This is a genomic window from Martelella alba, from assembly GCF_005217455.1.
Taxonomy (GTDB): domain Bacteria; phylum Pseudomonadota; class Gammaproteobacteria; order Enterobacterales; family Enterobacteriaceae; genus Acerihabitans.
Genome location: NZ_SZPQ01000011.1, coordinates 1 through 57,671, shown reverse-complemented (window position 1 = coordinate 57,671; position 57,671 = coordinate 1). Strand labels below are relative to the sequence as shown.

51 protein-coding genes and 3 pseudogenes (1 of these 54 running past the window's edge) are annotated in these 57,671 nt (G+C 52.8%); 29 read left to right on the top strand and 25 right to left on the bottom strand.

Annotated elements, in window-relative coordinates; translation table 11 throughout:
• From FCN80_RS09695 to FCN80_RS09680, 4 genes and pseudogenes are all read left to right on the top strand, one after another.
• On the top strand, positions 1-419 hold the final stretch of the coding sequence (locus FCN80_RS09695; RefSeq protein WP_136989959.1) for a 2OG-Fe(II)-dependent halogenase WelO5 family protein. Its footprint begins 469 nt before the window's first position; only the last 419 of its 888 coding nucleotides appear in the window; the start codon falls outside the window, past its left edge; its stop codon occupies positions 417-419.
• Positions 420-428: 9 nt separating this feature from the next.
• Positions 429-1,157 carry a 2OG-Fe dioxygenase family protein gene (locus FCN80_RS09690; protein WP_230492587.1) on the top strand — a complete coding sequence of 243 codons (729 nt, stop codon included), beginning with the start codon at positions 429-431 and terminating at the stop codon, positions 1,155-1,157.
• A 1-nt stretch (position 1,158) separates the two neighbouring features.
• Positions 1,159-1,893 carry an SDR family NAD(P)-dependent oxidoreductase gene (locus tag FCN80_RS09685; protein ID WP_136989957.1) on the top strand — a complete coding sequence of 245 codons (735 nt, stop codon included), beginning with the start codon at positions 1,159-1,161 and terminating at the stop codon, positions 1,891-1,893.
• A gap of 581 nt (positions 1,894-2,474) precedes the next feature.
• Positions 2,475-3,395, top strand: a pseudogene (locus FCN80_RS09680) (IS5 family transposase).
• A 1,097-nt stretch (positions 3,396-4,492) separates the two neighbouring features.
• Here the strand turns inward: FCN80_RS09680 and FCN80_RS09670 are convergent.
• Positions 4,493-5,443 (bottom strand): ArdC family protein, encoded by a 951-nt coding sequence (locus FCN80_RS09670; protein ID WP_136989956.1) that lies wholly within the window; start codon positions 5,441-5,443, stop codon positions 4,493-4,495.
• A gap of 512 nt (positions 5,444-5,955) precedes the next feature.
• On the opposite strand from FCN80_RS09670, the gene FCN80_RS09665 reads away from it, so the two are divergent.
• Complete coding sequence (locus tag FCN80_RS09665) at positions 5,956-6,285, top strand: NIPSNAP family protein (RefSeq protein WP_170975357.1); 330 nt, start codon at positions 5,956-5,958, stop codon at positions 6,283-6,285.
• A gap of 49 nt (positions 6,286-6,334) precedes the next feature.
• On the opposite strand, the gene FCN80_RS09660 is transcribed toward FCN80_RS09665, so the two are convergent.
• Both FCN80_RS09660 and FCN80_RS09655 read right to left on the bottom strand, forming a co-directional pair.
• Positions 6,335-7,099: a sulfite exporter TauE/SafE family protein gene (locus FCN80_RS09660; RefSeq protein WP_136989954.1), complete on the bottom strand. Its 765-nt coding sequence runs from the start codon at positions 7,097-7,099 to the stop codon at positions 6,335-6,337.
• Between the two features lie 125 nt (positions 7,100-7,224).
• Complete coding sequence (locus FCN80_RS09655; RefSeq protein WP_136989953.1) at positions 7,225-8,202, bottom strand: hypothetical protein; 978 nt, start codon at positions 8,200-8,202, stop codon at positions 7,225-7,227.
• 216 nt (positions 8,203-8,418) lie between these two features.
• Between FCN80_RS09655 and FCN80_RS09650 the strand changes: the two are divergent.
• Positions 8,419-9,288: pseudogene (locus tag FCN80_RS09650) on the top strand (LysR family transcriptional regulator).
• Between the two features lie 131 nt (positions 9,289-9,419).
• Here FCN80_RS09650 and FCN80_RS09645 read toward each other — a convergent pair.
• The 3 genes from FCN80_RS09645 to FCN80_RS09635 all read right to left on the bottom strand — a co-directional run bounded on the left by FCN80_RS09645 (position 9,420) and on the right by FCN80_RS09635 (position 13,924).
• Positions 9,420-10,148, bottom strand: a complete 729-nt coding sequence (locus FCN80_RS09645) for an aspartate/glutamate racemase family protein (protein ID WP_136989952.1) — start codon at positions 10,146-10,148, stop codon at positions 9,420-9,422.
• Positions 10,149-10,531: 383 nt separating this feature from the next.
• The gene (locus FCN80_RS09640; RefSeq protein ID WP_136989951.1) at positions 10,532-12,412 is read right to left on the bottom strand and encodes an ATP-dependent nuclease; all 1,881 of its coding nucleotides are present in this window, start codon (positions 12,410-12,412) and stop codon (positions 10,532-10,534) included.
• 519 nt (positions 12,413-12,931) lie between these two features.
• Positions 12,932-13,924, bottom strand: coding sequence for a hypothetical protein (locus FCN80_RS09635; protein WP_136989950.1), 993 nt, complete (start codon positions 13,922-13,924; stop codon positions 12,932-12,934).
• 409 nt (positions 13,925-14,333) lie between these two features.
• Between FCN80_RS09635 and FCN80_RS09630 the strand changes: the two are divergent.
• A pseudogene (locus tag FCN80_RS09630) lies at positions 14,334-14,716 on the top strand (transposase); the annotation flags it as partial.
• A gap of 202 nt (positions 14,717-14,918) precedes the next feature.
• Here the strand turns inward: FCN80_RS09630 and FCN80_RS09620 are convergent.
• From FCN80_RS09620 to FCN80_RS09610, 3 genes are all read right to left on the bottom strand, one after another.
• Entirely contained in the window at positions 14,919-18,020 is a 3,102-nt protein-coding gene (locus FCN80_RS09620) for an efflux RND transporter permease subunit (protein ID WP_136989949.1), read from the bottom strand.
• Positions 18,017-19,126 carry an efflux RND transporter periplasmic adaptor subunit gene (locus tag FCN80_RS09615; RefSeq protein ID WP_136989948.1) on the bottom strand — a complete coding sequence of 370 codons (1,110 nt, stop codon included), beginning with the start codon at positions 19,124-19,126 and terminating at the stop codon, positions 18,017-18,019. Before FCN80_RS09615 ends, FCN80_RS09620 begins: the two co-directional genes overlap by 4 nt.
• Positions 19,127-19,193: 67 nt before the next feature.
• Entirely contained in the window at positions 19,194-19,814 is a 621-nt protein-coding gene (locus tag FCN80_RS09610; protein WP_136989947.1) for a TetR/AcrR family transcriptional regulator, read from the bottom strand.
• Positions 19,815-20,169: 355 nt separating this feature from the next.
• Here FCN80_RS09610 and FCN80_RS27675 point away from each other — a divergent pair, with 355 nt between their 5' ends.
• Positions 20,170-20,463: a TolC family protein gene (locus FCN80_RS27675; protein ID WP_479684752.1), complete on the top strand. Its 294-nt coding sequence runs from the start codon at positions 20,170-20,172 to the stop codon at positions 20,461-20,463.
• An 81-nt stretch (positions 20,464-20,544) separates the two neighbouring features.
• Here the strand turns inward: FCN80_RS27675 and FCN80_RS09600 are convergent, their stop codons facing one another.
• Together FCN80_RS09600 and FCN80_RS09595 are read right to left on the bottom strand one after the other, a co-directional pair.
• Entirely contained in the window at positions 20,545-21,351 is an 807-nt protein-coding gene (locus FCN80_RS09600; protein ID WP_136989946.1) for an SDR family NAD(P)-dependent oxidoreductase, read from the bottom strand.
• A gap of 134 nt (positions 21,352-21,485) precedes the next feature.
• Positions 21,486-22,412, bottom strand: coding sequence for a LysR family transcriptional regulator (locus tag FCN80_RS09595; protein ID WP_136989945.1), 927 nt, complete (start codon positions 22,410-22,412; stop codon positions 21,486-21,488).
• Positions 22,413-22,514: 102 nt separating this feature from the next.
• On the opposite strand from FCN80_RS09595, the gene FCN80_RS09590 reads away from it, so the two are divergent.
• From FCN80_RS09590 to FCN80_RS09535, 12 genes are all read left to right on the top strand, one after another.
• Complete coding sequence (locus FCN80_RS09590) at positions 22,515-23,543, top strand: zinc-dependent alcohol dehydrogenase family protein (protein ID WP_136989944.1); 1,029 nt, start codon at positions 22,515-22,517, stop codon at positions 23,541-23,543.
• Between the two features lie 281 nt (positions 23,544-23,824).
• A complete protein-coding gene (locus FCN80_RS09585; RefSeq protein ID WP_136989943.1) occupies positions 23,825-24,853 on the top strand; it encodes a substrate-binding domain-containing protein in 1,029 nt (342 codons plus the stop codon).
• 10 nt (positions 24,854-24,863) lie between these two features.
• Positions 24,864-26,378, top strand: a complete 1,515-nt coding sequence (locus tag FCN80_RS09580) for a sugar ABC transporter ATP-binding protein (protein WP_136989942.1) — start codon at positions 24,864-24,866, stop codon at positions 26,376-26,378.
• Positions 26,369-27,364: an ABC transporter permease gene (locus tag FCN80_RS09575; RefSeq protein WP_136989941.1), complete on the top strand. Its 996-nt coding sequence runs from the start codon at positions 26,369-26,371 to the stop codon at positions 27,362-27,364. The genes FCN80_RS09580 and FCN80_RS09575 overlap by 10 nt, the downstream gene beginning before the upstream one ends.
• A gap of 25 nt (positions 27,365-27,389) precedes the next feature.
• Positions 27,390-28,382 (top strand): sugar-binding transcriptional regulator, encoded by a 993-nt coding sequence (locus FCN80_RS09570; RefSeq protein WP_230492585.1) that lies wholly within the window; start codon positions 27,390-27,392, stop codon positions 28,380-28,382.
• A complete protein-coding gene (locus FCN80_RS09565; RefSeq protein ID WP_136989940.1) occupies positions 28,375-30,129 on the top strand; it encodes a glycerol-3-phosphate dehydrogenase/oxidase in 1,755 nt (584 codons plus the stop codon). Before FCN80_RS09570 ends, FCN80_RS09565 begins: the two co-directional genes overlap by 8 nt.
• A complete protein-coding gene (locus tag FCN80_RS09560) occupies positions 30,113-30,952 on the top strand; it encodes a class I fructose-bisphosphate aldolase (RefSeq protein WP_136989939.1) in 840 nt (279 codons plus the stop codon). Before FCN80_RS09565 ends, FCN80_RS09560 begins: the two co-directional genes overlap by 17 nt.
• Before the next feature lie 59 nt (positions 30,953-31,011).
• Positions 31,012-32,499, top strand: coding sequence for an FGGY-family carbohydrate kinase (locus FCN80_RS09555; protein ID WP_136989938.1), 1,488 nt, complete (start codon positions 31,012-31,014; stop codon positions 32,497-32,499).
• Positions 32,500-32,710: 211 nt separating this feature from the next.
• On the top strand, positions 32,711-33,649 hold the full coding sequence (locus FCN80_RS09550) for a cysteine synthase family protein (RefSeq protein WP_136989937.1): 939 nt from the start codon (positions 32,711-32,713) through the stop codon (positions 33,647-33,649).
• A gap of 9 nt (positions 33,650-33,658) precedes the next feature.
• Entirely contained in the window at positions 33,659-34,225 is a 567-nt protein-coding gene (locus tag FCN80_RS09545; RefSeq protein WP_136989936.1) for a phosphoribosyltransferase family protein, read from the top strand.
• 313 nt (positions 34,226-34,538) lie between these two features.
• The gene (locus FCN80_RS09540; protein ID WP_230492583.1) at positions 34,539-35,279 is read left to right on the top strand and encodes an EamA family transporter; all 741 of its coding nucleotides are present in this window, start codon (positions 34,539-34,541) and stop codon (positions 35,277-35,279) included.
• 8 nt (positions 35,280-35,287) lie between these two features.
• On the top strand, positions 35,288-36,565 hold the full coding sequence (locus FCN80_RS09535) for an ATP-grasp domain-containing protein (RefSeq protein ID WP_136989935.1): 1,278 nt from the start codon (positions 35,288-35,290) through the stop codon (positions 36,563-36,565).
• A gap of 237 nt (positions 36,566-36,802) precedes the next feature.
• Here the strand turns inward: FCN80_RS09535 and FCN80_RS09530 are convergent, their stop codons facing one another.
• On the bottom strand, positions 36,803-37,696 hold the full coding sequence (locus FCN80_RS09530) for a LysR substrate-binding domain-containing protein (protein WP_136989934.1): 894 nt from the start codon (positions 37,694-37,696) through the stop codon (positions 36,803-36,805).
• Between the two features lie 211 nt (positions 37,697-37,907).
• Here FCN80_RS09530 and FCN80_RS09525 point away from each other — a divergent pair, with 211 nt between their 5' ends.
• Complete coding sequence (locus FCN80_RS09525) at positions 37,908-39,395, top strand: UbiD family decarboxylase (protein WP_136989933.1); 1,488 nt, start codon at positions 37,908-37,910, stop codon at positions 39,393-39,395.
• Between the two features lie 106 nt (positions 39,396-39,501).
• On the opposite strand, the gene FCN80_RS09520 is transcribed toward FCN80_RS09525, so the two are convergent.
• The 3 genes from FCN80_RS09520 to FCN80_RS27415 form a co-directional block, all read right to left on the bottom strand.
• Positions 39,502-40,515, bottom strand: a complete 1,014-nt coding sequence (locus tag FCN80_RS09520; protein WP_136989932.1) for an aldo/keto reductase — start codon at positions 40,513-40,515, stop codon at positions 39,502-39,504.
• Between the two features lie 48 nt (positions 40,516-40,563).
• Entirely contained in the window at positions 40,564-40,890 is a 327-nt protein-coding gene (locus FCN80_RS09515; protein WP_136989931.1) for a carboxymuconolactone decarboxylase family protein, read from the bottom strand.
• A 246-nt stretch (positions 40,891-41,136) separates the two neighbouring features.
• Complete coding sequence (locus tag FCN80_RS27415) at positions 41,137-41,382, bottom strand: beta-galactosidase (RefSeq protein WP_170975356.1); 246 nt, start codon at positions 41,380-41,382, stop codon at positions 41,137-41,139.
• 422 nt (positions 41,383-41,804) lie between these two features.
• On the opposite strand from FCN80_RS27415, the gene FCN80_RS09505 reads away from it, so the two are divergent.
• The 6 genes from FCN80_RS09505 (at position 41,805) to FCN80_RS09480 (ending at position 45,948) form a co-directional block, all read left to right on the top strand.
• On the top strand, positions 41,805-42,140 hold the full coding sequence (locus FCN80_RS09505; RefSeq protein WP_136989929.1) for an ArsR/SmtB family transcription factor: 336 nt from the start codon (positions 41,805-41,807) through the stop codon (positions 42,138-42,140).
• On the top strand, positions 42,130-42,558 hold the full coding sequence (locus FCN80_RS09500; protein WP_136989928.1) for a YeeE/YedE family protein: 429 nt from the start codon (positions 42,130-42,132) through the stop codon (positions 42,556-42,558). Before FCN80_RS09505 ends, FCN80_RS09500 begins: the two co-directional genes overlap by 11 nt.
• Before the next feature lie 21 nt (positions 42,559-42,579).
• A complete protein-coding gene (locus FCN80_RS09495; RefSeq protein WP_136989927.1) occupies positions 42,580-42,999 on the top strand; it encodes a YeeE/YedE family protein in 420 nt (139 codons plus the stop codon).
• A gap of 328 nt (positions 43,000-43,327) precedes the next feature.
• A complete protein-coding gene (locus tag FCN80_RS09490) occupies positions 43,328-43,684 on the top strand; it encodes a YdiL family protein (protein ID WP_136989926.1) in 357 nt (118 codons plus the stop codon).
• Positions 43,685-43,696: 12 nt separating this feature from the next.
• Positions 43,697-44,245, top strand: coding sequence for a shikimate kinase AroL (gene aroL, locus FCN80_RS09485; protein ID WP_136989925.1), 549 nt, complete (start codon positions 43,697-43,699; stop codon positions 44,243-44,245).
• A 440-nt stretch (positions 44,246-44,685) separates the two neighbouring features.
• On the top strand, positions 44,686-45,948 hold the full coding sequence (locus FCN80_RS09480) for an MFS transporter (RefSeq protein WP_136989924.1): 1,263 nt from the start codon (positions 44,686-44,688) through the stop codon (positions 45,946-45,948).
• A gap of 28 nt (positions 45,949-45,976) precedes the next feature.
• On the opposite strand, the gene FCN80_RS09475 is transcribed toward FCN80_RS09480, so the two are convergent.
• The 10 genes from FCN80_RS09475 to FCN80_RS09430 form a co-directional block, all read right to left on the bottom strand.
• Positions 45,977-46,876, bottom strand: a complete 900-nt coding sequence (locus FCN80_RS09475) for a LysR family transcriptional regulator (protein WP_136989923.1) — start codon at positions 46,874-46,876, stop codon at positions 45,977-45,979.
• Positions 46,877-47,213: 337 nt separating this feature from the next.
• Complete coding sequence (hybG, locus tag FCN80_RS09470; protein ID WP_373880325.1) at positions 47,214-47,510, bottom strand: hydrogenase maturation factor HybG; 297 nt, start codon at positions 47,508-47,510, stop codon at positions 47,214-47,216.
• Positions 47,511-47,580: 70 nt separating this feature from the next.
• Entirely contained in the window at positions 47,581-47,922 is a 342-nt protein-coding gene (gene hypA, locus FCN80_RS09465) for a hydrogenase maturation nickel metallochaperone HypA (RefSeq protein WP_136989922.1), read from the bottom strand.
• Positions 47,915-48,445, bottom strand: a complete 531-nt coding sequence (gene hybE / locus FCN80_RS09460) for a hydrogenase-2 assembly chaperone (RefSeq protein WP_136989921.1) — start codon at positions 48,443-48,445, stop codon at positions 47,915-47,917. Before hybE ends, hypA begins: the two co-directional genes overlap by 8 nt.
• Positions 48,438-48,983, bottom strand: a complete 546-nt coding sequence (locus tag FCN80_RS09455) for a HyaD/HybD family hydrogenase maturation endopeptidase (protein WP_136989920.1) — start codon at positions 48,981-48,983, stop codon at positions 48,438-48,440. Before FCN80_RS09455 ends, hybE begins: the two co-directional genes overlap by 8 nt.
• A complete protein-coding gene (gene hybC / locus FCN80_RS09450) occupies positions 48,983-50,686 on the bottom strand; it encodes a hydrogenase 2 large subunit (protein WP_136989919.1) in 1,704 nt (567 codons plus the stop codon). Before hybC ends, FCN80_RS09455 begins: the two co-directional genes overlap by 1 nt.
• Positions 50,664-51,863: a Ni/Fe-hydrogenase cytochrome b subunit gene (gene hybB, locus FCN80_RS09445; RefSeq protein ID WP_136989918.1), complete on the bottom strand. Its 1,200-nt coding sequence runs from the start codon at positions 51,861-51,863 to the stop codon at positions 50,664-50,666. The genes hybC and hybB overlap by 23 nt, the downstream gene beginning before the upstream one ends.
• Positions 51,850-52,854, bottom strand: a complete 1,005-nt coding sequence (hybA, locus tag FCN80_RS09440) for a hydrogenase 2 operon protein HybA (protein ID WP_136989917.1) — start codon at positions 52,852-52,854, stop codon at positions 51,850-51,852. The genes hybB and hybA overlap by 14 nt, the downstream gene beginning before the upstream one ends.
• Positions 52,855-52,857: 3 nt before the next feature.
• Positions 52,858-53,991 (bottom strand): hydrogenase 2 small subunit, encoded by a 1,134-nt coding sequence (gene hybO, locus FCN80_RS09435; RefSeq protein ID WP_136989916.1) that lies wholly within the window; start codon positions 53,989-53,991, stop codon positions 52,858-52,860.
• Positions 53,992-54,370: 379 nt separating this feature from the next.
• Positions 54,371-54,919, bottom strand: coding sequence for a desulfoferrodoxin family protein (locus FCN80_RS09430; protein ID WP_230492582.1), 549 nt, complete (start codon positions 54,917-54,919; stop codon positions 54,371-54,373).
• A gap of 408 nt (positions 54,920-55,327) precedes the next feature.
• Between FCN80_RS09430 and FCN80_RS09425 the strand changes: the two genes are divergently transcribed.
• Positions 55,328-56,494, top strand: a complete 1,167-nt coding sequence (locus FCN80_RS09425) for an acyl-CoA dehydrogenase family protein (protein ID WP_136989915.1) — start codon at positions 55,328-55,330, stop codon at positions 56,492-56,494.
• Positions 56,495-56,572: 78 nt separating this feature from the next.
• Positions 56,573-57,671 (top strand): MFS transporter (locus tag FCN80_RS09420; RefSeq protein WP_136989914.1); only part of this gene is annotated, 1,099 nt, incomplete at its 3' end.

Genomic DNA, 57,671 nt, shown 5'->3' with positions numbered 1-57,671 from the left:
ATTTTTCAACGTTCCGTCGTTGGCTTGATAATGGATCAATGTCTTTGATGCCACATGAAGATAAGGCCCAAACAGCTTTCGCCTGTGATGACAACTTCGAAATTGAAAATGCAAAGCACGTCATTGCATTTAATGCCTGTATACAGGCAAGTGGCGAAGGGGGGGAACTGTGCGTATGGAACTTGGAACCAGACGAATCCTGTCGCCGGAGTTTTGGTGTTGAAAAGACGGGGTATCCTTATCCCCCCCAACACCTCAGTGGCATTGAATCATTTTCTGTACGTTTAAATCCGGGAGATGTTTATTTCTTGAATGCCGGTTTTCTTCATGGTGTACAGACAGTGCGAAATGGACAACGATTGACGGCGGGTCGATTCATCAGTGCCATTTCTTCACGTAAAGTTATCTACTGGACCTAAGAGGCAATAATGGATTACGAAGAATGTCTTTGCAAAAACGGATACGCTTTTATTCCCGGCACGTGGTATGAAAAAATCCACATGCAAAATTCATCTACTAATGAAAATTCAGAAGATGGAATAAAGCATATTCTTCATCAGTACGGAGAATTAACTCCTGATCCATACTCGCCAGGGAGTCGGTTACGAGCATACGCACAATGCAGGATTAATGGTTCCGGTGATTTATTTTTTGGCCATTTTGAACCTTACTTACAGACAAAAGCGTATAATCCTGATACTGGAGGAATTATACGCTCATATCCATTAATATCAAACGAAGTTTTAGAAAATGAACTATTCCAGTTATTGGTGACTGATGATATAAGGTTCGTTAGGAAATATAGTGAGATCGGTGATCCCGTAGAAGCTATTATAGGAATTCATCTTTTCAGATATTTTGCAACATCGTCCGCTCCGGCATTCAGTTCTCCTGTCTGGTTACATAAGGATGATGAAGATGTCGTCTTCATCCACTTACTTAGTTTATCTGATAATGCAATGGGAGGAGATAATATTATTGCCACCGATGGCCGACATATTGAACGGGTCATGAGGTTGGAAGAACCATTAGATACTTTCGTCGTGAACCACGCAAAACTTCATGCGGTAACGCCAATATGGTGTAAAGAAATCAATGGACAAGAAAGTCATTGTACCCGCGACATCATATTAGTAACATTCCAGAAGAGAAAATAATATGTTGAAAAATATGGCAATAATAACAGGTTCATCCGGTGGAATTGGCAAGGCAATTGCTGAAAATCTATTAAGAAATGGTTTTATTGTTCATGGCATTGATGTTTGTTCGTCAAAAAAAGATTTAAACACCAAAAATTACACACATCATATTATTAACATCCGGGATTTTAGCCACTTATCCAGTTTAATTGAAAGAATTTTATCGGAAAAAACTGAAAGATGCACTCTAATAAATTGCGCTGGAATACGTGAAATATGCTCCATTGAGAGCTTAACACTCAGCCTATGGGAAGAAGTTTTTGATATTAATGTCACAGCTACTTTTGTTACGTCGCAAGCGTTCAGCAAAAAATTGATATCCCAAGAAAGGGTTGGCACTATTATTAATATGGCTTCGGTTTCAGGATTCCTTGGTGAACCAAATCGAACTGCTTATGTATCCTCCAAACATGCGGTGTTAGGGCTTACTAAACAGCTGGCTATTGAATATGGTAAATATGGTATCAGAGTTAATGCGATTGCCCCTGGTGTTATCCGGACCTCTTTAACTGAGGAATATTTTCATAATCACGAACAGATGGAAAAAATTTATACGGGTCAGTTTATAAAAAAATATGGCACACCAGATGATATTGCAGCTGCGGTTTATTTCCTTGCATCAGAACAGTCTGATTTTATGACTGGTTCAACATTAGTCATTGACGGTGGATGGTTAGCAGGCAAAAGAATATAGCACTAGAATGATATAAATTAGTTGAAGGACGTGCTAATTTTTTATTAAATCTCAAAGAATAAATTAACCGACATAGATATAAGCATGGCTTTTCAGTTTTATTATGCGAGTAATCAAACTTGATTGCAATTCTAAAAAAAAATCATGTAAAGCCAACTTCATTACCATTAAATAAACGTGGAGGTTTTATGCATGGAAATATGGCTTTCAGATTTTTCATGGCTACCTATCTAACAATTATATTAAACTAAGCCAGGATCAGATTTATATTCTTATCGAGATGCTTACGCGATATTTTTCACCACACAGAAAACTAACAGTAAGAGTTCGAGAGATAATTTTGCATACTAGTTGTAGGCGACTTTTATATAGATAATCGATTCAAAATAACAGTACAATTCCTTTTTTAATATTGTTAACTTACTCAAATTCAATATTCAACTTTTTTAAAATAAACAGAAATCGTTGTGAAACAGGTGTTGCTCATCCATTACACATTCATAATGGTTTTGTTGAATAAATCGAACTTTGGCTGAGTTGATGGATCAGATAACGCATCATTCAGCAACACTGGTCGTCCCGTGGCAAAGCAGAAGTTCAGAGTAAACAATTGGCACACTTACAACAAAGTCCTTATCAACAGGAGCTTCATGATTTTCTGGCTGGATGATGAGGCTATTCAGGCCTGGTATGAGTCAACAACGCCTTCATCTCGGGGACGCCCTCAGCGCTATTCTGGCCTTGCCATCACCACTGTCCTAGTCATTAAACGCGTATTCCGGCTCACCCTGAGGGCCACACAGGGCTTTATTGACTCCATTTTTTCCCTGATGAACGTTCCGTTGCACTACCCGGATTACAGTTGTGTCAGCAAATGAGCACGGTCGGTGAATGTCAGTTTTAAAACGCCCACACGCGGTGAATTGCGCATCTGATGATAGATTCCACCGGCCCGAAAGTATTAGGTGAAGGTGAGTAGAAAGTCAAAAAACACGGTAACGAACGCTGCCTTATCTGGCGAAAACTGCATCTGGCCGTTGATGCGAACACTCATGAAATTGTCTACTCCGACCTGTCGTTGAACAATGTCACGGACTTAGAGGTCTTTCCCGGACTTATACGGCAGACTCATCAAAAAATCAGATCAGCGACATCGGACGGAGCTTATGACACCCGACTATGCCACGATGAACTGCGTCGTAAGAGCATCAGAGCCCCCATCCCCCCGAAATGGCGCGGGTTATTGGTCTGGGAAGTATGTAGACCGCAAACGTGCTGTTGCGAATCAACATCTGAGCGGGAGTAATACGCGGTGGAAATGGACAATAGAATATAGAATATAACCGCCGGTCGATCGCAGAAACGACGATGTACAGGGTTAACAGTTATTGGGTGGTTCACTGATGCTGCGTGATTATGATGGTCAGTTTGCGGAGGCTATGGTGCGGGCGTTGAACAAAATGACGAAGGCAGATATGCCTGAGAGCGTGCGTGTTGCCTGAAAACTCCAGAAGCTATAGAGACGCTCGCACTGATTTTGATTAATTCAACAAAGCCGAGACGGGCACAAAGCATGACGTTTTCAGGTTTTTACGGTCCCTCTGTTTTTCGCGGATTAAGGAGCAAAGAAACAGGGACCGTAAAAATGAGGCAGCGGACAGAATTATTTTCGCGGGTTAAGGAGCGAAAATAATTCAGGCACCGCGCCTCACCTGCAAACAGCCGCGCCCACGCGGATTTTGCAGGCCGGGGGGAGCCGCAAAAATTTTGCCGCCCCGGCGAGCAAAAAGGCACGCCCACGTGCCGGTTTTGTGGGGGGCCTGCCCCGCACACCGTCAAGCCAGGTAATATTTCCCGCCCACGGGGAATATTGCCGTTCAGGCGCGACCAACCCCTTTAAAGCAGCGTTCCCGTTTTTTCGCTCCGAGCTCGCGAGGAAAAGAAAAAACAGGCGAAACGCTCGTCTTAAAGGGGTTGGTCGCGCGTAGCGCGTGACGGTGTGCCGCTTTTGACCCTGGGGGTTTTGACGCAGCGTTCAGCGGAGTCATTACCCCCATGTGACATGCAGTAAGGGCGTCCAGCCCGAACGTAATGACACACGCCGTTGCCCGTGATTCGGGCGCTTCTGATGACAGACGACCACGGGTCGGCTGGTATCTGATAGCCAGGAACACGGGGATGCCTGCAGGATGCGGGCAACCGGTTGGACGTCATCTGTGGGCGTCTCCAGTGGGCGTGGGGTCTGACGTCCATCCGTGACGCCCATAGTCAGCGCCTGTGTCAGCATGAAAACAGATACCAGCGGCATGTCCGTTTTCATGGCAAAAAACTGAGCCGGGAACACTTACCGTTCGCCCCACTCAGTCGCCCAATACCGGAGGCGGATAAACGGGGCGATGTCGTAGGGCATAATTCGACGGGAGACACCTGCTGGATGCGCGGGCTCTTTGCCGCCCGCACCCGCAGCCTGCGAATTTATTCGGGTATAAGATGCCCGGATAAATTCGCAGGGAAATAAATATCGCCTGGAATATCTCTCATCCTGTTGGCCCAGATATAAGGCGAAAGCTGCCTTCCCTTGCAGCACCTTATTTTACACTCATTGCTTATCCATCAGATAACGGTGCGCTTTTGACGCTGCGCTGGCTGCCCTGAAAATATAACGTTTATCGTTTTTCAGTGCCTGCAACCAGGACGCAATATAACTCTCGTGCTGAACCTCGCCCTCAATCCCCAAATCGGCCATCAGAAACGCGCTGCCGAGTTCCGCGCACAACTCCTCGAAAGCGTAACACTCACTGCCAAATCTGCCTTTCATTTCTCGGTTAAGGCGAGATTTTGCCCCGGTCCAGTGAACCAGCTCATGCAGGCCGGTGGCATAGAAGTTTGCCGCATCGTTAAACAGGTGACGCTCAGGCAGCCAGATTTCATCCGTGGCAGGCATGAAGTAAGCATTCTGCCCCTTCTCGATGATTTTCGCACCGCTGCAACTGAAAAGTGCTTCTGCCTGCGGTAACGGGTCAAACGTAGCGACAGGTGCTTCCGCCCCGGTTTCATCCGTCACAGGCAGACCGTCAATCTGGTCAACATTAAATACAGTGAAGGTTTTCAGCATCGGGATATATTCCGTCTTGCCATCGTCGTTTTCTTTCTCCAGCGTGGTGTAGAAAATGGCTGTTGTTCCGCGCTCACCCTTACGTACCTGACCGCCAGCGGTCTGACTTTGTTTGTATGTCATCCAGCGTGAATCACTGAATCCCTGTTTCGATGCACTGCACCACAGCAGCATGATATTCATCCCACTGTAGGCTACGCCGGTGGCGTAATTAACGGGCAGACCGGACATCCCCGGAACACGCTTCCAGGGGCAGGACCACGGTTTTACACCCGCTTCCAGTGCTGCAATGAGGCTGTCTGTCACGGTCTGGTAAATATCCGTCCGGCTTTTTAACCCTTTCGTTTTTGAAGAGCCTGAGCGCTCCAGCGACGATACGCTGGTCGCCGCTGCGGGGTTAGGGGCGGTAGTCTGGTTATATAGGGAAATAGTCATGTTTTTTCTCCGTCAGTGGTGTGATTTTCGTCTTCGTATCGCCTGACGGTACGTTTTCCCGGCGTCGTTCTGGCCCGCAGGGGCGCAGAATGCGTGCAATTCACCCTTGCGGGACGGGTTGCAACGGGAAACGATTAACCGGAAGCGAATACGGGAACGGAAAGCACACGGGAGAAATAATCTGCCTCTGCATAACCGGGCGTAGCGCTCCTTACTCCGCAGTGGTGAAATGGGGTTGACTAAAGGCTGGCGTTGGCAGATGGGATGGCAGGAAGCCTGAATTTATCAATCAGGCCGGTCATCTGATGTATTGACGGCGGGACACATACTAACCGATATTTATTTTGATGGTACAGGCATAATCGGGGTATGCTGCTGTCACTGCTACAGTTAACAGTACTGGTAGAAACCTGTATCCATCTGATTGCAGTCTGCTGCATCAGTCCCTGATGTCACGTGCTGCCGCCCCGATTCCCGGTACAGGCAGATGCAGAATAACGAGGACAGGTACAATGATTAATCAGCCTCGTCTTTATACAATAAACCCGGATTTACGTGATGAATTTCTGGCAAGATTTGAAAAACACGCGGCCAGAATCATGAGGGATAAGTATGGTTTTAATATACTGGCTATGTGGTTATCCGGTGAAAGTGCCAGACTCCGGTTTATATACCTGCTTTCATGGACAGACAAAACAGTCATGAACGACTCATGGGCAGAATTTATGGCAGATGAAGAATGGCGTACAATAAAAAAACAATTCTGGGAAACCACGCCTGAACCCGTATTATCTATAGAGGATATTGTGCTGGAAGCGGCCGGGTTTTCATCTCCATTATAAATTTTAATCAAAAAAGCTGTTCAGTCTGAAAATTTACTTTCAGACTGATTCAGAGAATGGAAACCCCCATTCGTCCGATAAGAAACAGTAATAGTATCAGGAAAAAAACCCTGATAAACCCACTGCCATACCGCAAGGCTAAAAATACGCCCGTAATTGCCCCTGCAACATTACAAATACCGACTATACCTCCGGTTATCCACAATACATTCCCTGACGGCACAAAAAAAAGCAGTGCAGCAGTAAAAGTCCCAAGGTTTATTAATTTGGCTGATGCAGAAGCATTCAGAAAATCAAAGCCAAAACATTTAACAAAGGCAAACAATAAAAGACTTCCGCTGCCTGCTCCGAATATACCATCATAGAATCCGATAAAAGCGCCTAACACTATCCCCAACAGTATCTCTTTCAGACCAATCCTGATATCCGCATGTAGTCGTCCCAGATCTTTTCTTATGAACGTATAGACCGCCATAATAATAAGAACGACAAAAACCAGATATTCCATAAACCCTCTTGGTATAAGAGAGACAGTGTATGCGCCAGCGAATGAAAAAATAAATGCAGCGCCCATTACTGGAATAATTAGCTTCCATATAATCTTTACCCGGCGGAGATACCCTGAGACAGAAAATGCGTTCCCGAGCAGAACTGCCAGTTTGTTGGTGCCAAAAATCGTTGCCAGACTGGAGCCAGGTAGCGCATGAATAAGCGCAGGAATTTGAACAAGCCCTCCACCACCAACAGCAGCATCGATCAGACCACCACAGAAAGCGAAGCCTCCCAGAGCAAAAAGAGAAATATCAACATTCATAACTTATTACAGTCCCCCGCAAAAGCAATAAAGACATATTTTAAACTTATTTCTCTTGTAACACCTGAGGCATCATTACCTGCCCCATAACAGGCAACGAAAAATAGGATAGCCAGTTCCGTATTTCAGTGAGTCAGAACGTTTTGTAATGCAGAAAAAGCCACGCCGACTCTCCTGTTATAATCAAGCATGACATGTTTAAGTCGTTCTGTATCGAATGACAGCCCCGCGATACGGCCAAAGGCCTGTAACGCGGCCAGCGCATGCAAGCCATGCCTGTTTTCCACCTCCCCGGCATGGCCCATGACATAACCTTTGGCGTTACGCAGAGTTTTAGTGTCCTCATTTAACGACGCATTGAAGGACAATAATTTCCCCTCTATAAACTGAGCAAGAAAATTGTATTCACGTCCGTTCCAGAGTTCAGAAGCGACAGAGACCATCATGGCATCCATGACAGACTGCAGATATTCAGGAGAACGCATTGCAGACTTATGTTTTGCAATGCCAGTATTGTAGAGGAAATCAGAGAATTCATTACACTCATTGATTTTATATTGATCATCAACCCAGGCTGCGGCCCTGAAAGCATTTGTCATGTATTTATACATTCCGTCATGCCCCTTCTGACCAAGTCTAAAGTCATCTTTTGTTACTTCATGCATATGGGCCAGAACGTTATGATAGATAGCCTGATCTTCATGTGAAATATAAAGTGCATCAGCGGACAGTCGCATGATTATTTTTCCGGATACCAGGCTTGTCGTTTTGTGCGTTTCATTCCAGCCGTTAAAGAAGCTGAGGACACCGGTATCAACTTTATCCTTTTGCAGAAAGGCAAGAAAAGTCCCTTCCGCATAAGCCTGTGCCTCTTGGGTTATCTCATGACAAAGAACTTCGTACATCATATTCTGAATGTCCTTGACATGATCAATATGCGCGGGCACGGGTGACCTGCGAACATCTCCGGCTATCCAGCGACCAGGAATTTTTAACATTGCGATATGTTCAGGCAAACCATCGATGAATATCTCACCCAGTTCCTGCATAGAATAAGATTTTTTCGATATGTCATCACAGCCTTGCAAAGATAAGGAAGTCATATATTCACCTCTGTTATTCACGGACTGAAAGTATTTAAAGACTCCTGATCCATTCATTGGTAAATGAATGAAAAATTGACTATTTCCGGTTTTCATTACGGCGTTTAAAAAATAATGTCTGATTCCACCTGCTCCAAGCATTGTAGGATGATTGATTAACACACTACAACTGACTTATAGTGAGTTAATTATTCACTTTTAGTGAGGTGTGAGGGGATGGATTTATCTCAGCTGAAAATGTTTAAAACCGTCGCCGAGCAGGGTAGCATTGCCAGAGCATCTGAGATACTGCACTGCGTTCCCTCAAATATCACAAACAGAATCAAGCTCCTGGAAACGGAACTGGGTGTTTCTCTTTTCATCCGCAAGGGGCGCGGCCTGGTCATCACACCTTCGGGAGAAATACTGCTTGAGTACGCCAGCAAAATACTGACTTACTGCCAGGAAGCCCGCCGTGCACTTGAGCCCTCATCAGAACCTGCCGGGATCCTGCGGGTCGGAGCGATTGAATCTGCCGCAACAAGACGGCTACCGATGGTTCTCTCAAAATTCCACCAGAACTATCCTGCAGTCCAGGTGCAGTTCAGTACAGGGACATGGCAACAGTTAGTCAGTGATGTCGCCGGGCATAAACTCGATTGCGCTGTTATCGCGACAAAGGATGACCATCCGGATATCACTTATGTGAATGCTCACTAGGAATCACTGGTATTCATTGCCTCTCCGTTTACGGGAGAGATCTCTGCCCCTCAGGACCTCAAAGGAAAACGGATTTATATGTGGCCGCACGGGTGTCCTTACCGACAGGCCCTTGAGCGATGGGGCAATCAGCATCAGGTCACGGTCGATATCACCAGCATTGCAAGCTACGGAACGATTCTTGGATGTGTCAGCTCCGGAGCCGGTGTCTCGCTGGTCCCTGCTGGCTTTTTTGAGCAGTTCAAAAGAACAGGTAATATCAGGGGGTATACTTTTAGCGAGTTATTTCCCGTACAAAATTACTTTATAAAAAACAGCAGAATAGACCGCCATCACTCACGTAATGCGTTTGAAACGTTATTGCGTGCTGAATTAAACGATGTGTGACTTTTTTATGGCCATAATCAGCACATCACACCGCGAGAACGTGGCCGTAGCGTGTTTCGCAGCTCTAAAACGCCTGATGGTGTAATATAATAAGTTTTAACGAGGGTCAATAATTACTGAATATGAACCAGTTAACGTGCCGCACCAGAATCATTTTTTTCCTCAATCAGTCGTCTGTAGTGCCTTATTGTCGCTCGGGAGAGGCTTGTCGCGGTATCCACGATGGCAAAGTTAAAAGAATTCCTCGATATCAGTGGGCTAAGATCTGTACATGCAATAAGAACAGCATCGGCCTGAGTGCTTTCGACCATCGACATTAAATGATGCCATCTGGCCTGAACCTCCGGGTCCCTGGAGCCTTTTGCTTTTACTAACCCAATTAACGATGTGGTTGTGGAACGAAGCTCCTGCGAATCAATTACCTCTCTGCCTGCATCTCGTATCCGTTGCTGATAAAAACTGGCTTCATGCGTTGGCCCGGTGGCATGTATTGCGACTTTACCTGCTTCTGCTGGCAGGGCTTCAAGCGCACTGTCAGCGATATGGAGAAGTGGGATACCAGCACTAACCTCATTCATTTCATCAAAGTAGCAGTGTGCAAGGTTACAGGGTACGGCTATCAGACTTACGTCTGCTTTGACGAGTTCAGCTATACCATGCTGCAGGGCGGCTATCATTTCGCTGCAATTAATTTTCTTACCAGGCCAGAAAGGGGTTGGCAGGGAGATGATATGCATCTCAGGAAAATCCATATCATATTTTGCCCCACACACAACCTGGCAGTCTGTTACCATCATATCAATAAACGGGGCTGTAGACCGGGGCCCCATGCCTGCAAGTATACCTAAAGAAACACCCATTATCTGATACCTCCATTTAAAATTTTATCGGTTGGCAGGTTGCTAATATATTAAAAGAAAAATGTAAAATCTATTTTTCTTTTCAATCGTTAGTTTGGCTATCATGTTCATCTCGTTCAAACTGAAATATAACATTAGAGAGTTATATTATTGTCTGCTAACTTCGCATCTAAAATTTTAAAATGATTATGACAAGCCACACGACTCATTACACAACCTGTTATTTGGAACGCTCATTTTCACACAAGACTGGAAGGAAAAATATAAACATCAACCTGCTATGAGTAAGTGGCAAATAATTAAAAACAGATAACCACTAAAACAATTACTATAGATACAATGCCTGCAAATAATAATCTTGCAGGCATTACAGGTAGGTATTATTAGACGCCTATTATACGTATATTATGTTGTTGATTGTTTTTTACGGCCCAAACAGTTAAATCCGCTAGAACCTGAGAAATAAACTCGCTGTTTGGATCATGACCTATCGGGTCATAATCATCTCCGTTGAACAAGCTTGATATAAGATTTTGTACTCTAACCTTGAGTTCGTCATCAGATGATATGCGATGAAAAGCAGAATATGGTTTATCTTTGCCAAGTGCCGCTCCTCCCAGAAAACGTTCAAAGTCAGGGATGCTCCAGCGGTGATAAACAATATGGCCATTTTGTCTGCATTTTATTATTTCGTTACGAATTGTCTCATTGATGGTCCACATTCCATTCCCGGAACCATCCTTGCGATATGGCCAATCAATATCATGCACAATCCCAAAGTTGCTTTTGAAATGGCGTAGCATTTTTATTAGAGGTACAAGAACGGCTTTACCCCGCGCCCGGATAATGCTTATCTTTCCGGCCATTTCATGCTGAGTTTTTACTATTGCAGAAATAAATGCAGCATGTTCAGTATCACCCTCCACAACAATTGGATAACTACCAAAGAATATTTCCGCAAAACCCATATCAGTTAATTGCAATGCCTGTAAATTATCTTTTTCTTCTGCAGAAAAGTTTGCTTCATCAGCAATATATAATTTTGGAGATAGTGATTTTCCATCAGATGAACGCTGCATACGCGCAATTGTCGTATGGTCTTCAAGTGGGTTAATAAAGTAAGGCGAGTGCGTAGTCAATAATACTTGCCAGTCAGGATGTTTTCCCAGAGCATAAAGATGTGATTGTGCAGCTCTTGCCGCCATTGGATGCAAAGCATTTTCTGGCTCATCCATCAGAAGGACGTAGCCCGGCAATGCTGGATCTTCGGCATCCTCGGGAATCACACCTCCATTTTTTATAGCGTCAATTTGATGGTTAAGTAATTTTACGGCCTCGCTTTCTGCATCCTTTTTACACTCTTTCTTTAATTGTTCATTTAAAGACTTAAGAAGTGCATCTCGTTTTTCAGTTTGTCGACTGATCTCATTATGAACTTGCAACATTGCCCAGAATAATGCTCTCCTTGCTCCTGTACCTTGTTGTCCTATTCGGGATTGACCAGCAGCTTCTTCAACCAATAATCCGGAGCCCTGTTTGAGCAAATTCTCAATTTTTAGCTCAGGTGGAATCATTTCTACATGAAGTTGTACTCCAAGCCCTGGAAAGATACTTTGAAATCCAGATTGTATTTGCTGAGAAATGCTGGAAAGTCTTTCCTGATGAGGCACTGCCAGTGCATTAACAGTAGCTGCCAGAGCAGCTTTATCTTTGGATATCTGAGAGTTATTATCACTTTCCAGCGTCTTAAGTTCCTTTACTAAAGGGCTTAAGGCAAGGGTAAGCAATACTTCTTCTGTCGTTATGGCATCATCTAATGATTTTATACGCATTGGTCTTGGAAGCCGAGATTTGAAAACATTATCGGCACCACCCGCCTTACCATCAGGTGCCCAATTGCCTAATTGAGGATCCCATGTTTTTCTTATAACTTTTCCTGTTTCATCCCAGACCCATGAACTTCTGACTATCCTCATTTCACCATCAACAATCTTCCATTTTTCATCTACATTTCCCATTCCTTCTGGAATATGAACATCAAGGATAACCTCAGACGGTTGTTCCGCAGTAGCCCAATTACATCGGTCATTACTGATATTGAAAGAATTTGGGTTAAATGCGAGTTCGTAAGCCCTGAGTATCGTTGTTTTACCGGAATTATTGGGGCCAACGAGGCAAAGGATATCATCTAGCTTAACCTGAACACCCTCAGGCCCGATACATCCTATGTTCTTGACATATATACTTAATAACTTTGATCTCATACCCTCATCCCTTGAAATGACATGATAGAAAATGCATATTAAAATTCAATTAACTATATATATGTAACCGAAGGTAAATTGCTACTTTTTTTAAAGTAAGATGTGATTGCGCGTCGGATAGCCTGAGCATTTCTGCTGAACGGGTGCTTGGCACAAAGCAGACTGCCAGGTTTTTTTACTCACCACTACGGGGGCAGGGTCAACACAGCCCTTGTAGATATGACAATAGTAAAGATCACTTAATGCACAAGACTGCTCAAATCAGTTTTATGTAATCAGATTCGATTGGTGGTCATTCTGGTGGTCTTGACAGATTGGGGATTCAGGTTTAGCTTAGATATTAGCCAGTTACTGGCAAAGGTGATCCCAGTCAGAGGAGCCAAAATTCTAGAAAAGCCCGCCTTGGGAGACTGAGGCGGGCTTTTTGCTTTCGACAGTTTCTGGCAGTCGGCTAAGAGCGAGGAGCGGAAATAGGCGGCTATAAGGGGTGTTCAGAAAGGCAGTAGCGATTGACTACAACTAATTATCATGGCGATTACGTTCATATCCTCTGCGTCCTCTTACCACCTGTTCATTGTTGAGCGCAATATAGCGCTCAAATCGGCCACGAAGATACGCAATTTTTCGTGGCAAATCTTCAGTAACAAAGTCTTCCGGGACATCAAAGTCATCCAAATGCCCAACCAGAAATTGATGTACTTTTTCCAGTACATCTAGCAGTGTAATATTGTTACTTTGCTGCTTTTCCATTAACGGCCCTTGCCAGGTGTGCCAGAATGCTTGTTGACGAAGACAATTCTGATTGCATGCTAACTGCCAGAGTTCCATATAAATTCCCCGAGCAATCCTGAACGGCTCAACATCAAACGCGTCGATAAGAAAGTAGTAACATGGAATTTTAAGCGCGTTGATTCGCGCAATCTCAATTTCAGGATCACGACGCAAATCAATAAGGTTGCTAAAGCGGGAGCGCATACAGGCAATGGGATTTAACACCCTGACCTTCTCGCTCATTTCCGGGATACCTGGGCCAGTTGCTTCCACATAAAACGGGGTGGTATGAAGGTAAAGTTTTTCCCCCTGAAAATCAGAGCGGTCAAAGCCTCCGGGCTGATCGATAATATCCACCACATTTGGCTCGTCAGGCGCATCCGGCACAGCAAACAAACGATCATCATCCCGCTTAATATCATGCGTATCCTGATCGATAAGCATGAACTTGGCGAGGGATGGGGGCTGACCGTCTTTATTCTCCCACATTTTTACATTGAGTGTTTTGGCTATGGCCGCAATGTCGTCTTTCCGGGCGCTGTAGTCGCAGTCAACAGAAGTAGTAAGACGCTCATCAGGCAACCTGTCACCGTAAAGAGCATGATAATAGGATATCCAATATTGCACGGCTTGGCCGCCAACCGTGATCACAGCATATTGGAACTGATCGGCATTGCAGATCAGCTGCTGATTTAGCAGATACACCTGCTCATAAGGGGGGATAACGTTTTGAACAGACATAAAAAAACCATCAGTGACTGATGGTTTATTGTGCCTCAAAGTTCGGGATCAGGCAAAAGCGATCTCATGAGCGAACTTGTTGCTAGCTGACTTACTGAAGCGACTTTTCACGGCAGGTTGGTACCCGGCACGGCCAAGGGAAACCTGCACTGCTACGGCATTGTAGCGTTTATGCTGCTTCTGTTTAGCTTGCGCGGGAGACATAAATTTAGTACCTGACGGTAGTAAGAAACAAGTAATGTGCAGTAACTATACGCCACGAATCTGCGTTACACAATAGTATGATATTGATGCAACTAAGGTGTACTTTCTAAGTACTGTATTAGCTCCCTGATGATCCATACACTTTGACCCGCCTAAAATTAGAGGTAGGCCTGGAGCTATGTTCAAGACTGGTCAAAGCGAAATTATGGGTACTGTTCTTACTGAGCCAGAGCGACGTCGCCGTCGCACTCCGCAGGAGAAGATCGCCATTGTTCAGGAGACCTTCCAGCCAGGAAGCTCCGTTTCTTTTGTCGCTCGTCGTCATAATTTACATGCCAATCAGGTCGTTAAATGGCGTAAGCAATACCAGGATGGCAGCCTGACGGCGGTCTCTGCCGGCGAAAAGGTTGTGCCGGCTTCTGAGTTAAACAGCGCCTTGAAACAGATCCGCGAACTCCAGCGTCTCCTGGGTAAGAAAACCATGGAAAATGAGATCCTTAAGGAGGCGGTTGAATACGGCAAAACAAAAAAATGGATTGCGCACGGACCCTTATTGCCCGGGGAAGACGAGTAAAACCCGTGTCTGAAGAGGCATTGTCCATTTCTCCTGCGCATCCATCAGCCCCAGATAAAGTCACTTTAATAGGCTGTTTCCGTTAGGGAATGCGCCGGTCGTCAGGCCATCACGCGCACCGCTATCGGGCTCTGCGCGTTTGCCCCATTCCAACGGCGTCTGGGGCACGCGACCCATTTTCGGGACAATTGACTCCACTGCCTCGTACTCAATTTCTTAACGTGACGGTGACCCCGCAGCCTGTGGTTCCGCTCGCTTCTTTCCATCGGGACGTATTCTGAACCAAATGGCGTACATTGCCGGCAGGAAGACCAGCGTAATAATGGTCCCGCCCAATGTCCCGCCTATCAGGGTATAGGCCAGGGTTCCCCAAAACACCGAATGCGTTAGCGGTATAAATGCAAGAATGGCCGCCATTGCCGTGAGCAATACTGGCCTGGAACGCTGTACCGTTGCCTCAATTACCGCATGGAAAGGTGCAAGCCCTTCTTGTTCATTATGATGAATCTGCCCAATGAGGATCAGCGTGTTACGCATCAAGATCCCTGACAAGGCAATCAAACCCACCAGCGCATTGATGCCAAAGGGTTGGTTAAAGAGCAGCAACGTGGGAACCACGCCTATGAGCCCCAGAGGCGCGGTCAAAAAGACCATCACCATCGCCGACATTGAACGCACCTGAATGATGATGATAAGCAAGGTCAGGGCGATCATGATCGGGAACAGCGGCGCCATAGCTTTGGTGGCTTTTCCTGACTCCTCAATCGCGCCAGCTTCCTCAATACGGTATCCATCAGGAAGCGTTGTGATGATGGGCTGCAGTTTCTTCATAATTGCAGTGGAGACATCCGGCGGCTGCAGGGATTCGGCGATATCACCCCGTACTGTTATGGTTGGCACTCGGTCACGACGGCGCAGTACAGGATCTTCCATTCGTACCGTGACCTTTCCGACTTGCGAAAGAGGAATACGCTGCCCCGTGGAACCGATCAGAGTAAAACCCTCTATTTTTGCCGGATCGAGCCTGATATCACCGGCAGCACGCCCCATGACCTGCACTGAACGAATATCCTCACGCACATAAGTTATGGGAACGCCCGAGAGCAGGAACTGAAGCTGCTGTGCAACTGCGTTTGATGTCAGCCCCATCGCCTGAAGACGGTCCTGATTTAAGGTGAAATGCAGTGTCGGCACCCGTGAGCCCCAGTCGGTATTGACCGTCCTCATCAGCGGACTGGCCAGCATCAGGTTTTTCACTTTATCCGCGATGTCGCGCAGCACTGCCGGATCCGGCCCCATCACACGAAACGCGACCGGATAGGGTGAATAGGGACCAAATACCAGTTGTGTTACGCGAACGCGCGCCTCTGGCGCCAGACCGTCAGCCACTGCTTGCCTCAGGCGAAATTTAAGTTCCTCCCGCGCTTCCTGATTGTCCGTAAGAACAACAATTTTCGCAAACGATGGATCGGGCAACTCCGGTGCCATGGCCAGATAAAATCGTGGTGATCCCTGACCAATATAAGAGGTCACAATTTTTGCTTCTTTCTGGTGCTTCAACCACTTTTCAATCTTCGACACGGCGGCGCTGGTTTGTTCGATGGATGTGCCATAGGGCATCTGAACCTCTACGAGAACTTCCGGCCGATCAGACGTCGGGAAAAACTGTTTTTTCACCGACGCCATGCCGAAAATGGCGAAGGTGAACAACGCAATGACAGCGCCGGCGACCAGCCATTTCCGCGCGATTACCCCCACCAGCAACTGGCGAAAACGGTTGTAGCGTCGGGTGTTGTAAATAGCGGCATGACCCCCTTCAACCGTTTTAATGTCTGGCAGCATTTTCACCCCAAGGTAAGGTGTGAATACCGCCGCCACCACCCAGGAAGCAATCAATGCGATACCCACTATCCAGAACATATTGCTGGTATATTCGCCCGCCGTGGATTGCGCAAATCCATTAGGCATGAAGCCAACGGCCGTCACCAGCGTGCCGGCCAGCATAGGTGCGGCGGTATGACTCCAGGCATATGCGGAGGCTTTGATTCGGTCATAGCCCTCTTCCATCTTCACCACCATCATTTCGATGGCGATGATGGCATCGTCCACTAGCAATCCCAGCGCCAGGATCAGGGAGCCCAGCGTGATCCTGTCAAAGTTTTTGCCGGTAGCCTCCATGACGACAAAGACGACTGCCAGTGTCAGTGGTACGGCGGCGGCCACTACCACCCCGACGCGCCAACCCATACTGATAAAACAGACCACCATGACGACAAGTAGCGCAGCGAAAAACTTCAGCATGAACTCATCTATGGCGGAGCTGATATTAACGGACTGGTCGGTAACTTTGGTAAATGTCATGCCGAGCGGCATGTCAGCATTGATCTTGGCCGCTTCATCATCCAGGGCTTTCCCCAAATCCAGGCCGTTCCAACCGTCACGCATCACGATACCCAGCAGAAGTGCAGGCTCGCCTTGATTGCGGACCAGGAAGGTCGCCGGATCCTCGTAACCGCGTTCTACCGTCGCCACATCAGAGAGTTTCAGGGTTCTTCCCTGTGCCACAACCGGCGTTTCCCGGATTTTCTCAAGCGTATCAAACGCCCCATCCAGACGGATAAACACCTGCGGTCCATGGGTGTCTATTGAGCCGGCGGGCGTCAAAACGTTCTGGCTGTTCAGCGCAGAAAAAATATCCTGGGGAGAGATACCCAGCGTCGCCAGACGATCATGGGAGAACGAGACAAATATCCGCTCAGACTGTTCGCCGATAATGTTGACCTTTTTCACCCCCGGCACGTGGAGAAGACGCTGGCGTAACGATTCGGCGTCGCGGACCAGGAGACGCTGCGGCTCTCCTTTTGCCTTGAGAGCAAAGAGGGCAAATGTCACGTCGGAAAACTCATCGTTGACCATCGGACCAATCACACCCGCAGGCAGGTTTTTGGCTTCATCGCCGAGTTTTTTGCGTGCCTGATAAAACGCTTCCTGCACCTGTGAGGGGGGCGTACCGTCCTGCAACGAGAGCATGGTAAAAGCCAGCCCGGGGCGTGTGTAGGTCTCTGTGCGATCATACCATTTGAGTTCCTGTAGCCGTTTTTCCAGCGGATCGGCTACCTGGTCCTGCATTTCCTGAGCAGTGGCTCCAGGCCAGGCAGAAATGATGGTCATCTGTTTTACCGTAAAGGGCGGGTCCTCCGCACGCCCCAGTTTAAAAAACGAGAGAATACCGGCAACAGTGATCAGGATGATAAGAAACAGCGTAATTGAACGCTCGCGGACGGCGAGCGCGGAGAGATTGAAGCGCCCGCGACTCATGAACGGCTCCCGGCGACACGGTCATCGCTCTGTTTAGCCAGCCGGACGGTCTCACCGTCATGCAGCAGGTGGGCACCCAATGCCACCACCTGTTCTCCGGGCTTAAGGCCACCGGTCACGATTGCCGCATCGTCCCTCAGGCTAACCACCTGCACGGGCCGCCAGGTCACTCTGGCGGGTTTGCCTGTGATACCCCAGACCCCTGGCCCTTTACCCGCGTCAAAAACGGCCGCCAAAGGCACCTGCAACAACGGTTGGGATAATTTACTTTCAGCAATATGGATGGTTACCGTGGATCCCAGAGGTGCGCCAGAGAGTTGACCTTCAAGTACATACCTTGCCTCGAAAGTGCGCGTCAATGGGTCGGCGGCATCAGAGAGCAACCGCAGTTTCGCAGGAACAGGCTGTTTATTGCTTCCGTATAGCGAGGCCCGCGCTTCACTTCCAATGGTCGGGCGCAGCGTCTCCGGTAACTGGACGACCGCTTCGCGTTGCCCGGCTCGGGCAAGTCTGATAACCGGCTGACCGGCACTGACGACCTGACCGGGTTCGGCCAGCGTATCCATCACCACCCCGTCGGCATCGGCCACCAGGACCGCATAGCTCATGGCGTTTTGCGCCACATCAGCCTGAGCCTGGGCGGCTTTGAGTTCAGCACTGGCCGTCTTTGCGGCGGCTTTTATTTGATCATAGGTCGAAGCAGAAACAGCGCCAGCGGCAACCAGGCCGTGATAGCGCGCCGCATCATCGGCCGTCTGCCTGGCGTGAGCCTGCGCGGCGGCAACGGCTTGTTGCTGCGCCTGCGCCTGCAGACGCAGATCAGCGGGATCCAGACGCATTAATGGCTGACCACGTTTGACAACCTGCCCGGTATCAACGAGACGTTCAAGGATTTTGCCTTGTACCCTGAAACCAAGATCGCTCTGGATTCGTGCAACGACAACGCCGGTAAAGTCGCGGGAAGGGTCGGTCGCATTAATCGCGATCGCTGATCTGACCAAAGGGGGCTGGTTGCGGGGGTCGTCTGAGCCGGAAGGTTCACCACAAGCCACAAGTGCAAACGGCAGTAAACAAACGGCAAAAATAACAGGTTTGAGCCTGAGCATGGGTTTCCTTATCAGTCTAACAGGACAATACCCACATTCTCAGACTAGTGACCAATATTGTCAATAGTCACAAATAAGGTGATAAGCTTCTTAGTATAAGCGACGACAGCAGCGCAGCAGCGGTGGATGCAGTCTCCAGATTGTATTGCAGTTGTACAGGGCTCAGATAGGGTCTCATGACCAGAAAAATCGCATAGGAAGCCTCATCAAGCGGCGTTTTCCTTTCAAACTCTCCCGTTTGACGCCCTTCAAGAATGATTTTCTCAATAAGTTGCCGTATACGCTGCTCATGAGCCTCGGCCGATGGCCATTTATCGCGCGCCGCAACCGCCGCAATGTCATAAAGCTTGCGGTCATGGAAGAATAAATCGCCCCCTGCCTCGGCTAGCGCTTTGAATAAACGTCTCATTTTTTCCGATGCTGTCGGAGCGTCTGCAACCGCGGAATTGACGATATCCATTATCATAGCCAACCGATTAGAGCAAATCACCTCACCGATTTCTTGTTTGGAATCGAAAAACTTATATATATACGCTTTTGAAAAACCGATTGATTTTGCCAAATCAGACACCGTCGTTTTCTCATAGCCGAAATGCCCGAAGTGTTCTTTGGCCGCCTCGACAACCTGGTCCCGGACGCTGTGATCCAGGGGACCTCTTGATGGGTTTGTGTTCATGTGTTTAGTCATTTTTGCAACCTATCTTAGTATACCTTGATTGACAACTTGTGACTATTTTGTAATTTAGTCACAAATTCGATTCGATACAAGGATTATCAATGCTTCCCCTACGTACGATTTTTCTGGCTGTAAGTACCCGTTTATAGGCTGGATGCGTCGTTGGACCGGATGACCGACATCCCGACGCGCCACTCGCAAAGCATTATCAGGCTCAATCAGACGAACAGCGACCAGACACATCTCTGCCCACGAGTTACGCACCCTAGTGGAATGGCTTCGGTGATCCCTTGTTAAGCCAGTTCGTTTCAGAGGCGCTCACACAGAATCTCGATATCGCCCAGGCTAGAGCAGGCCAGGGCGGGACTTGGGGCAGCAACGGCCCTCGGGAAATCTCAGCGGACAAGCCGTTCGTGCTTACCGGTCAGTTGAAACGCCGCTGGGCCGGATTCTCAATTCAACGCCAGATTATAATCGCTACGGGAGTTCCTATGAAACCGATCTCAACGCAAGCCGGGAAATTGACCTGTTCGGCGGTCTACGCCAAGGTCGGGAGGCTGCACTCGCCGATTATCAGGCATCTGAGGCAGGCGTCACTGCGACACGTCTTGCTATCGCGGCTCAAACTGCCGATATATACGCGGCTTACAGGCCCGTGTGATGATTGCAAACAAAGGACCGGTGAATGGCGGCGCTGCCCAGACCGACGCCAACTCGTCATTCACCTGCTCATAGCGAATAATTACATAAACCGGTCCGCGCCGCCGGACGCTTCCACGGTGTGACCGGTGACAAACTGATTGCGCGCAGACAGCAAGAAAGCAGCGATAGCGGCGATGTCCTCCGGACGGCCGAAACGCCCGATGGGTGTTTTCTCCTTGCCAAGAAGGATAATGATGTCCTCATCGGTTTTACCTGCCAGCTCAGGACGGCGGGCGCGTACGTTGGGCAACATATTCTTCGCCCAGTTTTCCGTCGCCACCGCCCCCACGCCAATGGCGTTGACCAAAATACCCATTGCCGCCACATCCAGGGCAAGGCTGCGGGTCAAGTTGTTGATGGCCGCGCTTAGCGCATGGGAAACGGTAAGCGGGGGATTTGGATATAATCCACCAATGGAGGAAATATTCACAATGCGTCCCCACTGACGCTGTTGCATTCCTGGAATCACTTCACGGCAAAAGTGACGCATGGCGGTAAATTTGGTGGCCGTCATCGCCTCCCAGTCTTCGTCGGAGGTGGTCAACAACGAGCCCGTATGCGCACGGCCCGCGTTGTTGACCAGCAGATCAATCCCTGGGAAATGCTGTTCCGCTTGCCGAACCACTTGCCGGGGAAAATCGGCATCGACAACATCCCCCGCCAGCGGTAGCGTAGTGACGCCATATCGCCGCGTTAATCCCTTGGCGGCCTCTTCCAGGCGGGAGCGGGTTCTGGCAACCATGACCAGATGCGCCCCATTGGCCGCCAGCTCTTCACATATGCTAAAACCGATGCCGGCACTGGCTCCCGTCACCAGCGCCACTTTGTCTTTAAGTTGCAAATCCATCTTAGTCTCCAATGTTACTAGGGCGATGCCATCAGAAATCGCGCATTCTTAACCCAAACACGTGTTCACCGATAGTGATTCTATCCCAATAACCAGGGGCGGTTTGTTGTTAGAGTGGCGTGTTGCGGCATCCATTACCCCAAAATCTGGTCGGCGTCCCGGCTGAGAACCGCATACAGTTTATCAACCACCACCCGTATACGGGGCGAGAGATGACGTGAAACAGGCCACAGCGCTGAAATTGGCGCATCATATTCGGGGGTGGCCAGCGGTATTATCCGAAGATGCCCTTTCCTGATATCGTCTCCGGCCAACCAGGTCGACAGAAACGCAATGCCCATACCACTGACGGCGGCATCCCGTAGCGCTTCGCCGTGGCTGACGATGTGGCGGATAATGGGCTCAAAAACGGTTATACCGCCATCCTCGTCCAGCACCTTCCAGGGCAGTACTCTGCCCTCCCGCGAAAAACCCAGGCAATCATGTGCCAGCAGCTCTTTGGCGCTACCGGGCAATCCGTGACGATGAAGGTATGCGGGAGAGGCGCAAATAACAGATCGCTGGCGGGTGAGCATTCGTCCGGAAAGGCTGGCGGCGTTCCCGGTGTCACCGAGCCGTATGGCGAGATCAATGTTCTCCTCAATAAGATCCACCCGGCGATCAGTAAAGGTCATTTCCAGTCTGAGTTCGGGGTGCTCCGCACTTAGCATTGCCAGGACGGGCATGACACAAAGCCTGCCATATGAGATGGGAAGACTGATACGCAGCGTGCCTGAAACCACCTGTCTGCGTGCGGCCAGCAGGGATTCAGCCTCATTGAGCTCATCCATGACGTTGAGACAGCTACGGTAATACAGTTTCCCTTCTTCTGTCAGACTTATGCTCCGGGTGGTGCGGTTCAGCAGTTTCACGCCGAGCCGCTGTTCCAGTCGGGCGACATGTTTTCCTGTTGCGGACTTTGATACCCCCATACGGACAGCGGCGGCAGTGAAACTGCCTGTTTCAACGGTATGCACAAAAGCGGCCATACTGAGCAACTGCGAATGCAGAATGAATCCCATCCGATTGTCTCCATAAAGGAGGAAATGTTATGACCTTATATCGCGATACAGACTGAATTGTTGTCAATAAAATGATTTTTTCCACTGACAGGAGAAATCATTATGGCTCAACGCATGCGGCGCTGGCAGTTAACGTCTTTTGGAGCTGCAAACTTACAGATAGCGAATATGCCTTTACCAGTACCGGGGCATAACGATGTATTGGTAAAAGTTGCCGCGGTCTCCCTTAACTACAGGGATAAGCTGGTGCTGGACGGGGAATTGCTGCCTGACCTCCCCCGGATGCCTTTCACGCCCGTTTCTGATATGGCGGGTGTGGTTGTCGCAATAGGGCCGGGAGTGTCGCGTTTCCGGCCAGGGGACCGTGTAATGGGCAATTTCTGGACGCAGTGGCTGGATGGCGATGCGCCTAAAGACATGGTCCGTCACGGCCGTTCACTGGGAGGACCGCTACCGGGAATGCTTTCGGAATACGTCACTCTGCACGAAAATGTCGCCGTCGCCTCTCCGGATTCCCTGAATGACGAAGAGGCATCCACCCTACCTGTCGCGGCCCTGACGGCCTGGTTCGCACTGGTGGAAACAGGGAGGCTCAGGACAGGTCAGCGGGTTCTTGTGCAAGGAACCGGCGGAGTGGCGCTGGCCGGGCTTCAACTGGCCCGGGCATTGGGCGCGGAGGTAACGGTTATCTCCCGAAGCGAGGAAAAACTACAGCGCGCGAAGGCGCTCGGCGCGTCGGGGTTGATTAATACCCGCCTTACACCGGAATGGTCGCGGCAGGCCGCTGAGCTGACCGGGGGACGCGGGTTCGATCATATCCTGGAGCTTATCGGCGGAGATAACCTGCGTCAGTCGGCAGATGCCCTCGCGCCGGGAGGGCGGATTGCGCAGATTGGATTTCTAAACGGCAATGAAATAGTGCTTTCCGCCGTACCCTTGATGCTCAAGCGCGCCATTATTCAGGGGATAACGGTGGGCCATAGGCGGGCTCTGGAGGACGTATGTCAGGCCATTGAACGCCATCAGCTTAAACCCGTAATCGATAAAATATACGATTTCTCCGAGGCGAGAGCGGCTTTCGATCATCTGGCAAGCGGCGTCTTTGGTAAAGTCGTCATCCGTGTCGGATAGCGTTTTCCGGCGGAAAACTGAAAAACCTCCCGTGATACCTGGCAGGGGGACTCGTTCCTCCTGTTTTTTTCTGTGCGCGCCGCCCTCCGGTTTAGTGAATGCCATCACATTTAATAAACATTATATTAACATTCAATTGATCTTTTTAACCGGGTTACCTATAAGTTATGAAAATTATTTCACTATCAGGAAATAATTTTCAGTTGCCGCCCCGGCTCGTATTACCGCGTTTTGCAGTCACGGCTGAGCCATATCATTCAGCGCCTAATCCGGGGAATAACATGGAAAAGATCGCAACCTTTTTTGCCGGCCTGCTGGTGGCCGTGGGCCTCTCCAGCAGCGCACATGCCGCCGATAACACACCGCAATTTCGCTGTAAGCCCGGCGAAACCTACTACATGAACGTCATGGTTACCGGCGTGGAGTACTGGTTTCCGGTGTATGAGATGTTCAAACAGGCAGCGCATCAACTGGGGTGTAAAACAGTTTATGGCGGCACCCCCGCCTATGACGTGAATCAGCAGTTGGCCAGTTTTGAGCAGGTATTGGCCAAGAAACCCGCCGGGATTTTCCTCCACCCCATGAATCCCGATCCTTTTATTGAGCCGATTAATCGCGCGGCGGAAATGGGCATTCCCGTGGTGACTTTCGCCGCTGACTCGCCTCACAGTAAACGCGTGGCCTATATCACTTCCGATAATTTCCGTGAAGGTAAAGCCGCCGCCGACATGTTGGGTAAAGCCATGGGGAAAGGCGCCGAATACGCCGTACTGGAAAACCCCGGCCAGGACAACCATGACAGACGGGTGGCCGCATTTATCAAGGAAATGAAAACCGCCTTCCCCGACAGCCAGTTAGTCGCCAGGGCGGCCACCAATCAGGACCCTTCCAAAGCCTATAATGCCGTGCTGTCGATACTCCAGGCCCACCCCAACCTGAAAGGCGTTTTTATGCCGGAGGCCAGTTCAGCCATCGGCGCCGCGCAAGCAGTGGCGGAAAACGGAGGTAAAGTCAAAGTGATGACCGTGGATGTCAATGCCAAAGTACTGGACATGATCAAAAGCGGCCAGGTCTTCGGCGCTATCGACCCCAACCAGGGCATTCAGGGCTATTTGGGGTTCATCACGCTGTTCCTCGCGGCCCATCCTCAGCTTATCGATCCGATGAACGACACAAAACGCACCGGCGTCAATCCCTTCTCATTTCCGCTGCTCGATAATGGCTACGCCGTGGTAACCAAGGAAAACGCCGACGATTTCCGTTGGGATGCCTATATCAAACGCCGCGGCACCAAAGGCATTAACGAGTAAGGAGCCGACGATGACAGCCTTGCTCGAATTACGCGGCATCAGCAAAAGCTTTGGCGCGGTAAAAGCGCTGCAAGAGGTGAACCTGACCTTGCGTCAGGGGGAAATACACGCTTTGGCCGGGGAAAACGGTGCCGGAAAATCCACGCTGATGAACATCATCGATGGGATTTTACGCCCGGATGGCGGTGAAATTCTGCTGGACGGGAAGCCGGTGGTTATCCGCTCGCCGCGTGAAGCGCAGCAACTGGGCATAGGTCTGGTGCATCAGGAGATTGCCCTGTGTCCGGATATCAGCGTGTATGAAAATATCTGGATGGCCCATGCCGGAAGCCAGCGCGGGCTGTTTTTGCCGCATAAATACTTGCGGGACAAAGCACAGCAGATGATGAATCGTCTGGCGCCCATCCCGGTCACGCGGAAAGTCGGCGACCTATCGCTGTCAGAGCAGCAACTGGTGGAAATCGCCAAAGCCCTGACGTTGGATTGCCGTCTGCTGATCCTTGATGAGCCCACCGCCGCACTCACCGAACCCGAGGCCCAAACGCTATTTGCCATTATGCGTCAGCTTCAGGCGCAGGGCATCACGATGGTCTATATCAGTCACCGCATGGCGGAGATTTTCACGCTGTGCCAGCACATCACCGTGATGCGTGATGGCCGTACCGTGCATAGCGCCCCGCTTGACAGCATGACGCCGGGTGACGTCATTACCCGGCTGGTGGGGCGGGAGTTATCGCAACTGTATCCGGATAAGCGGCCTGTCGATACGGGCTCCCCGTTGCTGGAAGTCCATCGGCTGGGCGATGGGTCGCGTTTCCACGATATCAGTTTCAATCTGCACCCCGGCGAAATTCTGGGCATCGGCGGACTTATGGGCGCGGGGCGCAGTGAAATCGCCTTGGGGATTTGCGGCCTGCGACCGGTTAGACAGGGCGGAATCCGTATCAAGGGCCAGTCGGTAACGCTTAAGAATTATGCCGCCTGTATTCAACGTGGCATGGTCTATCTGTCTGAAGACCGCAAAGATGCCGGACTGTTTCTCGCCATGCCCATTGATTGGAATATTTCTGCCCTGGACACGCGCGCCATTAGCCACCATGGGCTGACGCTTAGCCCGCAACGCGAACGCCGGCAAGCGGAAACCCTGGCCCGGCAGGTAAGGCTCAAACGCGGCAAACTAAGCGACCCGGTCTCCTCCCTATCCGGCGGCAATCAGCAGAAAGTCGCGTTGGCGCGGATACTGACCGTTAAACCGGAAATTATGTTTTTGGATGAACCCACGCGGGGCGTGGATGTAAGCGCCAAGGCGGAAATTTACCAAATATTGGCGGCGCAGGCGGCCGACGGTGTGGGTCTGGTGGTGATCTCCTCGGAACTGCCCGAGTTGATTGGGCTATGTCACCGTATCGTCGTGATCCACGAGGGACGGTTAAGCGGCGAAGTGACCGGCGAGGAGATGAGCGAAGAAAACCTGATGCGGCTTGCAGCCGGCATCCCATCCGAGACGGAGGCCCCATGGCGTTAAATACCACCTTGCCCGTCGTGCGCAAAACCCGTTTGGCGCTGTTTGGCGATATCCATAAACAGCGGGAAATCGGCCTGATAGCCATCATCGCCCTGATTTTTGTGGTGATGAGTTTTACCTCGCCCTATTTCCTTACCTGGGCCAACATGAAAGCCATGTTGCTGTCATTTTCCATTGACGGCATCGTGGTGATTGGCATGACCATCTTGCTGATTGTCGGCGGCATTGACCTGTCGGTAGGCGCGGTGGTGTGCCTATCGATGGTCGTGGCGGGGCAACTGTTTCTCAACGGTGTGAACCCCTGGCTCGCCAGTGCGGGCGGCATCGCCGCCGCCGCGCTGGTGGGTTTGCTCATGGGGCTGACCGTAACCGGCATCGGCCTTAGCCATTTTATCGCGTCACTGGCGGCAATGGTGATCGTGCGGGGCCTGTGCATGATTATCACCCAAGGGACGCCGCTATCTCTGTTCACCTTGCCGGCGAGTTTCAAATTCATCGGTCAGGGCGTGCTTTGGGGCGTTCCCGTCGTCATTATTCTGTTTTTCGCGCTGGTGGCGGTGTTTGACGTATTACTGCGTAAAGCCACGCTCTTTCGCAAGGTGTTTTATACCGGCAGTAATGAGCGGGCCGCCGCGTATTCCGGCATCAATATCAACCGCATCAAACTGTCGGTTACCGTGTTAACCTCCACCCTGGCGGGTCTGGCCGGGATCATTTATATGGCCCGGCTGGGGTCCGCCACGCCGACGTTCGGCGTCGGCATGGAACTCAACGTGATTGCCGCCGCCGTTATAGGCGGGGCCAGTCTAAAAGGCGGCACAGGATCAATACTTGGCGCGGTACTGGGCGTGGCGCTGCTTTCTATCGTAACCAGTTCGCTGATCTTGATTAATGTTTCTATTTACTGGCAAGACCTCATCAAAGGGCTGATCTTGCTGGCGGCGGTTTCGATAGATCATCTGTTGAATAAATACCGGGGCGGCTGATCCGGCCAGAAACAAGGAATGACAAATGATGGAATTTGATAGCGAACATCTCGCGTTTCACAATGCGCGTCAGATCTATCAGGTACTGGTGATGTATTACCTTGATGGCAAAAAGCAGTCGGATATAGCCCTGGAAACCGGTTTGTCCGTAGCCGGCGTCAATCGTTTGATCCGTCAGGGCCGCGCCAACGGCATGGTGGAAATCACCATCAAATCGCCGTGGCTCTCCGCCCATCAGTTGGAAAATGATCTGGCGCAGCTTGGCCGGTTGCAGCAAGCCGTGGTCGCGCCCAACGTGGCCAGCAACGAAGAACAGAGCCTGCAAATGGTGGGTTCGGCCGCGGCGGAGTATTTACTGTCGCGCCTTAAAGACGGCGATGTGATTACCATCACCGGCGGTAAAGGCGTGAGCGCGCTGGTCGAAGCATTGCAACCGGCGCGGAAATACGATGTGCAGATCGTGCCCGCGCTGGGTTGTGTCCAGGGTAAACATTATACCGATGTCAATCATGTGGCCTCAGAAATGGCGGCCCGGCTCGGCGGTCATGCGTGGCAAATCCATGCCCCGTTGTTTACCGACTCCGCCGACGAACGCGATATGCTCATGGGCATCAGCGCCGTCGATCGCGTGCTGGATAAAGCCCGCCGCGCCACCCTGGCGGTGGTCGGTCTGGGATCGATTCACACCGACAGCTCCAGTTACTACGATCTAAACCTGTCCGCGCGCCATGCCTCGGCCAGTATCGAAACCAGCGGCGCGCGCAGCGAGCTGCTCGCCTGGCTATTGGACGCGCAGGGACGACCCGCCCAATTCGACGCCAACCGGCGGTTGGTGGGATTGACGCTCGCGGAACTGCAATGTATCCCCTTTTCCATGGCGGTGGCCGCCGGCAGAAATAAAGTGGACCCCATTTTCTGCGCGCTGCGCGGTCATTGGCTTAAAGGCATCGTCACCGATGAATCCACCGCGGCGGGCGTGCTGGAACTGGCCATTCGTCAGGGAGATAAACATGCGTAACCCCATAACCCGCGACCAACGCCTGGCCGCGCTGCGCCAGCGCGGCACTGTGCCGGTATTGATCGTCGGCGGCGGCATCAATGGCATCAGCACCTTCCGCGAGCTGGCTTTGCAGGGCATCCCGACCGTTCTGGTGGAGAAGGACGATTGGTGTCAGGGCGCCAGCGGCGCGTTATCGCGAATGATTCACGGCGGGCTGCGCTATCTGGAAACCGGGGAATTCAGGCTGGTCAGAGAGTCGGTCACCGAACGCAACCGTCTTTTGCAGAATGCCCCCCATTATGTCTTCCCGCTTCGCACCACAGTGCCGATTGACAACCTGGGCAGCGGATTGATTAACGCCACGCGTCGTTTTCTGCATCTTAGCGATACGCCTTCGCGGCGCGGCGCATTATTGATTAAAATCGGCCTCAGCCTGTATGACCTCTATACCCGGCAAAACGGCAGCATGCCGAAACACCAGGTGTGCGGCAAGGCCGCGACACGGCAACGCTGGCCCGGTTTCGCCTCTTGGGTGAAATACAGCGCCAGCTATTATGATGCCTGGATCACCGCCCCGGAGCGGCTTGGCTATGAGCTGGTTGAAGATGCCGAACAAGTCTGTCCACAGGCGCTCGCCCTCAACTACCTCCAGGTTATCCGGGCTGAGGGGGAAGGGATTATCTTGCGCGATGCCCTAAGCGGCGAACACTTCACCTTGAGGCCGCGCGTGCTGGTAAATGCCTGCGGCGCCTGGATCGATAAGCTCAACCAGTGCGTGACGCCCACGGCCGCAAGCCAAAAGCTGATAGGCGGCACCAAAGGTTCCCACCTTATCATCGATCATCCCGAACTGCTGGACATGCTGGATGGCGAGATGGTGTATTTTGAAAATCAGGAAGGTCGCGTTTGCATCATGTTCCCGTGGTTCGGCAAGGTTCTGCTGGGGTCGACCGATATCCGCGCCGATGATCCCGATACGGTGGTATGCGAAGAAACCGAGAAAAACTACATCCTCGAATCACTGCATTTTGTCTTTCCGCACATCGTGGTGCCGGAAAACGCCATTCTTTATACCTTTTGCGGCGTGCGGCCGCTGCCTGCCAGCGACGCCAAAAGCAACGGGCAGATATCCCGCGATCATTCGCTGGTATGGCTACCGCCGGATGCCGCACACCGTTGGAGCACACTCTGTCTGGTAGGCGGCAAGTGGACCACCTTCCGCCACTTTGGCGAGCAGGCCGCCGATAAGGTGTTGGGATTGCTGGGCCGGTCGCGGACAGTTTCCAGCGCCGATCTGGCTATTGGCGGCGGCCGGGGCTTCCCCGCGCCCGCCGCCAGGGACGACTGGCTGCTAACGCTGGCGCGGGAAAACGATTTATCTGTGGCCCGGGTATCGCAACTGTCGCAACGCTACGGCGCGCGAGCCGTCATGTTGATCGAGGAGATTCGCCGCCAGGGCGAGCGGCCGTTACGCCACCACTGCGGGTATAGCGACACCGAACTGGGTTATCTGATTACCCATGAGCAGGTATGCCAACTGGAGGATTTACTGGTGCGCCGTACCTCATTGGCGATTTGCGGAGAACTGACGCCGGCGCTGGTTGAGGAAGTTTCACACCTGATGGCGCGCGTGTTGTGCTGGAGTGAGGCGCAGCGGCGAAAGCATGTGGAGCGAAGCTGCCGGCGCCTTGCCCGTTTACATGGCCTTACCGGCCTTTATCCCGTAGTTTTCAAAGAGGACATCCGCCTTGTCAGTAACCCATAAAGTTCGTATGAATCGCCTGTTTCAGCAGGGCAAATGTCTTGATGTGGCCATCGATCACGGTATCGCCAATGAAGCGGATTTTCTGTTGGGGCTGGAGGACATTGCCGGCGTGATGCGCAACCTCATTGCCGCGCAGCCCAACGCCATTCAAGTGAATTATGGCCAGGCCGATTTATTGCAACAGGAAACCGGACCTAAACCGGCTTTGGTGATGCGTGCCGATGTCGGTAACGCCTATAACGCGGTCCGCCATCGGGAAATGTGGGCGATATTGCACAACCCGGATGAGCCGATTCTTGCCGCCTTGCAAATGGATGCCGCCGCGGTGGTGGTTAACCTCTATCAGATCCCTGACGAGCCGGGCATTTTCCGTATGTGCATCGAAAACATCGGCCGCCTGCGCCAGGCCTGCGATCGCTATGCCATGCCATTGATGATAGAACCCTTGGTGATGGCGCCGGCCGGCCAGGGCGCGGCTTACGGCTCACTTGGCGATGTGGGCAAAATCGTGCCGTTGGTCCGGTTGGCGCGGGAGCTGGGCGCCGATATCATCAAGGCGGATCCCACCGATAATGTGGCGGATTTTCATCGCGTCGTGGAAATGGCCCGCTGTCCGACGCTGGTGCGTGGCGGCGGCAAAGGCGAGCTGGGCGCGGTATTGCAAAAGAGCGCCGACCTGATGGCGCAAGGCGCCAGCGGCATGGTATATGGCCGCAATGTCTATCAGCACGCCAACCCGTCACGGGTGGTGAAAGCGCTGATGGCGATTATCCATCAGGGCGCCAGCGGCCCGGAAGCGTTAGCGCTGTATCGACAGGGATAGGTCGTATTGTATCGGCGCTTAAGCGGTGCGCCGTCTTCGTCTGTTAAACGGAGTCGGATATGAGTCAGATTCTCGGTATCGATGCCGGAAACACCATGATTAAAGCGGTATTGTTTGATCTCAGCGGCCATGTGCTGTCAGTCGCTGAATGCGCGGGGCAAACCCGCCATCCCCAGGAGGGTTACGCGGAACGTCCGGTAGCGGATATCTGGCATGGCGTCAGCGAGGCGGTGACCCGCTGTCTGCGACAGGCCGGTCCCCTGGCCGACAATGTGATTGCGGTGGGGGCGGCCGGCCACGGCAACGGTCTGTATGCCCTAGACCGTCAGCATCAGCCCCTGTTTGGCATACAGTCCATTGATCAGCGCGCGGTGGAGACAGTACAGGCATTAACCACCTGCGGCAATGATAAGCCCATTTATCGGTTATCCCTGCAAAAGCCCTGGCCGGCCGCCACGCCGGTACTGATAAGCTGGATCAAACAACATCAACCGGATCGTTGGCGACAGGCGGCATACCTGTTATGCGCCAAAGATGTGATTGCCCATTTTCTATGCGGCGTCGTGAGCGCGGATTATTCCGATGCGGCCGGCGCGGGACTTATCGACTATCGATTGCGCGGTTACAGCCGCGAACTGATGGCGCTATATGGTATTGAGGATGCCCTGCCCCGTCTGCCGGCGCTACGGGAATCCTGCGACATTGTCGGTTGCGTGACGGCGCAGGCGGCGCGCCTCACCGGCTTGCCCGCCGGCATTCCGGTAGTCGCCGGGATTTTCGATGTGGTGGCGAGCGCCATCGGTTCCGGCGTGGTGAACATCGGCGAAGCCTCGATTGTCGCCGGTACCTGGAGCATTAATCAGGTGGTGGTGGGGCATCCCGATTATCGGCGCCCGGTATTTATGAATTCAATCATCGAAAAAGACCGTTTTATGGCCATCGAGGCCAGCGCCACGTCAGCGGCCAATCTCGACTGGTTTTTACGTGAGTTCGACGACGGCCGAGCCGGTCAGGGCGCGGCGCGCAGCAGTGATAGTGTCGCGCAGGTACAACCCAACGCCCAGTTGCCTCTTTACCATCCCTACCTGTATTCCGGCCGTAAAGCCGAACCCGCCAAAGCGGGGTTTTATGGCCTCGGGGGCTGGCATACCCGTGCCGATATGCTGTTCGCCCTGTTTGAAGGGGTGACCTTTGCGCATCGCGCCCATATCGACCGTTTGCGTGCCGCCGGTATCGCCTTTAGGCAAGCGACCTTATCCGGCGGCGCGGCCCGCAGCTGCATCTGGCCGCAGATGTTCGCCGACGTGCTGGGTATCCCCATCCGGGTCAGCGAATGCAAAGAAACGGGGGCTCTGGGCGCCGCCCTGTGTGCGGGCGTGGGGGTGGGAATATGGCGGAATCTTGCCGACGCCGCGCGCCTGGCCGTGCAAATCAATCCGGGCGAGCGGGTGCCGCGGCCCGAGCGCGGGGCATTTCATGAAGACCGCTATCGTTTATTTAAAAGGCTGGAGCGGGCCATGAGCGAGGTATGGCGTCAGGGGAGCTAAAGCCGGTTTCTACGCCGGGGATTCTTCTTGGTCGCAGAATAGGGTCCCGAGAGACAATTTAGATTATTCAGCATAGTTAATATGATTCCCAATTACCCAGCGGAAATAACTTACTTGACACTGCCTGGAAAAGTAGTGGATAGTACCCGAGGCGAAAAGAGAAATACCCCAGGGAAACGATAGGATGGTATTTTTATTACAGGACGTTGATATGGATTTAAATGATATTGGTAATACCAGATTAGTTCAATTGGTAGATTTGGAATTAAATAAAAATAAATTATTCGCCAAGTGTGAATGCGATAATCCGACCAGCAGCCATAAGGACCGGACTTTCCACCATATTATCACCGTCCTGGAACAGCAAGGGAAAATACGTCCTGGCATGACCCTGGTCGATTGCTCGACCGGCAACGGCGGCGCAGCCCTATCCTGGATTGGCGGAGCGAAAGGCTATCAGGTGGTCATATTTATGCCGGAGGGCATGACGGAAGAAAGGCTAAAACAAATAACCGGTTTTGGCGGCACGATCATCGAAACCCCAAAAGCACAATTTCTGGCAGGCTCCGTGGCGGCAGCGCTGCATTATGTGGCGAATACGGAAAACGCCTATTATCTGAACCAGGCCGAAACCCCTTTGAATCACGCGGCGTGGCGCGTCTGCGGCCAGGAGATCATCACGCAACTCGCCGCGTTACGGCTCAAACCGGATTATTTCGTCTGCGCCATCGGCACGGGAGGCACATTCTCCGGCATTGCCAAAACACTGAAAGCCATCTACCCCGCCATGCAAACGTTAGCCATCGAGGTTGACAAATCCGCGCCGATTTACGCGAAAAATCAGGGTATGGCCTTTTACCATCAACCACATAATTTGATGGGATTAGGGTCAGGACAGATATCAGCCAACACGGACCTGGCGCTTATTGATGAAATCAAAATCATCGACGGCAATCTTGCCTGGCAAAGAATGCAGCGTTTTAACCAGTCCGCTCAATTAAACATAGGTCCGACCTGCGGGGCAAATGTTTTCATGAGCGAGTGTTTAATGAAAAATATACACAATAAAGTTATTCTTACTCTGTTTTTCGATTGCGCCTGGAAATACCACAGCCGCAGGGACGGCAACTATCCCGGATATACTCATTAGGGAGGCAGGATGTTACTAAAGGAAATTTATTCTCATGCCACAGTGGTTAATTCTGGGGAAACACTTACGACCGTTAATGAGTTTACTGACCAAATCCCAGCGCTAAGACCGCAAGTCCTGTTGGAAACGGCCTATGAAATATTGAAGCTTATCAAAAGCGATTTCGATAAAATCATCACCGAAGAGGATAAAGGCGCGCCGCTGGCCACCGTCCTGTCCCTACTGACCGGCAAACCCCTGGCCATGGCCAGATGGTACCCCTACAGTTTGAAATCATTGAACAGAAATGTGGTGGATATCCGTTCGGAATATTTCACGGGAGAATTGTATCTGAATGGCATCGCCCCCGGCGATAAAGTGATCATCTTCGATGATACCCTAAGCACGGGCGGCACTTTGATCTCCTTGGTAAAATCAGTGGAAAATGCCGGCGGGGAAATCAAGCAACTCATTTGCGCGGTGGAGAAAGTGCAACAACTGGGTCGACAATACGTCCGGGAAAAAACCGGACATGAGGTAGAATCGGTGATTAAAATTACACTGGATGAAGATAAAGTAACGGTCCTGAACGCATAATTCAAAGGAAACCGCGGCCGGAAACGGCCCAAAAACACCTTGTTGCCTTTTAATGAAAAATGTAACGCATCCCCCTATAAGCAGTGGAGCAACACAAATTCACAGCATATGATAGGCCCGACCAATGATGAACAGTAATGCAATAACCGGACTTGTGCTCAGCGCAATATTTTGCTGTATCAGCGCTGCCTTTGACGTATTTGTAGCCAATCTCCTGCAAGATCTTAACCCGGCCATTTTTATTCTTTATTGCTTTGTCTTATCCACTTTGTTGTTTTCAGCGTATTCTTTGACGAAACATAAATTTGGCTACATGAAAAAAATCAGGGTGGACATCAGCCTGGTCATCTTTGTCAATATGGCGGTTTTGCTAAATTGGGGTGGCTTGATTATGGCCTTGAAATATCTGGAACCGGCCATTGTCGGCATCGCCTCGGTGGCCTGTGGGCCCGCAATAACGATTATCCTTTCACGGTTATTTCTCCGTGTCCCGACAAAGCCGACCCGCCTGGAAAAAACTATCGCCTGGGTCATTCTCGTGGGCGTTGCGCTAATGCTTGGCAATGCCTACCTGGGCAAAAGCGGTATGACGGCCACCTCGCAGGCAGAACGGGTGATAGGCATTATCTGTGTGCTATGCAGCGCCATAGGGACCGTGATTTACACGTTATTGTCGAAGCAGTTGGATAACAAAGGCTGGGGGTCGTATGATATTCTCGGTATGCGGAATATTTTGATGCTTTTGCTGGCGACCCTATATTGCCACTACAACGGCGTCTCCCTTGTACTTGATTGGCAATGGCTGCTAGTGGTGCTTATCCTCTCGGTGATTGGCCATATTGTGCCCATTGTGCTAATGCAACGTTCAATTAGTATCCTCGATCCACTGCATATCTCGCTCATGTTATTGTTACTGCCCGTTTTCACACTGGCGCTCCAATTTCTGGACCCGCGAATTGCTGTCGCCCGTGAGAGCATATCGGCGGTGGTCATCATTTTGGTCCTGTTGTGTCTTTTAGCCATCAGTAAATCCCCTGCCCAACATTCACGATGAGGAAAAAAATGAAAAACATTACAGTTGTTGATGGATTTTCATCAGGGAAGTATATCGCGCAAGAATTACATGCCATGAACTGTAGGTTGGTACATGTCGCATCTAGCCCGCACCTGGATAATTATTATTATAAAGGGTTCGACCCATCACTCTATGAAAAAGTTCTAGTCCATGATGATCTGCAAAAAACGTTGGATTTTATCAGCGCGTTCAAAACTGACGCGATATTTGCCGGCGCGGAAAGTGGCGTTCTGTTGGCCGACATCCTCAATCACGAGTTGCGTTTGCCCTATGCCAATGACTGGGCGCAAACCACCGCGCGACGCAACAAATTCGCCATGATAGAAGCGCTGCGCGCCGGGAATGTAAGCGCGGCAAAACAAATCAAAGTGAATCAATGGCCGCAAGCGTTGCCCTGGTTGAAGAGCATCCGGTTTCCCATTGTCTTGAAACCCCTGGAGAGCGCCGGTTCTGATGGCGTTTTTATCTGCCGCGATGAGGAACAAGCCCGCGCTGCTTTTGAGCGTTTGGTGAATAAAAAGAACAAGTTGAATGTCATTAATCACGAAGTCCTCTTTCAACAATTACTTGAAGGAACCGAATATGTTGTAAACTTTGTTTCCCTTGATGGCGAAATTCTGGTGACCGAGGTGGTCAAATATCATAAACGTAAACTGCAAACCGGCAGTATCATTTATGATATTGATGAACTCATTGATAGCCGTCAAAAAGAATTTGCGCCATTGGTTGACTACACCAAAAGGGTTTGCGCCTGTCTCGGCATCAAAAACGGGCCGAGCCATGCAGAGGTTATGTTAACGGAAAACGGGCCCTATCTTGTTGAGATCGCCGCCAGAAGCGATGGTATTCTACGGCCTGACATCTCACGGCAAACCACCGGTATGGGGCAAATAAAAGCCGCGGCATTGGCCATTGCCGATCCGCAAAAATTTATCACGTTGACCAAACAGCCGTATTACTTATTAAAAAACCATTCTTTCAATGTCTGTTTGATTAATCCGGATAAATCGGTTTTTTTCGCTGATGAATTCCTCCTCAACATGCAAAAATTGGCCTCATTCAAAAAAGCCGAGCTGTACGTTGCCAACGGCGAGACGATTGAACCGACTAAAGATGTGTTTAGCCAGCCAGGAACCGTCTATCTGGTCAGCAGAAGCACATCACAACTTTGGCGGGATTATCACGTTATCCGCGAATTGGAATCCGCCGGCGGATATTCTGCAAAGACGGGGCCCGCCGACCCTGCGTCCAGCAGCGAAAGCTAACCCAGCCACATCAAGCAGCGCCCTTATATTCAAAATACGTCCCGTTGCATCGCGGCGGCCAGCGAGCGGCCCATTCAAAAACCGATTTACCGGATGGCGAGTATAAACGGGTTTCGCTGGCTAATGTCATCCAAGCCTGCGGCGATGCGAACCTGTGGTTAGCGTAGAGAAGCTTACGGATTCATCGGACGCTGAACACCCGGCGCAGCCCTTTAGCCACTCGCCCGCCTAACCGAACTATAACTGGCGTGATAATTCGCGGGCGAAGCACATGAACTCGCCCATGGCCTTATTGGCGGCATGTCGCTGCCAACTGAGGGTCAACGTCGTGGTGGCCTGTGGGTCGTCAAGATAACAGTATCTCACATGGCTAAGCATCATCGAACGTTGGGTTTCCGGCACCAGTGTCACCCCCATGCCCATCGACACCAGCCCGATGGCGGCGGATACATCGCGGGTGAACTGGATTTTCTGGGGAGTGAAGCCCGCGCGCCGGCAGGCGTTGATAGCCGACCAACCCAGACCGACGCCCGGCGGATCCCGCTGTACCAGAAACGGCATATCGGCCAGCAAAGATAAGGGTATGCGCTGACGGGATGACAGCGGATGCCCTTGGGGCAGCACGGCGATCAGCGGGCGGGTCGCCATATCCAGGTATTCCAATTGCTCATACCTTGGCATGGGCGAGCGAACCAGGGCGATATCCAATTGATTACTGAGTAACAGTGCGAATTGCTCATGAACATTATGTTCCTCAATGATCAAGTCGATATCCGGCTTTTGCTTATGATAGCCGCTGACTAACCTTGCGAACGCCGGGTCGAAAATTGACGAGCCAACATACCCCAGCGTCAACTGCCCTTTATGGCCCATTTGCAGCGCGCGCGCGTTTTCCCGGAAATTTTCATATTGATTTACCGTGGCACGGGCTTCTTCGACCAACTGAGCGCCTTCAAATGTCAGGGCGACATTTCGGCGATCGCGATGGAATAAGGTCATCTTCAATTCCTGTTCCAACGCTTTGATTTGCAGGCTTAACGCCGGCTGGGCGATGTTGAGTCGGGCGGCGGTTTTGCCAAAGTGCAGTTCTTCCGCCAAGACGACGAAGGCGCGCAATTGTCGATAGTCCATGGATCCTCCCGTCGGGGCAATGGCTAATAATAATCTATTATCAAAAGACCTGATATTATTATTGGACTCTTATCAGAGAATCACTGAAACTAGGTTGGCGAAATGCGGGTAATCAACAGTATTTCAATAGATTATGGCTATTTTAGCCAAGTGCGTCCGCGTTTTGTTTATGTCGACCTATCACCAATAATGGGAAATGAGGACGAGTGAAATGTATGAAAAACAAACGGCAGTGACGGACCTTCGTTCCGCGCTGGACGTGCTGAGCCAATATGATGACGAAGTGATTTACACTGATGAGCCGGTTGATCCTATTGCCGAATTATCCGGGGTATACCGTTATGTCGGCGCCCACGGTACGGTTAAACGGCCGACCCGGATTGGCCCGGCGATGATTTTTAACAACATAAAAGGGTATGACGACATGCGGGTGCTAATTGGGCTGTTGTCATCGCGCAAACGCGTGGCGCGCCTGTTTGGCGCCGCGCCGGAAAACCTGGCGTTTATGTTAAGAGATTCGGTGGCGAACCCGATTGCGCCGATCGTGATCCCGCGTGAAAAAGCCGTGTGTCAGGAAGTGGTGCATCTGGCCAGCGACCCGGATTTCGATATCATCAAAATCTTACCGGCGCCAACTAATACCCCGGAAGACGCCGGCCCTTATTTCACCCTTGGCATGTGCTACGCCGCCGACCCGGAAACCGGGGAATCGGATGTGACTATTCACCGCCTGTGCGTGCAAGGCAAAGACCAAATTTCAATGTATTTTGTGCCGGGGCGCCACCTGGATATTTTCCGGCAAAAAGCCGAAGCGGCGAGCAAACCGCTGCCCATCTCAATAAGTATTGGCGTCGATCCGGCCATTGAAATCGGCGCCTGTTTCGAGCCCCCCACCACGCCGCTGGGCTTTGACGAGTTGTCCATCGCCGGCAGCCTGCGCAATCGGGCGGTCGAGTTGACCGAATGCGTAACGGTGAACGCCAGAGCCATCGCCAACGCGGAAGTCGTGATTGAGGGTGAATTGCTGCCCAACGTGCGCGTGCGTGAGGACCAGAACACCCACACCGGCAAAGCCATGCCCGAATTTCCCGGCTATACCGGCAGTGCGCAAGCGGCGTTGCCAGTGATAAAAGTGAAAGCGATCACCCATCGCCGCCATCCGATTCTGCAAACCTGCATCGGGTCAAGCGATGAACATACCAATATGGCCGGCATTCCCACTGAAGCCAGCATTTTGCAGATGGTCGAGCGCGCGCTGCCGGGATTTGTCCAAAACGTACACTGTCCGTCGCCGGGCACCGGCAAATACCTGGCGGTGCTGCAAGTGAAAAAGCGTACCCCGGCGGATGAGGGACGGCAACGGCAGGCGGCGCTACTGGCGTTCGCCGCATTCTCCGAACTCAAGCATGTGATGCTGGTGGATGAAGATGTCGATATTTTCGACATTAACGACGTGATGTGGGCGATGACCACCCGCTATCAGAGCGATGTGGATACCCTCTCCATTCCGGGTGTGCGTTGTCATCCCCTTGATCCGTCATCCGACCCGGCATACAGCCCGTCTATCCGTTCACATGGCATTGCCTGCAAAACAATTTTCGATTGCACCGTTCCTTATGACCTAAAAGCGCACTTCCGCCGCAGCGAATTTCTTGACGTGGACGTGAGCCGTTTTATCCCCGGCTTTCGCTTTCAATAACGGCAGCGAAGGCCAGGAGAACAATGCCATCTAAGCGCAACGCATCGACAGGAAGCGATTTCCACACCAAAAGGGGTAATCTACCTGACCGGAGAAGACCTACCCATCAGAGGGATTGGCGTGTTTTGCGCCCTTCCACCGGATAGCCGGGATCGGTATAGCCATAGGTGGAGGCATGGCCTGGCGGAACCAGGCCGTCGACGAACTTTTCGTCTTCGGCCGTAAGCCGCAAAGACAGCGCATCCACATAGCTATCCCAGTGCGCCTCCGTTCTCGGACCCGCTATCGTGGCACTCACGCAAGCATTGTTCAGTACCCATGCCAGGGCCAGGGCGATAGGCGTCGTGCCGCGTTCGGCGGCGTAAGCGACTATTTTTTGCGCAATTGCCAGGGATTCTTTACGCCATTCCGTTTGCTGGATACGGGGATCTCCCCGCCCGGCGCGGCTTTCGGGAGGCGGTGCGGCATCCACGGCATATTTGCCGCTCAGCACGCCGCGCGCCAACGGGCTGTAAGGCACCACCCCCAATCCATAGTGAGCGGCGGCGGGCAATTGCTCTACTTCCGCGGTACGATTAACCATGTTGTACAGCGGCTCGCTGGCAACCGGGCGATCAATGCCCAACTCATCGGTAAGACGGCATATCTCCGCGATACGCCAACCGGTAAAGTTGGAAACGCCGAAATAACGGACCTTGCCCTGTCGGATCAGATCGCCCACGGCACGGACGCTTTCTTCCAGCGGCAGACCGGGGATAGCCCGGTGGAAATAAAGAATATCAATATAATCGGAACCCAGCCGTTCCAGGCTGGCCTCTACCGACTGGTTAATCCATTTCCGCGACTGCCCTTGCTCATTGGCGCCCTGGCTGAATGGAAAGCCAAACTTGGTAGCGACCACCCATTTGTCCCGCCGGGCGGCAATGGCGCGGCCCACGATAGTTTCAGATTTTCCCGCATGATAGACATCGGCGGTATCAATGAAATTAACGCCCCGCGCAAACGCTTTATCAATGATGCGCATCGATGTGGTTTCATCGGTTTCCCCACCAAACAGCATTGCGCCAAGGCAAAGGGGAGAAACCTTGAGCGCGCTGCGTCCTAAATAGCGATATTCCATAGTACCTCTCCTTAACAGGTTTCAGGCGTGTTATGACAACCTGTGTCATCAGAGACCGGCGTCGTGAAATACGCCTCTGGCGATGGAAAGCGCGGTGTTTGCCGTAGGCCAACCGGCGTAAAATGCCAAATGTGTGATAGTTTCTATAATCTCTTCTTTGCTTATCCCGTTTTTCAGCGCCTTATTTAAGTGGAAAGGCAGCTCGTTAACTCGATAAAGGGAGATCAGGCTGGCAATGGTAACCAGACTGCGGTCTCGCGAAGAGAGGCCGGGACGTTCCCATACATTACCAAACAAGACCTTGTCGGTGTATTCGGCCAGCGCGGGGGCGATATCGCCAAAAGCTTCACGGGCCGCGGTGGGTTCATTGGACATACGCTCTCCTGGTCGATAAGACAAATGTATTGCCGCCGAGAGCCATGATAAGGCCAAGCCGATTAATTTATAAAGACGTGTATATGGCAAACAGATATGAATTAAACTCATAATTCTAAATATGGCGAGCTGGCTCGTGGCGGTAAGCGAACGACGGCCCCATGGGGAGCGAATTTGGACCGCCTGGGGCGGGCCTCCGGTAAGAGACAAAATGCCAAATATAATTTCCAGGCATATGTGACTGGATTAGGCATATACCGGTCCCCCCTCTTCAATCAAAAGGCCGGACACCGGTTCCCCCAGCTTACGCCAATATCGCGTCACATAACCGAGATATTCAGGATCATTGCCGCGTATCTTACAATTTTTTCCCAGCAACCAGTCAGGAAAACCGCCATGCCGCAACTCCGCGTGACACCAGGGCCCAATTCGCAAAACGGCATCAAGCCCACAAACCTGAATGAGCTCTAAATGTTGCGTTGTCCATATCACAGAAAAATGACATGGCCGCTGACCATGAAAATAGATAGAGAAAATCAAAAACGCTCAGTAATATATAGTTACTTCTACTTGTATTTTTCATTTTGAACTTTCTGCGTCTGAATCCCAGATAGGCGCTTTGCTTATATCCAATGAAGCGCCATACTTTTCCGAACATATAACATTCAGATATATTATCTGCCCCGAAAACACAGAAAAGTAGCACTTATCGCTTATGATATGTTGCGCAAATCGAAAGCCGGACGTATCGAGGGCCAGTGGGGAGCTCCCGCCTCACAACGCTTACGTTAAATCCCCCAACGGCGCGGGGTGAGGCGCCAGGGCGATTTTTCCCTAAAACCGCGCGCAGACAGGGATTGCCATATAATATATATTTTGATATTATATATAAAAGTATATTGAAAACGGTGATTATGAACGTCGAGATAGATCAGGTTGAAATGCGCGCCGCCGCCGCCAGAACCGCCGGAGTGCTGAAATCCCTTGCCAATGAGGATCGTTTGCTGCTGCTTTGCCATCTCAGCCAGGGAGAGGCCTCCGTAGGCGAAATGGAAGCGGCGCTGGGGATAGCTCAGCCCACTCTGTCTCAGCAGTTGGGCGTACTGCGCCGAAAAAAGCTGGTGACCACCCGGCGCGAAGGTAAACAGATTTACTACCGAATAGCCGCGCCGGAAATAGATGTTCTCCTGAAGACGCTGTATCAACTTTATTGCTCAAAAAAAGAACAAGGCACTCACCATGATAATTGACATGAGCCAGTTTACCCCCTGGCAAAGCTTTTCCGGCGGATTAATCATTGGCGCGGCGGCCGGCATACTTATTCTGTTTTGCGGGCGGATTGCCGGGATAAGCGGCATCCTGGGGGGGATATTGTCCACCGCCACTGATGATAAACGCTGGCGGCTGGCTTTCGTTTTGGGCTTGCTCGCCGCGCCATGGCTATACCGGTTATTCGTCCCCTGGCCGCATAATCAGATTGATGCGGGCTGGCCAACGGTCATCATCGCGGGATTACTGGTCGGGATAGGTACCCGCTACGGCTCTGGTTGCACCAGCGGACACGGGGTTTGCGGTCTGTCGCGCTTATCTCTTCGCTCTTTGGCGGCGACGGCAACATTCATGATTGCGGCATTTATCACTGTCTGGCTGGTGGGACACTGGCGCTAATGACACGGGCTGGAGGCGGCCATGGCTATTCTGTTTTCTCTGCTGTCCGGTTTACTTTTCGGGTTGGGCCTGATCGTCAGCGGTATGGCAAATCCGGCGAAGGTGATCGGATTTCTGGATATCACCCGTGTGTGGGATCCTTCCCTCGCTTTTGTCATGGGCGGCGCGATAAGTGTCGGCTTTTTCGCTTTCCGGGCGGCCTTCAGGCGTGCCGCGCCGTGGTATGGGGAAAAAATGCACTTGCCGACCGCCCGGCAAATCGACAAGCGGCTAATAGGCGGCTCACTGATCTTTGGCGTTGGCTGGGGGTTGGCCGGGATTTGCCCGGGACCCGGTCTGGTGCTGCTTGGCATGGGGGCAGTAAAAGGCTGGCTTTTTGTCGCCGCCATGATCATCGGCATGCTTATCTTTGAAGGGCTGGAGAAAAGAAAATCGCGATAAACAGCGAGAGACGCCCACTGTGCCTGCACAACGGTCAGATGAGATGAATAGCGTTGCCGCCTGGTTATCTCCAAAAGCATAGCCAGCCCGGCAACCGGGACGAAAGGAGGCCCTGCAAAATAAACAGCGGCAAAGCCGGCGCGCCGGATGCGCAAAACGGCATTAAGGCTCGACGCATTGACAACCATCCGAATGAGGTTTCATTCATCATGAAACTCTCGCCTTCATTTTATTTATATTACTCCCACTACTGTGATAAAGATCATGCCGTGGCGAGAGGCCGCATGTTATTTAATATCTTCTCTATCCTCATTGGAGCTATTGCGCTATGAATCATCTGGAATTGCAAGCGCTGCGTCAGTTGTTCTCCATGTCCATTAACGAAGCAGCCTCTTATATTTCCGGCGATCACGATGTCGAAACCTGGCGACAGTGGGAACAAGGAAAGCAGACTATTCCATCCCATGTCATTGAAACACTCACCACAATGAATCAAAAAAGAAAAGATCGGCTCGACGCCATTATCAATAAAATTAATAACCGCATTGGCAACAATACCATGCGATTTTTCCCGGATTATGACGCGTTCCGCTCAGTTTACACCGAAGGCGACTTCTTGGAATGGAAGGTATATCAATCCGTCGCCACCGAGCTTTACGCCCATAACCTTGAACGATTATGTTGAATGGATAACACAATGATCAATACCCTCATACTGGTCGGTCCGCGCGCGTCAGGGAAGACCACGGTAGGAAAAAGACTGGCCGCTCGTCTGCGACTCGAATTCATCGATACCGATGACTGGGTGCAAGAAAAAACGTGCAAAACCATAGCCCAAATCGTCAATGACGACGGCTGGAATACGTTTCGCACGATTGAAAGCCAGGTATTACACGAGGTCGCGCGTCCTGACCGGGTCATCGCCACCGGCGGGGGCATGGTGTTGTCCCAGGACAACTGTAGACATATGAAAAACAAAGGATTGGTTTTTTACCTTATGACTTCCGCCGCGACGGTGATCGCGCGCCTGCACGCCAATCCCGCGGTGAGTCAGCGCCCTTCTCTCACGGGATTATCCATTACCGATGAAATCACTGGGATTATCGCCTCCCGTGATCCGCTATACCGACAGGCCGCTCATTACGTTATCGATGCCAATAACGATAAAGAGCAGGTCGCGCAGGATATTCATACCCTGTATCTCGATGCGCTGAAACGTAAGGCTGGCGATATTTTTTTCCGTTAGGGAAGAATAAATACACCGGCTGGCCAAAGTAACGTGGGAATAAGGTATATTGTTAAGTTGGATCGCCACATGTAAAAATAACGTTATCATTATTTTTGAAATATATGAACATAACGAACATCACAAAAAAAGAGCCGCAAGATGGCACTTTGGGTTCATATAGAATCATTCTATGAATAACAACGATAAAATGAATTATTTATTTTTCCAGAGACTTGCTACTATCATAAAAAATAAGCCGTCGAATTTTTTATCCTGACGCCGATGTGATACGTGGATTGGGACAGAATTTCCAGGCTACCTTTTTTCGCCGCATTATCCCGGACGGCAATTAGCCGCGATTACCGGCGCGGCAGCGGCGGCGTGCCTTTTAGGGTATGCCGCCGCAGTCCTCGCCACCCTGTGTCCGGTGACCGCGGGTACTCCCTTTAAGGCTTACCATGAAAAATAACTATCTACCCACCGCCATAGGCCTATACGTCAATTATCTGGTACACGGAATGGGCGTAATATTAATGAGTCTGAATATGTCCCATCTGCAAACGCAATGGCACACAGACGCCGCCGGTGTATCGATTGTTATCTCATCGCTGGGGATAGGCAGGCTCTCTTTATTACTCATCGCCGGCACACTGTCCGATCGTTACGGTCGACGACCGTTCGTTTACCTGGGCATTGCCGCTTATCTGATCTTTTTTCTCGGTATCCTGACGACCAGGAGCATCGGCCTCGCCTACTGTTTCGGTTTCTTGGCCGGCATGGCCAATAGCCTTCTCGATTCCGGCACCTATCCGACATTGATGGAAGCATTTCCCAAATCACCCAGTACGGCGAATATTCTCATTAAAGCCTTCGTCTCCAGCGGCCAGTTTCTTCTGCCGATGGTGATAAGCCTATTGGTTTGGGCCAATTTTTGGTTTGGCTGGTCATTTCTGTTTGCCGGCGGCATCATGGCCCTCAACGCGGTGTATCTTTTGCGCTGCCCGTTCCCGTCCGTGTCGCCCAGGCCGGAACCTGAGCGCGCGGCACGGCTATCCCCGGCGCCCCAGGATAAAAGCTGTACCTGTTCAATGTGGGATCTCGCCAGTTTCACCTTATACGGCTACATCTCCATGGGCACGTTCTATCTCATCAGCCAGTGGCTGGCGCAATACGGACAATTTGTGGCCGGCATGTCGTATACCCTGTCGATCAAACTGTTGAGTATTTATACCGTGGGCTCGCTGCTGGGTGTTTTCATTACGGCATTCGCCGTTGAACGGATCATCAGATCCGCCACATTACTGATGCTGTATACCGCCGCCTCTTTTAGCGCCCTGTTGTTCGTCTGCCTCTATCCCACAGTGCTGACGGTGATCGTGTTCTCTTTCGTGATCGGGTTCTTCGCCGCGGGGGGCGTCTTGCAATTGGGTTTGACGATTATGGCGTTGCGCTTTCCCAACAGCAAAGGCAGAGCCACCGGTATTTTTTACAGCGCAGGCAGCCTGGCGACCTTCACCGTGCCGCTCATTACCGCGAAACTGTCGCAGACCAGTATTGCCAGCATCATGTGGTTCGATGTCGGCCTCGCGGCGGCCGGGTTTCTCACGGCGCTGTTTATCGGCTATCGCGATAAAAAAGAACGCGCGGCGATGGCCATCGGCAACCGGCCGGTCACGCGTAACTCCGGCGTCGTTGACGACGAAACCCTTGCCCACCGGTGATGGCGCGCCTGGCAACGCACGATTGCGGTTAAAATGCAAGGGTTTGACACGCGCTGAATACAAAGCGTTTAAATGTTCGGGACGTGGACGTCAAGACTTTGTCCTTACGACTGGCCAGGTAGATATAGCGTGTCGGTCCGGGATCTTTGATCCGTATGACATGGACATTGGAATATGCCAGCGTGCTTATCCTGGGCATGATGGCAATGCCGTAATTGACGCCCACCAGCCCGGCCATGGCCGTATCCTCCTCCACATAACAGGCGATTTTCGGATTGAGTTTTTTCACCATGAACATCTTGTCGATAAACTGGCGAAGCCCGCTTTTTTCCGAGAAAAAAATAAACGGATAGTCGATAACCTCCTCCAACGCGGCTTCGCGAATATCCCGTTGCGCCAACGCATGGTCCCGTGAGGTTACCAGGACCAGTTCCTGGCTGATGAGTGGAATAAATTCTATGTCGGTCTCCTCGGGAACAAGAGAGCAGATGGCAAGGTCGTATTTGTCCATCTTCAACTCCTGAATGATGGATGCGGTGGTGCCTTGATAAAAACAAAACCGCGTTTTTTCATGACCGGGTATATGAACAAACCGTTCGATTAATTTGGGCACAACCGTTTCGCCCATGGTATAAATAAACGCCAGATTGATAGTCTCATCCTGCCGGCCCCAGAATTGGCGTAGCGCCAAACGACCTTGTTCCAACTCAAGCAGCGCGTTTTCCACATAGGGTAAAAACAGCTTGCCGCCGTCGGTAATCCGCACATTGCGGCCGGATTTTTCAAACAACATGACGCCCAGTTCTTTTTCAAGCTCTGCGATGGCGTGGCTCAGCGAGGGCTGCGAGATAAATAGACTCGCCGCGGCTTCCGTGTAATGTTGTTTCTCGGCCAGGCATTTAAAGTAGTGTAATTGCTTTAGGTTCATTACGCCCCTCACTCTCTTGCCGGTCATATCTGGCTTCCCGCCGGGCTGGCCGCAGGCCTTGCGGTAGGGGTATTTTTGGGGGGAGAGATGGGCTGTCTCTCTTCGTCCCCAGCCGCATAGACGTCTTTGTGACTGGGGTGGGCGAACGCGGCCGACAACGCGGCAACGTGAAGTATGATGGGTATACACCTGTCCGGCGGGCCTGTCCTCGATCCGGCGCATATTATCGATATTCGTTCTGGCCGGCGTCGGGCAAGGCGAGTATCGCCGGCGCGATTGCGCCGCGTGTTATAGCCTAATACGCCGACACGGGGTTTCTTGCGCGGAATCGCCGTGTTTACGGCGTGTCGCCGGCGTGGGGAACATCGTCAAGGTCCACGGCGACAAGGCCCATCAAACGCAGCGCCGCGAGGGAGCGCCGCGCTTCGTCCTCATTGAGCATGCTCATGGCGAACCCCACATGTACCAGCACCCATTGGCCAATCATCTTAGCCGGATCCCCTTCGCAAACCAGGGTGATATTCACCGCGCGACGTACGCCGCAAACATCGACGCAAGCCGGGTGATAGAGGGTTTCACCCACTGAAATGACTTTTCCCGGAATACCGAGACACATCGTTGCCGTACCTCCCATTGCGCGCACTCCGTTATTCCTTCGGTCGGCATGCGCATCTTCGTGTTAACGCCGCGCGCACGGGTGACGCTTATTCAAGGGCCACCTGCTTTACCCGCACGCTGTCGCCGTCTTCAACCCGCCAACCCAAACCGCCGCAGTGCGGGCAGCCTTCGCCATACTCCCGCACCTCAACGACAGTGGCGCATGCCCAGCACCAGGCGTGGGCGGGACGAACAGCGATATGCAACGCGCACCCCTGGGCCGGGGTGTTGCGGCATACCGCATCGAAACAAAAGCGCAGCGCGCTCTGCTCGATACAAGATAGCGCGCCCACCTCAAGCCAGACATCGGTCACTTTATGCGCGCCATGTCGGCGCGCCTGCTGCATAATCAGGTCCAGCGCGCTTTGGCTGAGGGACATTTCATGCATGCCGGCTCTCCGTCAAGCGGCCGAGCCAGGCCCGCCGTTCCCCGCAACGCGGCGCATCGGCGTCCGACAGCGGCAGCGACAGGGCGCGGCGGGCGCCGTGTTCGGCCAGCGATACCGCTTGCGCGGCGTTTAACGCGGCGGCCAACGGCGACATCAGCGAACAAGCGAGATATTGCCGCAACGGCGCGGTTTCGCCAACCATAAACCCCACATTGCCACAAGGCAGGCGCAGCGCCAGTCGATCGCCGGGCCGACGGATCGGCCATGCCTGTCCGGGTCCGGGCAGAATCAGCAGACTCAGCATCCATGGCGTCAGCAAGCATCCCAGCCATTGCCGTTCGAACAACGTGAAACCGCAGGCTCGCACGGGAATCGTTGGCCGAAAGAACGGCAGCGTCCGTATTTCCCCCGCGGCGATATGGCCGAATTCCCGTTCCAGCCAGTCCGCGGGCGAGACATCATGGCCATTGACCGTCCCGATATCGTCGGCGCGCGCGCCGTCGGGCGCGACGACCCTACTCATGGTTTTCCCCGGCGCGACAGCATTCCATCCATATCCGTTCCTGCGCCGTCATCGCGGTATCGCGACGGGCGCTCACGCCAATGCCGTCCAGCCGCAGGGCTTTGACAATCACCTCGGTCGCCGGCGCCACCGCCCGCCTGACGGCGGCCGACATCCCGATTCCCGGGATTAGCGTCTCAGGCTCGACGCCCACCAGGGTTAATCTTCGCGGGAATTCCTCCATCAGCCGCAACGCCATCAGGACATCGGACAGCCCCAATTGATGGGGCGAAATCTTCCGGGCAAACAGGACAGGCACCGCCTCGTCGCACAGTACCGTCAGGGTGCCGGGGGCGTGTCCCGTCAATATGGCGTCCGCCACAATCAGATGATCGCAACCGCTGATATCCTCCAGCAGTTCCATACCCGATGTGCCGCCGTCCAGCAAGTCGACCGCCGGAGAAAAGGCGTGATACCGCCGCAGCCTTTCCACTATCCGAACGCCGGCGGCCTCATCGCTCATTAGCAGGTTGCCAATGCCCAGGACGCGAATTTTCATCACGATACCCTCACCCGCGCCGCCTCGCCGCCATCCAGCGTATTGAGGACATGCACCGCGCAGGACATGCAGGGATCGAAGGAGTGGATCGTACGCACCACCTCCAGCGGTTTCGCCGGGTCGGCCACCGGCGTTCCCACCAGCGATTGTTCATAGGGGCCGGGCCGGTCGTATTCGTTACGGGGCGCGGCCGTCCAGGTGGAGGGCACCACCGCCTGATAGCGGGTGATTTTGCCGTTTTTGAAAATAACCCAGTGCGATAGCATGCCGCGCGGCATCTCGCCAAAACCGACCCCGCGATATTCCTTGTCCGGGGCCATCTCCGGCGCAACAAATGTCTGATGATCGCCCCGGCCGATGTTGTCCACCAGTGCCCGCCATTGCCGCGCCAGGTTATCTTTGAGAACCCCGCAGTGCGCCGCCCGGCCGATGATACGGCCCATGGTGGAATGCAGATCCGCCGTGGTCAGCTCACGCGCGGCCAATGTCCGGTAAACGTCGGCAATGTGTCCGTAGTGAGCCTGCGTATCGGCGTGCCCGGCCGCCAACCCGCACAACAGCCAGGCCAGCGGCCCGACTTCCACGGTCTTGCCGTAGAAGGTCGGCGCCTTGACCCAGGAGTATTTGGCGTCCTCCCGCCAGCCGGTATAATTCGGCCGGGTCTTTCCCTCCCAGGGCGCGAGGGATTCGTCGTCCTCATACCAGGCGTGCGCGGCGCTTTCCGTTATGCCGTTTATCAGAAACGGATCGGTATGGCTGGTGATGGGGCGGAACGCGGCGACGTCGCCGTTCTCCAGATAGCCGCCGGCCAATTGGAAACCGCCGTCGGCCGTCGTAGGCAATTCCGGCACGCATAAATAGTGCCGCGCCCCCCGGCCGAGCGTGAGCCATTGCGGGTAATGGGCGGCGAACACCGCGCAGTCGGGCTTGTAGACCTGTTCGATGAAATCCCCCAACCGATCGATAAAGGTTTTAACGTACATCAGCCGCTCCAGGTTCAGCACCTCCGGGGCGTCCAGGTTGATGGGATTGGCCACGCCGCCCACCGCCAGATTCTGGATATGCGGCGTTTTTCCCCCCAGGATGGCCACGATGCGATTGGCATCGCGCTGGCATTCCAGGGCCTGGAGGTAATGGGCCACCGCTATCAAGTTAATTTCAGGCGGCAATGCCATGGCGGGATGTCCCCAATAGCCACTGGCGAAAATGCCCAACTGGCCGCTGGCCACCAGTCGCCTGATTTTCTGTTGCGCGCCGGCGAACTCCGCCGCGCTGTTTAACGGCCAGTGCGACACCCCCGCCATAAGACGTTCCGCTTTATTCGGATCGGCCTTGAGCGCCGAAAGGATGTCCACCCAATCCAGAGCGGATAATTGATAGAAATGAACGATATGGTCATGAATGCTGTGCGCCGCCAGGATGAGATTGCGGATATACTGCGCGTTAATCGGCACGCTCAGTCCCAGGGCGTTTTCCACCGCGCGTACCGAGGCAATGGCGTGGACCGTGGTGCACACGCCGCAAATGCGTTGCATAATGATCCAGGCATCACGCGGATCCCGGCCTTTGACGATGTTTTCCATTCCGCGCCACATGGTGCCGGAGGACCAGGCACGGGTCACTTTGCCGTCCTCGATTTCACAATCGATGCGCAGATGGCCCTCGATGCGGGTAACAGGATCAATGGTGATGCGTTGGGGCATGGTTTACCTCGGCCTGATGAAATTGACGCGCGCCTTCCGGCGCGGGCAGAACCGGCAGCAGCCGGATCAAAAGAATGTAGGCGACGACTTCTATGGCCACAAACCCCAGGGAAATCAGCAGTTCCTGCACACTGGGGAAATAGCGGTAACCGTTGCCCGGATTGAATGCCAGCAACGAATAGCAAAGGCGCCACAGGGCGGCCCCCAACAACATGCTGACGGCGCCCAGGAACAGCAATCGGGCATCCTGCCGGCAACGGCGAAACCGAAACAGGGTCAGCGGCAAGAGCAAGAAAGCGGTTTCGCACCAAAACATCAGCGCGAACCGATCGGCATTGAACAAATAATGGATTTTACCGTGCCACAGGATTTCGCCGAAACGCAGGATTTCAAACAGCAATAGCAAGACATCGGTAATGCGCGTGAGCTTGACGAACAACGGCTTTTCGTTTGCGCTGCGCCCTCTCAGACCAGCCTGCACCAGCGACCCTTCAAACACCACGATGGAAAAACCCATGATAAACGCCGTTAAAAGCGACTGTAGCGGCAGCAGTTCATAACTCTGCCACAATGGATGCACTTTATAGCCGGCGGCAATCATCAACGATCCCATGGACGACTGGTGCATAACGGGCAACAGCGCCCCTAAGGCGATGATAAAAAACATGGCCCGATCCAGACGGCGGCGGATACCTTGCCACCCCATCCGTTCGCAAATGACCGGCGCGAACTCCAGCAGCATAACGCCAATATAAAGGGTCATGCACACCGCTGTTTCAAACAGCACCGAGGAGGTATTGAAAAAACCGGGCAGATAGAAATACGGCAGATTCCAATAACGCCCCACGTCGATGGTAATGGAAAGCCCGCCCAGCGAATAGCCAAACAAGCTGGCCAGCAAGGCCGGACGCACCAGCGGATGGTATTCGCCGCGATTAAACACATACACCGCCCAGGCCAGCGCCCAGCCGCCGCAGGCGAACCCGGTGCCCACCAGCAAATCGAAGGCTATCCAGATACCCCAGGGATAGCCGCCATTAAGGGCGGCCACCGCGCCGATACCCAATAGCAGCCGCTTGACGATCAGCACGGCGCACACGGCGATGAACGGCGTCAGCAGCACAATGGGGCGGCTGATGAGACGCCCGCCCAGCGGGTTGGCTTTATGTACGGTCATGATCATCGTCCTGTGAATGCGGCGGGACCGGCGGTTTCCGCTCGTCGCGAGTAGCGCGGCGCACCAACACCGAAAGCGTCGCCAGCGCCGCCAGCGGCAGCGCCATGCCTCTATAAAGGGTATGCTGGATGTGTTCGGCGCGCGCGCCGGCAGACACCGTCCCCAATCGCGGCAGGCCAAGACAGTCGTAAGGGACGCCCGCCAGCACCAATACCTGGGTGCCGCCGCCATCTGCCTCGCCGTAGAGGCGACGATCGTAGTGCGCGACGGTCCGCCAATAGGTATCGCGAGCCGGCAGGGCCTGCCGTGGATAGGGATACTGGACGCCGGCTTTCAGCGCAAGCCGGCGTTTGGCCTCCGCCAGCAACTGTTCGCGAGTGCCGAAAATCACGGCGCCGGTGGGGCAAACCTCGGCGCATCCCGGCAATAGTCCCCGGTCGAGCCGTTCCAGCCCTTGCTGATTGCAAAGTTCGCATTTGTGTATCCGGCCCAAGGGGTTGTCATAATCGTATTTAGGGACATTGAAGGGGCAGGCGACCATGCAGTAACGGCATCCGGTACACACGGAGGGATCGTAGTGCACTACGCCGGTGCGCGGATTTTTTTGCAATGCGCCGACCGGGCAGACCGCCACGCAATTAGGTTCGAGACAGTGCATGCATTGCTTCTTGATATAGGCATAGCCGTTCTGCGGCCGATCCTTTTCGGCGCCGTCGCCGGCGCGCCAGACTTGAATAACGGTGTTGGTGTACGGACTCAACTTGTCGTTGTCGGCCCAGATCGTCCCATCGCCGCTACGGCGGGGCGATTGATTGATGCGCTGGCAGGTCGCGACGCATGCCTGGCAACCAACGCACAATGTCGAGTCGTACAGCAACCCCAGCGCGCCGGGGATGGACGGCTTATCGACTGCCGCGCCGAGTCCCGCCGCCGGCAGACCCGCCAGCAGCGTTCCCGCGCAGGCTTGTTTCAGAAAATGGCGCCGGTCCATGACTCATTCCTCCCCGGGCTCATCGTCGGCGCCCTGCCCGCTCCGCTTTTGCCGCCGGCCCAACTCGCGCACCCCCATCAGGCTTACCCCGCCCACGGCGCCCAGTATGGCGCCGATCAGCCCCGCCGAGGCGGCGGACATCCCGTCGCCTTCCGGGCTATGGACATCGGGTTTGGCCGCGGGCGGCGTCGGATTTGCCACCGCCGCCAACTGGAAAATCCCTTTTTCAAATCCCACGCCCGCTTCGTTGCAGCCATAGCAGGGGTGGCCGATGCCCACCGGCCATATTCCGCCGCCGATATCGCAAAATTGCAGCGTGGGACAATTGCCATAGGTTTCCGGCCCTTTGCAGCCCAGATGATACAGGCACCATCCCTGGCGATGGCCTTCATCGCCGAAGCGTTTGGCGAACCGGCCGGCATCGAAATGCGGCCGGCGCTCGCAATTTTCATGTATCAGCCGGCCATAGGCGAACATCGGCCGGTTTTTGCCATCCAGCGCCGGCGCGCGCCGATAGGTAAGCACATGCGCCACGGTGGCCAGGAAGTTATGCGGATTGGGCGGGCAACCGGGAATATTGATCACCGTCTTGTCCGGCAGGATGGCTTGCAAGCTGCCCGCGCCGGTGGGATTACACCCCGACGCCACCACGCCGCCCCAGACCGCGCAGGAACCGATGGCGATGACCGCCGCGGCGTCCCGCGCCGTTTCACGGATATGTTCCTGTATCGGTTTGCCCGCGACCATACAGTAAACGCCATCCGCTTTCATGGGGATGGCGCCATCCACGACCAGCAGGTATTTCCCTTTATAACGTTCTATGGCGCGATATCGGTTCTGCTCGGCCTGATCGCCGAAGGCCGCGGACAGGACTTCGTGATATTCCAGCGAGAGGGTGTTTAACAACAGCGTTTCGAGCGTCGGATGGGTGGCTTGCAGCAGAGACTCCGTACAGCCTGTGCATTCCTGCGCGCCGATCCAGATGACCGGCGGCCGCTCTGGATCAGCCAGCGCACGGGCGATCTCGGCGGCCCCCGTATCCGTTAGTCCCATTGACGCCGCAAGCGCCGCGCACAACTTCATAAAACCGCGCCGATTCATTCCCTGGCCGGCGCATCCGGCAATATCCCAATTCATGTTTTATCTGCTCATTTATGCTAAAAATGATCGCCCTGTTCGGCTCGTGACCGCTCGCGGCGATCATGCCGGGATCCGTCCCGACCCCGGTCAATTCCACCCCCTCTATTTTCACGTTTTCGTTTAACAGATAAATGTACTTTCTTGTTTTATTCGCCCCCGCGCGGTTTAACCGTGCCGGTATGGCAGACACCCGCCGCCTGTGCCGATTCCGGCCACCCGGCGGCAGGTATTCGCAAACCGCACGGCACACCTTGCCGTCGTGTTCAACACGCTTGATACCGCTTATCGTGCAACGGCCTGGCGCCGTATTGCCGGACCTGGCGGCATTATGGCAAGCGTTAGGCTGGTCCAGAGGGCATGGCGCGCTCGTGGATTGCTAAAATGCGCTTAGCCACAAGCCGTCCCGGCTGCAATAGGCAAAAACCCTAAACCCCCGCTTGCAATTGAATTTACAGCGCCGGCCTTTGCAAATCCGTCGGTCGCAATACACATAGGCGTCTTTGCCCGCCAGGGGAAAGGTCACGTTGGCCGGCTCGCCGGGCGAGAGAAATTTCAGTTGGCCGCCCTGGAAGGTATACAGATATAGCCACAGAATACGATGGGCGGCCTCCGTTGGATGAGGCGTTTCGCCCACAGATACGGTCAACGCATTGGCGTCAAAACCGCCGAAGACCTGCATGGCGACGCGATGATCATGGGCCCCCGGCGCATCGGCGTTTTGCGCGGCCAGCGCCTGCATGGGCGTCGCGCAACAGTCAGGCGCGGCTGAGCCTGGGGCGGCCTGGGGCTCAATCAGCATGCGCCGGCAATGGACGCACTGCCAAAACACCGGGGGAGGCGCGCTGAAACCCGGCTTCGTGCTGTTTTTCGGCCGCATCCCCGGCATTGGCGTCGCCAGGCCGCGGCGTTCTTCAGTATTGTTCAAACGCATCTTAACCTCGTATCAGGCGCGACAGTTATTTCCATTCCCGCCACACCGCAAGCGCTATATTCGTCTTAGTTCAAGCCATTTCTTTGTCGCTTGAATGATGTAGCATCAATACCGGTGTCCGTTTCCGGCGAATAACCCATGTAGCATATAGAATCCTTGTCGGGGTTCTTGGCATATTATTAATTTCCTGTACACCGGATTAATGTGTGTTTGCCGTCATAATTCACAACGGCATTCAACGGCAACAAAATTAATTTATTTATTTTATATCACATTGTTTTTGTTATATTTTGTTATTGATGTTCGATTTATCCAATATAATGCTGTTTATGTCAATGGTCTGGCGCAAACGGCGACCTTTATACTCTGTATAGTTTGTTTTGTAAAAAAAGAGGCAAGCATATGGCAATATTATCCGAACAAGCACTGGCCGGATTGAAAGAAAAAATACGCCAAGTGACCGAGAATGATTTGGAAGAATTGCAACTGGAAATCGAAAGAACCAATGTGTTTCCCGATGCCTATTACGATATTTGCCGGAAAAACGACTTGTTCCGACTGGCTATCCCGGAGGACTACGGCGGCATGGGTCTTAACTGCGAACAATTTTTTTCCGTGATGGAAGAATTCTGTCGCGGCCCCGGCGGGATGCGGATGAATCTGCATCACGCCAACGGCCTTAATTGGCGCATTCTTCACGATCATGGGTCGCAAGCGCTCAGGGCCAAATGGTTGCCGAAACTCGCCAACAAGGACGCCTATATCAACTTCGCCCTGACCGAGGCCGACTGCGGTTCCGGCGCGGATATCCGCACCACGGCCGTCAGAAAAGGGGATAACTATATTCTCAACGGCGGTAAAACGCTTATCTCGCACACGGACATTTCCGATGCCACTTATGTCATTGCCGTGACCGACGAAAGCAAGCGTAAAAAAGGCGGCCTGACCGCGTTTTTCGTGGAAACCGGCACCCCGGGCTATGACATCGATCCGATGCCGCACATGATGGGTTGCCGCGGCGCGGGACATGCTTATCTGCGTTTCACCAACTGCGAAGTTCCCGCCGGCAATATCATGGGCAAGGAAGGAGACGGCCTGGATATTTTTATGAACGCGTTGGCCCATTCCCGCGCAATGATTGCCGTAACCTGCCTGGGTATGTCGCAGCGTTTCCTGGAATTGGCCATCGCCCGCGCCAAAGATCGGGTCACCTTCGGTAAGCCGCTCACCTCCCGACAAGCCATTCAGCAAATGCTGGCGGACATGGGAACGCAAGTGCATGCCTTGCGGGTCATGCTGCGCGACTGCGCGCAAAAATTCGACCGTGGCGAAGACATTGAAATGGTGTCGGCCATGTGCAAATTGCACGGCATCGATACGGTACGCACCGTGTCCGACAGCTGCCTGGAAATCTTCGGAGGTATCGGCTACTTCGAGGACAATCCCTATGGTCCGGTGGAAAGAATGTACCGCGACGCCCGCGCTTTATGGTTCGAAGAAGGGCCGCGCACGGTTCAGCGACTGACCATTGCCCGTCCGTTGATTGATAACGGCGGCGTTATCCGGTGATGCCGCGCAGGCACTGAACTCATAATCTGGCCGCCCGCACTGAAGCTAGCGGCCATCTTTTTCAGGGGGGAGAACCCGATGAATGCATCCATGGGAAACAGGCGCTGGGGCATCGTACTTCTACTGATTATCGATTATTTCGTCATGTTCATGGCGCGCAGCAGCATGTCCATGTGCGGCCCGGCCCTGATGCGGCAATTTGGTTGGAGCGCCACCGAATTCGGCTGGATTTCCACCGCTTTTTTCATCGGTTATGCCGTCACCATGCTGCCGGCCGGCATGTTGTCCGACCGCCTGGGGGGCGGAGCCGTGCTACTCGCCGGGACGTTGTGGTGGGCGATATTCACTTATTTGACCCCCCTTGGCGGCACGCTTGCCACCATGATGGCGCTGCGCATTTTGGTTGGTATCGGACAAGGGGTATTGGTGCCGGCCAACTTCTCACTGCTGTCCCACTGGGTACCGAAAAGCGAATCAGGCAAATCCACCGGTCTGCTACAGGTCGGCTGCCCGGCGGGCATTGCGGCGGCGATGCTTGCCGCCGCCTGGATTATCCAGTTATGGGGCTGGCAGAGGGTATTCTACATTATGGCGGCGCCGGGCATCCTCTGGTGTCTGATCTGGTGGCGGCTGGGCAGTAATGATCCCCGCCAGGACAAGCGGATCGGCCAGGCTGAACTGGCCTATATTCTGGCCGGTCAGCAACCGCAGAGTCCCGTGGCGCAATCGGCGGCGGCGACGCCGACCAAACAGGACATTTTCGCCACGCCGGCCGTGTGGTGCTGCTCGCTGGGTTATTTCTGCACCAATTATCTTTTCTTCCTGTTTATGACCTGGCTGCCCACCTATTTCGCCATGGGGCGCGGCATCAATTTGAAACAGAGCGCCCTGCTGTCCATGCTACCGTATCTGGTGGCGATCATTGCCTATCCGCTGGGCGGCGTGGTGACGGATGCGGCGGTACGGCGCCTGGGACAGAACGCCGGACGAAAACTGCCCCCCATTCTGGGGCTGCTCTTGGCCGGGGTTTTTCTTATTCTGGGAACGCGGGCCAACAGTCTGATCAACGCTACCGCCCTGATCTCGGCTTCTAATTTTTTCCTGATCTTGACCCGTTATATTCAGACAGCTTTTATCTCTAAGTTAGTGTTATCCGTCGGCTCCGGTATTCCCTCGG

What these genes read in the sequence shown, in the direction of transcription:
- FCN80_RS09620 (WP_136989949.1), bottom strand. Translation starts at nt 18,020, where the DNA reads ATGAGTCGCGGGCGCTTCAATCTCTCCGCGCTCGCCGTCCGCGAGCGT.
- FCN80_RS09425 (WP_136989915.1), top strand. Translation starts at nt 55,328, where the DNA reads ATGGCAATATTATCCGAACAAGCACTGGCCGGATTGAAAGAAAAAATA.
- FCN80_RS09600 (WP_136989946.1), bottom strand. Translation starts at nt 21,351, where the DNA reads ATGGATTTGCAACTTAAAGACAAAGTGGCGCTGGTGACGGGAGCCAGT.
- FCN80_RS09645 (WP_136989952.1), bottom strand. Translation starts at nt 10,148, where the DNA reads ATGGGTGTTTCTTTAGGTATACTTGCAGGCATGGGGCCCCGGTCTACA.
- FCN80_RS09690 (WP_230492587.1), top strand. Translation starts at nt 429, where the DNA reads ATGGATTACGAAGAATGTCTTTGCAAAAACGGATACGCTTTTATTCCC.
- FCN80_RS09515 (WP_136989931.1), bottom strand. Translation starts at nt 40,890, where the DNA reads ATGTCCAATGAACCCACCGCGGCCCGTGAAGCTTTTGGCGATATCGCC.
- FCN80_RS09585 (WP_136989943.1), top strand. Translation starts at nt 23,825, where the DNA reads ATGGAAAAGATCGCAACCTTTTTTGCCGGCCTGCTGGTGGCCGTGGGC.
- FCN80_RS09490 (WP_136989926.1), top strand. Translation starts at nt 43,328, where the DNA reads ATGAATCATCTGGAATTGCAAGCGCTGCGTCAGTTGTTCTCCATGTCC.
- hybB (WP_136989918.1), bottom strand. Translation starts at nt 51,863, where the DNA reads ATGACCGTACATAAAGCCAACCCGCTGGGCGGGCGTCTCATCAGCCGC.
- FCN80_RS09525 (WP_136989933.1), top strand. Translation starts at nt 37,908, where the DNA reads ATGTATGAAAAACAAACGGCAGTGACGGACCTTCGTTCCGCGCTGGAC.
- FCN80_RS09575 (WP_136989941.1), top strand. Translation starts at nt 26,369, where the DNA reads ATGGCGTTAAATACCACCTTGCCCGTCGTGCGCAAAACCCGTTTGGCG.
- FCN80_RS09670 (WP_136989956.1), bottom strand. Translation starts at nt 5,443, where the DNA reads ATGACTATTTCCCTATATAACCAGACTACCGCCCCTAACCCCGCAGCG.
- FCN80_RS09565 (WP_136989940.1), top strand. Translation starts at nt 28,375, where the DNA reads ATGCGTAACCCCATAACCCGCGACCAACGCCTGGCCGCGCTGCGCCAG.
- hybE (WP_136989921.1), bottom strand. Translation starts at nt 48,445, where the DNA reads ATGAGTAGGGTCGTCGCGCCCGACGGCGCGCGCGCCGACGATATCGGG.
- hybC (WP_136989919.1), bottom strand. Translation starts at nt 50,686, where the DNA reads ATGCCCCAACGCATCACCATTGATCCTGTTACCCGCATCGAGGGCCAT.
- hybO (WP_136989916.1), bottom strand. Translation starts at nt 53,991, where the DNA reads ATGAATTGGGATATTGCCGGATGCGCCGGCCAGGGAATGAATCGGCGC.
- FCN80_RS09500 (WP_136989928.1), top strand. Translation starts at nt 42,130, where the DNA reads ATGATAATTGACATGAGCCAGTTTACCCCCTGGCAAAGCTTTTCCGGC.
- FCN80_RS09520 (WP_136989932.1), bottom strand. Translation starts at nt 40,515, where the DNA reads ATGGAATATCGCTATTTAGGACGCAGCGCGCTCAAGGTTTCTCCCCTT.
- FCN80_RS09595 (WP_136989945.1), bottom strand. Translation starts at nt 22,412, where the DNA reads ATGGGATTCATTCTGCATTCGCAGTTGCTCAGTATGGCCGCTTTTGTG.
- FCN80_RS09535 (WP_136989935.1), top strand. Translation starts at nt 35,288, where the DNA reads ATGAAAAACATTACAGTTGTTGATGGATTTTCATCAGGGAAGTATATC.
- FCN80_RS09615 (WP_136989948.1), bottom strand. Translation starts at nt 19,126, where the DNA reads ATGCTCAGGCTCAAACCTGTTATTTTTGCCGTTTGTTTACTGCCGTTT.
- FCN80_RS09495 (WP_136989927.1), top strand. Translation starts at nt 42,580, where the DNA reads ATGGCTATTCTGTTTTCTCTGCTGTCCGGTTTACTTTTCGGGTTGGGC.
- FCN80_RS09580 (WP_136989942.1), top strand. Translation starts at nt 24,864, where the DNA reads ATGACAGCCTTGCTCGAATTACGCGGCATCAGCAAAAGCTTTGGCGCG.
- FCN80_RS09570 (WP_230492585.1), top strand. Translation starts at nt 27,390, where the DNA reads ATGATGGAATTTGATAGCGAACATCTCGCGTTTCACAATGCGCGTCAG.
- FCN80_RS09505 (WP_136989929.1), top strand. Translation starts at nt 41,805, where the DNA reads ATGAACGTCGAGATAGATCAGGTTGAAATGCGCGCCGCCGCCGCCAGA.
- FCN80_RS09530 (WP_136989934.1), bottom strand. Translation starts at nt 37,696, where the DNA reads ATGGACTATCGACAATTGCGCGCCTTCGTCGTCTTGGCGGAAGAACTG.
- FCN80_RS09610 (WP_136989947.1), bottom strand. Translation starts at nt 19,814, where the DNA reads ATGACTAAACACATGAACACAAACCCATCAAGAGGTCCCCTGGATCAC.
- FCN80_RS09685 (WP_136989957.1), top strand. Translation starts at nt 1,159, where the DNA reads ATGTTGAAAAATATGGCAATAATAACAGGTTCATCCGGTGGAATTGGC.
- hypA (WP_136989922.1), bottom strand. Translation starts at nt 47,922, where the DNA reads ATGCATGAAATGTCCCTCAGCCAAAGCGCGCTGGACCTGATTATGCAG.
- FCN80_RS09660 (WP_136989954.1), bottom strand. Translation starts at nt 7,099, where the DNA reads ATGAATGTTGATATTTCTCTTTTTGCTCTGGGAGGCTTCGCTTTCTGT.
- hybG (WP_373880325.1), bottom strand. Translation starts at nt 47,510, where the DNA reads ATGGGAGGTACGGCAACGATGTGTCTCGGTATTCCGGGAAAAGTCATT.
- FCN80_RS09475 (WP_136989923.1), bottom strand. Translation starts at nt 46,876, where the DNA reads ATGAACCTAAAGCAATTACACTACTTTAAATGCCTGGCCGAGAAACAA.
- FCN80_RS09635 (WP_136989950.1), bottom strand. Translation starts at nt 13,924, where the DNA reads ATGTCTGTTCAAAACGTTATCCCCCCTTATGAGCAGGTGTATCTGCTA.
- FCN80_RS09665 (WP_170975357.1), top strand. Translation starts at nt 5,956, where the DNA reads ATGATTAATCAGCCTCGTCTTTATACAATAAACCCGGATTTACGTGAT.
- FCN80_RS09590 (WP_136989944.1), top strand. Translation starts at nt 22,515, where the DNA reads ATGGCTCAACGCATGCGGCGCTGGCAGTTAACGTCTTTTGGAGCTGCA.
- FCN80_RS09655 (WP_136989953.1), bottom strand. Translation starts at nt 8,202, where the DNA reads ATGACTTCCTTATCTTTGCAAGGCTGTGATGACATATCGAAAAAATCT.
- FCN80_RS09555 (WP_136989938.1), top strand. Translation starts at nt 31,012, where the DNA reads ATGAGTCAGATTCTCGGTATCGATGCCGGAAACACCATGATTAAAGCG.
- FCN80_RS09545 (WP_136989936.1), top strand. Translation starts at nt 33,659, where the DNA reads ATGTTACTAAAGGAAATTTATTCTCATGCCACAGTGGTTAATTCTGGG.
- hybA (WP_136989917.1), bottom strand. Translation starts at nt 52,854, where the DNA reads ATGGACCGGCGCCATTTTCTGAAACAAGCCTGCGCGGGAACGCTGCTG.
- aroL (WP_136989925.1), top strand. Translation starts at nt 43,697, where the DNA reads ATGATCAATACCCTCATACTGGTCGGTCCGCGCGCGTCAGGGAAGACC.
- FCN80_RS09455 (WP_136989920.1), bottom strand. Translation starts at nt 48,983, where the DNA reads ATGAAAATTCGCGTCCTGGGCATTGGCAACCTGCTAATGAGCGATGAG.
- FCN80_RS09480 (WP_136989924.1), top strand. Translation starts at nt 44,686, where the DNA reads ATGAAAAATAACTATCTACCCACCGCCATAGGCCTATACGTCAATTAT.
- FCN80_RS09640 (WP_136989951.1), bottom strand. Translation starts at nt 12,412, where the DNA reads ATGAGATCAAAGTTATTAAGTATATATGTCAAGAACATAGGATGTATC.
- FCN80_RS09550 (WP_136989937.1), top strand. Translation starts at nt 32,711, where the DNA reads ATGGATTTAAATGATATTGGTAATACCAGATTAGTTCAATTGGTAGAT.
- FCN80_RS09540 (WP_230492583.1), top strand. Translation starts at nt 34,539, where the DNA reads ATGAAAAAAATCAGGGTGGACATCAGCCTGGTCATCTTTGTCAATATG.